The 41,438-nt window shown below is 65.3% G+C and carries 38 protein-coding genes (1 of these 38 only partly in view); 29 read left to right on the top strand and 9 right to left on the bottom strand.

Annotation, left to right across the window (positions count from 1 at the left end; all coding sequences use genetic code 11):
- The 19 genes from M8J71_RS08135 to dnaE form a co-directional block, all read left to right on the top strand.
- Positions 1-444, top strand: the 3' portion of a protein-coding gene (locus M8J71_RS08135; protein WP_256247432.1) for a hypothetical protein. Its footprint begins 234 nt before the window's first position; the window shows 444 of its 678 coding nt (coding positions 235-678); its start codon lies off the left edge, out of view; it ends in the stop codon at positions 442-444.
- Between the two features lie 48 nt (positions 445-492).
- On the top strand, positions 493-2,295 hold the full coding sequence (locus M8J71_RS08140) for a peptidoglycan D,D-transpeptidase FtsI family protein (RefSeq protein ID WP_256247433.1): 1,803 nt from the start codon (positions 493-495) through the stop codon (positions 2,293-2,295).
- 83 nt (positions 2,296-2,378) lie between these two features.
- Positions 2,379-4,013: a UDP-N-acetylmuramoyl-L-alanyl-D-glutamate--2,6-diaminopimelate ligase gene (locus M8J71_RS08145; protein ID WP_256247434.1), complete on the top strand. Its 1,635-nt coding sequence runs from the start codon at positions 2,379-2,381 to the stop codon at positions 4,011-4,013.
- 6 nt (positions 4,014-4,019) lie between these two features.
- Positions 4,020-5,486, top strand: a complete 1,467-nt coding sequence (locus tag M8J71_RS08150) for a UDP-N-acetylmuramoyl-tripeptide--D-alanyl-D-alanine ligase (protein WP_256247435.1) — start codon at positions 4,020-4,022, stop codon at positions 5,484-5,486.
- Positions 5,483-6,592: a phospho-N-acetylmuramoyl-pentapeptide-transferase gene (gene mraY / locus M8J71_RS08155; protein WP_256247436.1), complete on the top strand. Its 1,110-nt coding sequence runs from the start codon at positions 5,483-5,485 to the stop codon at positions 6,590-6,592. Before M8J71_RS08150 ends, mraY begins: the two co-directional genes overlap by 4 nt.
- Positions 6,574-8,151: a UDP-N-acetylmuramoyl-L-alanine--D-glutamate ligase gene (murD, locus tag M8J71_RS08160; RefSeq protein ID WP_256247437.1), complete on the top strand. Its 1,578-nt coding sequence runs from the start codon at positions 6,574-6,576 to the stop codon at positions 8,149-8,151. Before mraY ends, murD begins: the two co-directional genes overlap by 19 nt.
- Positions 8,152-8,153: 2 nt before the next feature.
- A complete protein-coding gene (gene ftsW / locus M8J71_RS08165; RefSeq protein ID WP_256247438.1) occupies positions 8,154-9,515 on the top strand; it encodes a putative lipid II flippase FtsW in 1,362 nt (453 codons plus the stop codon).
- 7 nt (positions 9,516-9,522) lie between these two features.
- Positions 9,523-10,623 (top strand): undecaprenyldiphospho-muramoylpentapeptide beta-N-acetylglucosaminyltransferase, encoded by a 1,101-nt coding sequence (gene murG, locus M8J71_RS08170; RefSeq protein WP_256247439.1) that lies wholly within the window; start codon positions 9,523-9,525, stop codon positions 10,621-10,623.
- Entirely contained in the window at positions 10,620-11,996 is a 1,377-nt protein-coding gene (gene murC / locus M8J71_RS08175) for a UDP-N-acetylmuramate--L-alanine ligase (RefSeq protein WP_256247440.1), read from the top strand. The genes murG and murC overlap by 4 nt, the downstream gene beginning before the upstream one ends.
- Positions 11,989-13,005 (top strand): cell division protein FtsQ/DivIB, encoded by a 1,017-nt coding sequence (locus M8J71_RS08180; RefSeq protein ID WP_256247441.1) that lies wholly within the window; start codon positions 11,989-11,991, stop codon positions 13,003-13,005. Before murC ends, M8J71_RS08180 begins: the two co-directional genes overlap by 8 nt.
- Positions 13,006-13,189: 184 nt before the next feature.
- The gene (gene ftsZ / locus M8J71_RS08185) at positions 13,190-14,422 is read left to right on the top strand and encodes a cell division protein FtsZ (RefSeq protein WP_256247442.1); all 1,233 of its coding nucleotides are present in this window, start codon (positions 13,190-13,192) and stop codon (positions 14,420-14,422) included.
- A gap of 8 nt (positions 14,423-14,430) precedes the next feature.
- Positions 14,431-15,120, top strand: a complete 690-nt coding sequence (locus M8J71_RS08190; protein ID WP_256247443.1) for a polyphenol oxidase family protein — start codon at positions 14,431-14,433, stop codon at positions 15,118-15,120.
- The gene (locus tag M8J71_RS08195; protein WP_256247444.1) at positions 15,113-15,850 is read left to right on the top strand and encodes a YggS family pyridoxal phosphate-dependent enzyme; all 738 of its coding nucleotides are present in this window, start codon (positions 15,113-15,115) and stop codon (positions 15,848-15,850) included. The genes M8J71_RS08190 and M8J71_RS08195 overlap by 8 nt, the downstream gene beginning before the upstream one ends.
- Before the next feature lie 90 nt (positions 15,851-15,940).
- The gene (locus M8J71_RS08200; RefSeq protein ID WP_256247445.1) at positions 15,941-16,471 is read left to right on the top strand and encodes a cell division protein SepF; all 531 of its coding nucleotides are present in this window, start codon (positions 15,941-15,943) and stop codon (positions 16,469-16,471) included.
- Between the two features lie 120 nt (positions 16,472-16,591).
- Positions 16,592-16,879, top strand: coding sequence for a YggT family protein (locus M8J71_RS08205; RefSeq protein ID WP_163163054.1), 288 nt, complete (start codon positions 16,592-16,594; stop codon positions 16,877-16,879).
- Between the two features lie 177 nt (positions 16,880-17,056).
- The gene (locus M8J71_RS08210) at positions 17,057-17,746 is read left to right on the top strand and encodes a DivIVA domain-containing protein (protein ID WP_256247446.1); all 690 of its coding nucleotides are present in this window, start codon (positions 17,057-17,059) and stop codon (positions 17,744-17,746) included.
- 91 nt (positions 17,747-17,837) lie between these two features.
- Positions 17,838-18,410 carry a signal peptidase II gene (lspA, locus tag M8J71_RS08215; protein WP_256247447.1) on the top strand — a complete coding sequence of 191 codons (573 nt, stop codon included), beginning with the start codon at positions 17,838-17,840 and terminating at the stop codon, positions 18,408-18,410.
- A complete protein-coding gene (locus tag M8J71_RS08220; RefSeq protein WP_256247448.1) occupies positions 18,403-19,329 on the top strand; it encodes an RluA family pseudouridine synthase in 927 nt (308 codons plus the stop codon). Before lspA ends, M8J71_RS08220 begins: the two co-directional genes overlap by 8 nt.
- A gap of 36 nt (positions 19,330-19,365) precedes the next feature.
- Positions 19,366-22,923, top strand: coding sequence for a DNA polymerase III subunit alpha (gene dnaE / locus M8J71_RS08225; protein ID WP_256247449.1), 3,558 nt, complete (start codon positions 19,366-19,368; stop codon positions 22,921-22,923).
- A gap of 97 nt (positions 22,924-23,020) precedes the next feature.
- Here the strand turns inward: dnaE and M8J71_RS08230 are convergent, their stop codons facing one another.
- Positions 23,021-23,521 carry a flavin reductase family protein gene (locus M8J71_RS08230; RefSeq protein ID WP_256247450.1) on the bottom strand — a complete coding sequence of 167 codons (501 nt, stop codon included), beginning with the start codon at positions 23,519-23,521 and terminating at the stop codon, positions 23,021-23,023.
- A gap of 125 nt (positions 23,522-23,646) precedes the next feature.
- Here M8J71_RS08230 and M8J71_RS08235 point away from each other — a divergent pair, with 125 nt between their 5' ends.
- The 3 genes from M8J71_RS08235 (at position 23,647) to nrdR (ending at position 26,261) form a co-directional block, all read left to right on the top strand.
- A complete protein-coding gene (locus M8J71_RS08235) occupies positions 23,647-24,198 on the top strand; it encodes a hypothetical protein (RefSeq protein WP_256247451.1) in 552 nt (183 codons plus the stop codon).
- A gap of 4 nt (positions 24,199-24,202) precedes the next feature.
- Positions 24,203-25,600, top strand: coding sequence for a histidinol dehydrogenase (gene hisD, locus M8J71_RS08240; RefSeq protein WP_256247452.1), 1,398 nt, complete (start codon positions 24,203-24,205; stop codon positions 25,598-25,600).
- 154 nt (positions 25,601-25,754) lie between these two features.
- Positions 25,755-26,261 carry a transcriptional regulator NrdR gene (nrdR, locus tag M8J71_RS08245; protein WP_256247453.1) on the top strand — a complete coding sequence of 169 codons (507 nt, stop codon included), beginning with the start codon at positions 25,755-25,757 and terminating at the stop codon, positions 26,259-26,261.
- Between the two features lie 98 nt (positions 26,262-26,359).
- Here the strand turns inward: nrdR and M8J71_RS08250 are convergent, their stop codons facing one another.
- The 3 genes from M8J71_RS08250 to map all read right to left on the bottom strand — a co-directional run bounded on the left by M8J71_RS08250 (position 26,360) and on the right by map (position 28,938).
- Complete coding sequence (locus tag M8J71_RS08250) at positions 26,360-27,130, bottom strand: SDR family oxidoreductase (RefSeq protein WP_308292951.1); 771 nt, start codon at positions 27,128-27,130, stop codon at positions 26,360-26,362.
- Positions 27,131-27,132: 2 nt separating this feature from the next.
- Positions 27,133-27,936: a polyphosphate--glucose phosphotransferase gene (ppgK, locus tag M8J71_RS08255; RefSeq protein ID WP_163163072.1), complete on the bottom strand. Its 804-nt coding sequence runs from the start codon at positions 27,934-27,936 to the stop codon at positions 27,133-27,135.
- 123 nt (positions 27,937-28,059) lie between these two features.
- A complete protein-coding gene (gene map, locus M8J71_RS08260; RefSeq protein ID WP_163163073.1) occupies positions 28,060-28,938 on the bottom strand; it encodes a type I methionyl aminopeptidase in 879 nt (292 codons plus the stop codon).
- A gap of 118 nt (positions 28,939-29,056) precedes the next feature.
- Here map and M8J71_RS08265 point away from each other — a divergent pair, with 118 nt between their 5' ends.
- On the top strand, positions 29,057-29,221 hold the full coding sequence (locus tag M8J71_RS08265; protein WP_256247454.1) for an SPOR domain-containing protein: 165 nt from the start codon (positions 29,057-29,059) through the stop codon (positions 29,219-29,221).
- Positions 29,222-29,275: 54 nt separating this feature from the next.
- Here M8J71_RS08265 and panB read toward each other — a convergent pair whose 3' ends face one another.
- Positions 29,276-30,172 carry a 3-methyl-2-oxobutanoate hydroxymethyltransferase gene (gene panB, locus M8J71_RS08270; RefSeq protein ID WP_256247455.1) on the bottom strand — a complete coding sequence of 299 codons (897 nt, stop codon included), beginning with the start codon at positions 30,170-30,172 and terminating at the stop codon, positions 29,276-29,278.
- 259 nt (positions 30,173-30,431) lie between these two features.
- Here panB and glnA (M8J71_RS08275) point away from each other — a divergent pair, with 259 nt between their 5' ends.
- The 5 genes from glnA (M8J71_RS08275) to M8J71_RS08295 all read left to right on the top strand — a co-directional run bounded on the left by glnA (M8J71_RS08275) (position 30,432) and on the right by M8J71_RS08295 (position 36,803).
- Positions 30,432-31,772, top strand: a complete 1,341-nt coding sequence (glnA, locus tag M8J71_RS08275) for a type I glutamate--ammonia ligase (RefSeq protein WP_163163079.1) — start codon at positions 30,432-30,434, stop codon at positions 31,770-31,772.
- 9 nt (positions 31,773-31,781) lie between these two features.
- Entirely contained in the window at positions 31,782-34,793 is a 3,012-nt protein-coding gene (locus M8J71_RS08280; protein WP_256247456.1) for a bifunctional [glutamine synthetase] adenylyltransferase/[glutamine synthetase]-adenylyl-L-tyrosine phosphorylase, read from the top strand.
- Between the two features lie 69 nt (positions 34,794-34,862).
- Positions 34,863-35,321 (top strand): VOC family protein, encoded by a 459-nt coding sequence (locus tag M8J71_RS08285; RefSeq protein WP_256247457.1) that lies wholly within the window; start codon positions 34,863-34,865, stop codon positions 35,319-35,321.
- 5 nt (positions 35,322-35,326) lie between these two features.
- Entirely contained in the window at positions 35,327-35,860 is a 534-nt protein-coding gene (locus tag M8J71_RS08290; RefSeq protein ID WP_256247458.1) for a GNAT family N-acetyltransferase, read from the top strand.
- Between the two features lie 295 nt (positions 35,861-36,155).
- Positions 36,156-36,803: a hypothetical protein gene (locus M8J71_RS08295; protein WP_256247459.1), complete on the top strand. Its 648-nt coding sequence runs from the start codon at positions 36,156-36,158 to the stop codon at positions 36,801-36,803.
- A gap of 147 nt (positions 36,804-36,950) precedes the next feature.
- On the opposite strand, the gene glnA (M8J71_RS08300) is transcribed toward M8J71_RS08295, so the two are convergent.
- Positions 36,951-38,375, bottom strand: coding sequence for a type I glutamate--ammonia ligase (gene glnA, locus M8J71_RS08300; protein WP_050055503.1), 1,425 nt, complete (start codon positions 38,373-38,375; stop codon positions 36,951-36,953).
- A gap of 290 nt (positions 38,376-38,665) precedes the next feature.
- Here glnA (M8J71_RS08300) and M8J71_RS08305 point away from each other — a divergent pair, with 290 nt between their 5' ends.
- On the top strand, positions 38,666-39,103 hold the full coding sequence (locus M8J71_RS08305) for an RDD family protein (RefSeq protein ID WP_256247460.1): 438 nt from the start codon (positions 38,666-38,668) through the stop codon (positions 39,101-39,103).
- Positions 39,104-39,115: 12 nt separating this feature from the next.
- On the opposite strand, the gene M8J71_RS08310 is transcribed toward M8J71_RS08305, so the two are convergent.
- The 3 genes from M8J71_RS08310 to lipA form a co-directional block, all read right to left on the bottom strand.
- Positions 39,116-39,460 carry a DUF3817 domain-containing protein gene (locus M8J71_RS08310; protein ID WP_256247862.1) on the bottom strand — a complete coding sequence of 115 codons (345 nt, stop codon included), beginning with the start codon at positions 39,458-39,460 and terminating at the stop codon, positions 39,116-39,118.
- A 161-nt stretch (positions 39,461-39,621) separates the two neighbouring features.
- Positions 39,622-40,374 carry a DUF4191 domain-containing protein gene (locus tag M8J71_RS08315; protein ID WP_256247461.1) on the bottom strand — a complete coding sequence of 251 codons (753 nt, stop codon included), beginning with the start codon at positions 40,372-40,374 and terminating at the stop codon, positions 39,622-39,624.
- Between the two features lie 87 nt (positions 40,375-40,461).
- Positions 40,462-41,438: lipoyl synthase (gene lipA, locus M8J71_RS08320; RefSeq protein ID WP_256247462.1), on the bottom strand; the 977-nt coding region annotated here is incomplete at its 5' end.

A 41,438-nucleotide genomic window follows, 5' to 3' on the forward strand; every position in this document is an offset into this window, starting at 1 on the left:
GTGGAACTGCGCGCCAAGCAGAGCACGCTGACCAAGCAGAACCAGGATCTCACCCAGCAGGTCCAGAACTTCGAAGCACCCCAAAACCTTGCCGCCCAAGCAACGAAACTGGGGATGGTGCCTTCCACCGTCAAGGGCCAGATTGACCTGTCCACCCTGTCCGTCACCGGCAAGGCAACCCCCGCTGTCAAGGACGGTGCTGCCGGGGCCGTTATCCCGGCGCCCGCTGTCGCCGGCCAGCTGACAGTGGTTCCGCCGCCAACCAAACGCGACCCCCTGGAAGCACGAAAGCCTGTCGAGGACATGCCTGCAGCGGCCGCCTCCGGCACTGCCGCTGACGCCGCGCCCGCACAGACTCCGCCGTCGGCGGCTCCGGCAGTGCCGCCCGTGGAGCTCCACGGCGGATCCGTTCCGGCGCCCGAGCAGAAGGTCCCCGGACAGTAGGCCCGCAGGTCTGACAGGCAACAAGGTCGAGCAGCAAGGAATATCACGGTGGCGCAGAGGACCGGCAAGGCAAAAAGCGGCAAGGTACCCAACGCCAAAAAGCGTCTCCGCCTGGGCCTTGGCATGATGCTGACGCTCCTGCTGGTGGTGGGCGGGAAACTCTTCCTGGTCCAGGGACTGGACGTCGGGGGAATGGCTGAAGCCGCGCTGAACAGCCGCATGACACGGACCGTCCTGCCTGCCGAGAGGGGCAGCATCCTGGACTCCCGCGGCACAGTGCTGGCCAACAGCGTAATCCGCTACAACGTGGTGGTGGACCAGCGGGTGAACACCAAAACGGAAACGTTCAAGCGACTGGACACGGTGGACGGCAAGGAAAAACTGGTGGACGTCAGCCGGGACCAGGGGCTCACCGAGCTTGCCGCAGCCCTGGGCATGGAGAAGGACGCCATCCGGGACGCCGTCACTGGCGAGCAGCCCTACTACATCGTGGCCAAGGACGTGAAGCCGGACATCGAGGACCGTATCTCCAAGCTGCAGATACCGGGCATCGTCACGGAGGGCGTCAGCAAGCGGGTCTATCCCAATGGTTCCGTGGCGGGCGGAATCATCGGGTTCCTGCAGGACGGCGCTACGGGCCAGGCCGGTATAGAACAGACCCAGGACGGGTTGCTGAAGGGCGAAGACGGCGAACGCCTTTTCGAGATCGGAGCTGACGGCCTTCGCATCCCCGTGGGCCTGGATGAGCTGACCTCGCCACAGGACGGCAAGGACGTCAAGCTCACCCTCAACTCGGACCTGCAGTACTTTGCACAGCAGGCCATCCAGAGCCAGTCGGATAAGCTCGGCGCCGAGTGGGGCGTCATCATTGTGATGGACGCCAAGACCGGCGACCTGGTGGCCATGGCAGACACCAATTCCCCTGATCCCAATGAACCCGGCCGGGTGGCGGCCAAGGACCGCGGGGTCCGTGCCGTCACGGCCGCATACGAGCCCGGATCCGTTGAGAAGATGATGACGGCAGCCGCCCTGATCGAAGAGGGCAAGGCCAAACCGCTTGATTCGTTTACCCTCGGACCCAGCTACACCGTGGACGGGCAGACCTTCAGCGACTCGTTTGCCCATGGCACCGAGGAGCGCACCCTCGCAGGCATCCTGGGCTACTCGATGAACACCGGCACCGTTATGGCCGGCCAGCGCCTGAGCAAGGAGCAGCGGTACGAGTGGCTGAAGAAGTTTGGCATCGGAGAGGCACCGGAGATCGGGCTGCCGGCCACAGCCTCGGGTATCCTCACGCCCTGGCAGCAGTGGGACGGGCGCCAGGAGTACACGGTGTTGTTCGGCCAGGGCGTGTCCCAGTCCACTCTCCAGACAGTGCGGGCGTTCCAGTCCATAGCCAACAACGGAGTGATGCTGCAGCCCCGGCTCATCGACGCATACATTTCCCCGGACGGAACAGAGGAAAAGGTGCCGGCCGCACCGTCCCGGCAGATCGTGTCGGAGGATACGGCCCAGCAGGTCCAGGACATCCTCGAAAGCGCCGTTACCGAGGGGCAAATCAAGGACGCGGCCATCGACGGCTACCGGGTGGGCGCAAAGACGGGCACTTCCGAATCGCCATGCGACGACGGCAAATCCGGGTTCTGCGGCTACACCGCCTCGATGGTGGGTATGGCACCGATGGATGATCCGCGGTTTATTGTGGAGGTGGTACTCCAGCGGCCCAAGGGCAGCATCTACGGGATTACCAACGGGCCGGTCTTCCGGTCGGTCATGAGCCAGGCACTGCGGACCTACAACGTCCAGCCGTCCACAGGCGAACCGGCCCGGCTGCCCCAGTTCGCCAAGTAGCATCCCGGCGGCAGCAGTCCGCACCAGCAGCACTACCGGTTCATCCATGCCGGGCACGATCCACTAGCACCATCGGAGATTCCTTGTCTGAGCTCAACCCGTCCGACAGCCGCGCCGTCCCGGAGGGACCGTCCGGCCAGGGCCGCTTCCGCCCGTCAACTGTTGAAGCGGTCCGGCTGGCAAGCATTTGCGATGCCATCGGTGTGGCCGTTCCGGGCGCGGCGGCGGAGGTGGCAGTCACCGGAATTTCATTGAACTCGCGCGCCGTGGAGCCGGGGGACCTTTACGTGGCACTTCCGGGCGCCGCCCGCCACGGCGCCGACTTCGTTCCGCAGGCCGTCGAAGCGGGAGCAGTCGCAGTCCTCACTGACGACGCCGGCGCCAGGCTGCTTGCGCTGTCCACCGACATTCCGGTACCGGTACTCATCGTGGACTCACCCCGCAATGTGGTGGGGCCGCTGTCCGCCCTGATCTACCAGAGCCAGCCGGGCGCCGGGCAGCCGCAGTTGTTTGGCGTCACGGGCACCAACGGAAAGACCACCACCACCTATTTCATCAATTCGCTGCTGCGCGCGCTGGGCCGGAAGACCGGGTTGATCGGCACCATTGAGATTCATGCCGGGGGCGATCCCATTCCCAGCCTGCTCACCACACCCGAATCTACGGATGTCCACGCGTTGCTGGCCCTCATGCGGGAACGGGGGCTGGCAGCGGCCGCCATGGAAGTCTCTTCCCACGCTATTTCCTTCCAGCGGGTGGACGGGGTGCTGTTTGATGTTGCGGGCTTCACCAACCTGACCCAGGACCACCTGGACCTGCACCTCACCATGGACGACTACTTCGCCACGAAGGCGGAGCTCTTTACGCCCCGCCGGGCGCGTGCGGCCGTGGTAACGGTCGACGACGAGTGGGGCCGCCGTCTTGCCGGCGGCGCGGAAGTGCCGGTCACCACCCTCGCCACCTCTGCCGGGACCGCTGCCGACTGGACTGTCACGAGGACTGCCGCACGCGGACTTGGTACAGAATTCACGCTGAGCGGCCCCGACGGCGCCATCCTCACAGTGCACACCGGCCTCCCCGGCAGCTTCAACGTTGCCAACGCGGCGCTGGCCGCGGTAATGGTCCTGACGGCAGGCGTGGACGCCGGTACGCTGCAGGCCGCACTGGAGGAGTCGGACCCCTTCACCGTTGCGGTGCCCGGGCGGATGCAGCTGGTGTCCGAAGCGCCCGCCGCGATCGTGGACTTCGCCCACAACACGGATGCGCTGGCCAGGGCCATTGAGGCGGTACGGTCCCCCCAGCCCGGATCCAACCTCATCGTCGTGTTTGGTGCCACCGGCCAGCGCGACCAGGGCAAACGCCCTGCAATGGGTGCCATCGCCGCACGGCTCGCGGACACCGTTATCGTCACCGATGACGACCCCCACGACGAGGACGCCGCTGCCATCCGCGCCGACGTCCTGGCAGGAGCCCTGGAAGCCAAAGATAAGGACTCGCTGGCCTGTGAAGTCATGGAAGTCTTCCCCCGCGCCGAAGCCATCCGCCATGCCGTCGCGCTGGCACAGCCGGAGGACACCATCCTGGTGGCAGGCCGGGGCCACGAGGTGTGGCAGGAGGTCAAAGGCGTCAACCTTGCCCTCGACGACAGGGTGGAACTGCGCAGCGCCTTGACAGCCAGGGGATTCAACGTTCTCCGAGACGACCGGATAGAGTCCTAGACCGAGATGATTGCATTTACTGCGGCGGAGATCGCCGAAATCACTAACGGGCGCCTGGACGCCGATCCCGGGATCACGCCCCTTTCGGTGGTCACGGACTCACGCGAATCCACACACGGGTCGCTCTACGTCGCAAAGCCGGGTGAGCACGCGGACGGCCACGACTTCGTGGCAGCCGCCTTCGCAGCAGGCGCCACGCTGGCTCTGGTGGAGCGTCCGGTGTCCGCACCGGACGGGACCCCGTATCCCTCCGTCCTGGTTCCGGATGCCGTGCTTGCCATGGGGGCACTCGCCGCAGAGGCCGTACGCAGGATCCGTGCTGCGCGCAACCGGGAAGGCAGCGAACTTACAGTGGTGGGGATCACCGGCTCGGCCGGAAAGACCACCACCAAGGATCTGCTCGCAGGAATCCTGGCAACGCAGGGGAATACCGTGGCGCCGCAGGGGTCCTACAACGGCGAGATCGGCGTTCCGCTCACGGTCTTCCGCGCCGGAACAGACACGCGCTACCTCGTGATCGAGATGGGCGCCACCGGAATCGGCCACATCCGTTACCTCGCGGAGATGGTTAAGCCCGATATCGGCGTAGTGCTCGCCGTGGGAACTGCCCACGCGGGGGAGTTCGGGGGAGTGGACAACATCGCCCTGGCCAAGGGGGAGCTTGTTGAAGCCCTTGCCCCGGCAGGCACCGCCGTCGTAAACCTCGACGACGAGCGGGTGGCCGCGATGCGCGCCCGCACGTCGGCGTCGGTACTTGGATACTCCGCGGAAGGCCGCGGGGACGCTGCCGTACAAGCACTTAACGCCGACACCAATGCCGGGGGCCATCCCGAATTCGACCTCCAGCTGCCGGACGGCGAAACCGGCCTCCACGTCAGCAGCCGCCTCATCGGCGCGCACCATGTAGGCAACCTCCTGGCCGCCGCAGCCGCAGCGTGGGCTGCGGGGGTGCCCGGACAAGCCATAGCCAACTCCCTCAGCAGCCAGACTGCCGCCAGCCGGTGGCGCATGGAGCGCACTGAGCGGGCAGACGGTGTCACCATCATCAACGATGCCTACAACGCCAACCCTGAGTCCATGCGTGCCGCCCTGCGGACACTGGCCGACCTGGGCCGTGGCAGGCGTACCTGGGCCGTGCTGGGAGCAATGCTGGAACTCGGCGAGGACTCCATCAGGGAACATACCGCCGTGGGCACCCAGGTGGTCCGGCTCAACATCTCCCGCCTGCTGGTGGTGGGCCGGGAAGCCCGGGCGCTGTATGTGTCAGCGGTGCAGGAGGGCTCCTGGGGGGATGAATGCCTTTTCGCGGAAACAGTGGAAGAGGCCTACGAACTGCTGGACTCAGAACTCCAGCCAGGCGACCTGGTGCTGTTCAAGTCCTCGAACAGCGTGGGACTTCGCCATTTGGGCGATCGGATAGCATTACCCCGACAAACCCCGCAACCCGCCGATGAAAGGAGCACTCTGCTGTGATTGCACTTTTGATCGGCGCCGGCCTGGCACTCTTATTCGCCCTGGTGGGGACGCCGCTCTTTATCCGGCTGCTGGTCCGCCGCGGCTACGGCCAGTTCATCAGGGACGATGGTCCCACCTCGCACCACACAAAGCGCGGCACGCCCACCATGGGCGGGACAGTGGTGGTGACGGCGGTACTGCTGAGCTACGGCCTCACCCACCTGATCATGCTGATGGTGAACCCGGACTCTCCGGGCCCTTCCGCTTCCGCCCTCATCCTGCTGTTCCTTATGGTGGGAATGGGCCTGGTGGGATTCCTGGACGACTTCATCAAGATCTCCAGGCAGCGCAGCCTCGGCCTGGACGCCAAGGCAAAACTGATCCTGCAGGCCGCAGTAGGCATCATCTTCGCGGTCCTTGCCCTGAACTTTCCCAACGGGGCCGGCGTTACGCCGGCCTCCACCAAAATTTCCCTGGTCCGTGACCTGCCCTGGCTGGACCTTGCCTTCGGCGGAACTGTCCTCGGGGCCATCCTCTTTGTGGTCTGGTCCAACCTGATTGTCACCGCCGCAACCAACGGCGTAAACCTGACCGACGGCCTCGACGGCCTCGCCGCAGGTGCCTCTGTAATGGTGTTCGGTGCCTACACGCTGATGGGAATCTGGCAGAGCAACCAGGCCTGCGGTTCACCCCGCGAGGCCGGCAGCGGTTGCTATTCCGTCCGTGATCCCCTCGACCTTGCGCTGCTGGCAGCCATCATGAGCGCCGCGCTGGTGGGCTTCCTGTGGTGGAACACTTCGCCGGCCAAGATCTTTATGGGCGATACCGGTTCGCTGGCCATTGGCGGCGCCATCGCCGGTTTCGCCATCCTGTCCCGGACCGAACTGCTGCTGGGCATCATCGGCGGACTGTTCGTCCTGATCACCCTGTCCGTCATCATCCAGGTGGGCTACTTCAAAGCCACCGGCGGTAAGCGTGTCTTCAAGATGGCTCCGCTGCAGCACCACTTCGAACTGCAGGGCTGGGCAGAAGTGACAGTGGTGGTCCGGTTCTGGATCCTGGGCGGGCTCTTCGTCGCCGTCGGGCTCGGCATTTTCTACGCTGAATGGGTTGTGCTCCTGTGACCGTTTCCTCCCGCCTCAAGAACCTCACCAGCTGGGACTCAGACTGGTCCGGACTCCGGGTAGCCGTGACCGGCATCGGCGTCTCCGGTTTCGCGGCGGCCGACACCCTCATCGAACTGGGTGCCCGCGTGGTGGTGGTGGACGCCGCCACCAGCGCGACGGCCAAGGCCCACGCAGAAACCCTCAAAATTGTAGGTGCAGCCGATGTGCTGCTCGGCGAGGATGCGGTTACCCGCATTCCCAGGATCGACGGCGAACTTCCCGAACTCATCGTGACCTCACCGGGGTGGCGCCCGGACCAGGCCCTCCTGGCAGCCGCCGCCAGGGCGCACATCCCGGTGTGGGGCGACGTCGAACTGGCCTGGCGCGTACGCGTGCGGGAAGGCCGCAAGACGGCGGATTGGCTCGCCATCACGGGAACGAACGGTAAGACAACCACTGTCGGCCTCACCGAATCCATGCTGCGTGCTGCCGGGCTGAAGGCCATCGCCGTCGGCAACGTTGGCACCCCTATCCTGGACGCCCTCCGCGATCCTGTGGAGTACGACGTCTTCGCCGTCGAACTCTCCAGCTTCCAGCTCCACTGGGCGGAGTCGCTCTCGCCCGTGGCCAGCGTCTGCCTGAACGTTGCCGAGGACCATGTTGACTGGCACGGGTCCTACAATTCCTACCTCGCCGACAAGGCGAAGGTCTATGAGCAGACCCAAAAGGCCTGCATCTACAACGCCGAGCAGATTGAAACTGAACGCATGGTGGAAAATGCCGATGTGATGGAGGGTTGCCGCGCCGTCGGTTTCACCACTGTCACCCCGGCCATCAGCATGCTCGGCGTGGTGGAGGGACTGCTCGTGGACCGGGCGTTCATCGCCGAACGCAAGGACAGTGCGGCGGAGCTCGCTTCGATGAGCGACCTGGGGGCCTTTGCGCCGCGCCACATGGTGGCCAACGCCCTGGCCGCTGCAGGGCTGGTACGCGCCTACGGGGTCGAGGCGAAGGCCGTGCGCCAGGGCATCCAGGACTATATCCCCGGTGACCACCGCATCCAGCCCGTGGCCCGCCACAATGGTGTGCTGTGGGTTAACGACTCCAAAGCCACGAACCCCCATGCGGCGGCAGCCTCGCTGGCTACGTTCAGCAACGTCATTTGGATCGCCGGGGGCCTCTCCAAGGGAGTGACCTACGACGACCTGGTCCGGGAGCACGCCCAGCGGCTCAAGGCCGTGGTCCTCATCGGAAGCGACACCTCGGCGCTTACGGAGGCCCTCCGGCGACACGCACCGGATGTCCCCGTGATCCTCCCGGGGACGGGTGAAACTGAAGTGGTGCAGACTGCCGAAGCGGCTGGCGCCGTCCAAACCGGCATTTCGGTGCCCGGTGAAACGGTGATGGCCAGGGCCGTGGCGTCAGCAGCACAGCTCGCCGAGTCCGGCGATACTGTGCTGATGGCTCCGGCAGCTGCTTCCATGGATCAGTTCTCTTCCTATGCTCACCGTGGTGACACTTTCATCGAAGCTGTCCGCGAGCTGGTGGAAGGGCAGGCCCAGACCGGCGAGGAGTAACAATGGTCAGCACGCCAACGCGCCCGCAGCCAGCCAAACAGCAGCCAGTTAAGCAGCAGCAGGCCGGCAAGCCACGCCCCGGCTCCTCGGCAACGGCCGGCGCGCGCCAGTCAACGGCGACCGCCCGCCTCCGGACCGTCTACCGCCGGTTCTGGTCCGCGCTGGAGGGGACCGGGACCTCGCGGAACGGCTCCACGTACTACCTCATCCTGGGATCCACCCTGGCACTGACGGCCATCGGCATCATGATGGTGCTCTCGGCCTCCAGTGTTGAATCCATTGCTGCCGGAAAATCGCCGTACGGCGACGCCCTGAAGCAAGGAATGTTTGCCGCCATCGGCATCTTCACCATGTTTGTGCTGTCCCGGATCAATGTCACCTGGCTTAAGCGGCTCGCCTGGCCGGCGATCGGGGCGGCGGTGGTCCTGCTTGCCCTGGTGCAGGTGGTCGGCGACGAAGTCAACGGCAACAAAAACTGGATTGACCTCGGCGGCATCACCTTCCAGCCGTCGGAGGCATCAAAACTTGCCTTGGCGCTCTGGATGGCCACGGTCCTGGCCATGAAGGGAAAGCTGCTCAGCCGGGCAGTGCATGTGTTCGTCCCGGCCGTTCCGATGGCCATCATTATCGTTGGCCTGGTCCTGGTGGGAAACGACCTCGGCACCGCCATGATCATCATGATGATTACGGCTGTCGCACTTTTCTTTGCGGGGGCACCCCTCTATCTCTTCGGCATCGCAGGTCTTGCGGCTGCCGCCGGAACGGCTGTTATGGCGGTGACCAGTTCAAACCGCATGTGCCGCATCACGTCCTGGTGGACAGGGGAATCCTGCGCCAATGGCATCGACGCCAACTACCAGGCCACCAACGGGCTGTACGGCCTGGCCTCCGGCGGCTGGTTCGGGGTGGGCCTGGGGCAAAGCCGGCAGAAATACAGCTGGATCCCGGAAGCCCACAACGACTTCATCTTCGCCATCATCGGCGAGGAACTCGGACTGGTGGGCACCGTCGTCGTCCTCATCCTCTTCGCCATCCTCGGTGCAGCCATCTACCGGGTGGTGGTGGCGCAGGAAGGCATGTTTCACCGGGTGCTTGCCGGCACCATCATGGTGTGGCTGCTCGGCCAGGCAACGGTGAACATGTCGGTGGTGACCGGGCTGATGCCCGTCATCGGCGTGCCGCTGCCCTTCATTTCCTACGGCGGGTCCGCCCTGCTGATGTCCCTTTGTGCCATCGGAGTGGTGCTCTCCCTGGCCCGCGAGCAGATGGCACCGGCGATCCGGCCCAAGCGGATGCTGAAATTCAAGGCCAAGCAGGCCCCCGCCACCACGCCCAAGAAGAAGACTGCAAGAAAGCGTGCCTAAGCCCCATATGACGTCCCAGAATCCCTCCATTGTCCTGGCGGGCGGCGGAACCGCCGGCCACATCAGTCCTCTCCTCGCCCTCGCGGCTGCCGTCCGCACGGCAGCGCCAGGCGCCGCAATCCTCGCGGTGGGAACACCGGCAGGAATGGAAACCCGCCTGGTTCCCGCCGCCGGTGTTGAGCTGGCGACGATCGACCGCGTGCCCTTCCCAAGGAAACCTTCCGCGGACCTCCTTCGCCTCCCTGGCCGGCTCGGCGGCGCCGTACGGCAGGCAGGCGCCATCCTGGACAAGGCCGGCGCGGACGTCCTGGTGGGCGTTGGCGGTTACGTGTGCACGCCGATGTACCTCGCCGCCCGGAAACGCGGTATCCCGATCGTCATCCATGAGGCCAATATGCGGCCCGGCCTGGCGAACAGGGTGGGCGCCCTGTTCACCAAGCGCGTGGCAGTGGCTTTCGACACCACCCCGCTGAAGGGCGCCCTGCACGTGGGCATGCCGATGCGGACCGAAATCTCGCATCTCGACCGGACGGCTGCCCGTACCGCAGCCCGGGAGGCACTGGGATTGGATGCCGCCAAGCCCACACTGATCGTCACCGGCGGTTCGTCCGGCGCGCAGAGCATCAACCGGACCATCGCCGCCTCCCTCGGGCAGCTGGCCGACGCCGGCATCCAGACCCTGCACATCACCGGGCGGGGCAAGTCGATCCTGGACGACGGCGGCAAGCCGCTCGCCGCCGACGGCTATCGGCAGGTGGAGTACATCGACGGGATGGAGCTGGCCTACGCCGCGGCCGATGTGCTGCTGGCCCGTTCCGGTGCCGCCACGGTGTGCGAGATTGCCGCTGTCGGTGTGCCGGCCGTCCTGGTCCCGCTGCCCATCGGCAACGGGGAACAGGCGCTCAACGCAGCGGGGCTCGTTGCCGCCGGCGGCGCCGTGCTCGTTGCCGACCGGGACTTCACGTCCGGGTGGGTGGGCAGCGAACTCATCCCCCTCGTCACCGACGAGTCCCGCCTCGCCACCATGGCAGCCAATTCGTACCGGCTTGGCATCCGAAACGCCGACCAGCGCATGGCTGGTCTTGTCCTGGAAGCGGTATCCGCATGAGTTCCGTCAGCAACCCGGGCCTTGCAGCCCTGGGCAAGGTGCACTTCGTCGGCGTCGGCGGCGTGGGTATGTCCGCCGTCGCGCGGATCATGGTGGCCCGCGGTGTACCGGTGAGCGGCTCGGACGCCAAGGACCTTCCCGTTATGGCCGACCTTGCCGCTGCCGGTGCACGCATCGCCGTTGGATACGATGCAGCCAACATGGCCGACGCACAGACCGTGGTGGCCGGTTCCGCCATCCGGGCGGACAACCCGGAAGTGATGGCAGCAAGGGAAGCAGGCGTGCCGGTGCTGCATCGCTCCGAAGCCCTGGCCGCAACCATGGGGGAGGACGTGGTGGTGACCGTGGCCGGGACACACGGCAAGTCCACCACTACCTCGATGGTCGCTGTCCTGTTGCAGGGCGCCGGCCTGGACCCCTCCTTTGCCATCGGCGCCAATGTTCCGGCCCTTGGCGTCAATGCGGCGTCGGGAACATCAGGGATCTTTGTGGCCGAGGCAGACGAATCGGACGGGTCCTTCCTCAACTACCGGCCCAGGATCGCGGTGGTGACAAATGTGGAGCCGGACCATCTGGACTACTACGGCACCGCGGAGGCAGTCTATGAATCCTTCGACCGCTTCACCGCTCTGCTGCCGGCTGACGGGGTGCTGATCGCCTGCGCCGATGATGCCGGAGCGCTGGCCCTCGCAGAGCGGACCCGGGCCCGCGGCAACACCCGCGTGCTGCTCTACGGGACAGGCGCTGAGGCGGAGCTGGTGCTGCACGACGGCGGCCCCGGAGACGTCGCGGTGTCCACGCCGGCCGGCAGCTTCCAGCTCGAACTGCAGGTGCCAGGCCGGCACAACGCCCTCAACGCCGCGGCCGCCTTTGCCGTGGCCCTTGAACTGGGCGTCGAACCTGCAGTAGCTGCTGGTGCCCTGGCACAGTTCTCGGGGGCTTCACGGCGCTTCGAGCTGAAGGGCCAGGCACGGGGCGTGCGGGTCTTTGACGACTACGCCCACCACCCCACTGAAGTCCGGGCAGCCCTTGCCGCGGCCCGCTCGGTAGTCGGCAGCCACAAGGTGCATGTCCTGTTCCAGCCGCACCTGTTCTCACGGACCAGGGAATTCGCCCGTGAGTTCGCTGAGGCGCTGAACCTCGCCGATACTGCCTGGGTGCTGGATATCTATCCCGCCCGTGAGGATCCGATTCCCGGCGTAACAAGCCAGCTCATCGCCAACCACCTCGACGACGGCGGGCGGCTGGTCCGCGCCGCGGACGCCGTGGCTGCCCTCGCCGCCGCCGCCGGCGACGGGGACATCATCCTCACGGCTGGTGCTGGTGATGTGACGGCATACGGGCCGCAGATCGTCGAGGCCTTGGGTGCCTAGCTCCCGCCGCCCCACGTATGCGTCCACCGGCAGGCGTCCTGCCGGTGGGAACACTCCCGCGGGCAACACTTCCGCGGGCAGCACTCCCGCTGGCAACGCTCCCGGCCGGAACCAGCGCCCCGGCACCGCCGGCCGGGATGCCGGCAGCGGCCCTGACGTCATTTCGGCCTCGCGGCCGGTAATTGACCCCGCTCCGCAGTCGCCCAAAGAGGAGAAGAAAAGCAGATTCGCGGGCCGAAAGAAGGAAAGCAGCGCGGAAATTTCCCCTGCTTCCGGGGGCACCGCCGGCAATGTGCTGGCGTTTCCGGAACCCAAGGGCAAACGGCGTAAACGGAAAGTACTGGCCGTGGCAGCCACCTTGGTTGCGGTCGTGGCCGCACTGCTGGCCGCGGCGGTCTTTTCCCCGGTCCTTGCCGTGAATACGATCTCGGTTTCCGGGACCCGCCTGCTGACGCCCGCCCAGGTGCAGGCTGCGCTGGAACCCCTGCGCGGGAAACCCCTGCCCCAAATCACGGATGAGGAAGTCGGGCGCCTCCTTGAACCGCTGGTCCAGGTCAAGTCCGTCTCCGCTGAAGCACGCCCGCCGTCGGGCCTTGCGGTAGAGGTTCGCGAACGCGTGCCCGTGGCGCTGGTCAAGCAGGGGGAGCAGTACCAGCTGGTCGACGTCGAGGGCATCCAGCTGGCAGCTACCGACGACCCGTCGTCCGTCTCCCTGCCGGTGATCGACGGCGGTGCCGGCACCATCGGCAAGGAGCTCTTCCGCGCCACGGCAGAGGTGCTGGGCGCCCTTCCGGCAGATGTGCTCGCGAAGCTGTCCAACGCGTCAGCACAGTCAGTGGACGCGGTGGAACTCAAACTTGTGGACGGCCAGACCATCATCTGGGGCAACGCGGGGGAGAAGGAACTCAAGGCCAAAGTACTGGCCGCCCTCCTCAAGGTCCCGGCGGATCCCAAAAACCCGGTTAAGGTGTACGACGTGAGCGTGCCCCGGCACCCAGTGACCCGCTGACACGCTTTCTTTTCGGTATTAATCCGACACGCGGAGCCGGTTATTGAATGTGTGAACCAGAGGAAATACCGTCACAGACATGAGTTACTTGACATAACTATAACCTTCAACTCGAAGGTTAAGGTTGCAGGCACTAAGCTCTTCATCAGATTTAGCAATAAGACACGAACAAGGGACACGTAACGTGGCAGCTCCGCAGAATTACTTGGCCGTCATCAAAGTCGTCGGCATCGGCGGCGGTGGCGTGAACGCAGTCAACCGCATGATCGAGGTCGGCCTCCGAGGTGTTGAATTTATCGCCATCAACACTGACGCCCAGGCCCTGCTGATGAGCGATGCCGACGTCAAGCTGGACGTAGGACGCGAGTTGACCCGCGGCCTCGGGGCGGGCGCGAACCCCGAGGTGGGCAAGCAGGCTGCAGAGGATCACGCAGACGAGATCGAGGAAGTGCTCCGCGGGGCCGACATGGTCTTCGTTACCGCAGGCGAAGGCGGTGGAACGGGTACCGGCGGCGCTCCCGTCGTCGCGCGCATTGCGCGGTCCCTCGGCGCCCTCACCATCGGTGTGGTGACCCGCCCGTTCACGTTCGAGGGCCGGCGCCGTGCAGGTTCCGCTGAGGCCGGCATCGACGCCCTGCGCGACGAAGTGGACACGCTGATCGTGATCCCGAACGACCGCCTCCTCTCCATCAGCGACCGCAACGTCTCAGTCCTGGACGCCTTCCGCTCCGCTGACCAGGTGCTGCTCTCCGGTGTCCAGGGCATCACCGACCTCATTACCACTCCGGGCCTGATCAACCTTGACTTCGCGGACGTCAAGTCCGTGATGCAGGGTGCGGGCTCCGCGCTTATGGGCATCGGCTCCGCCCGGGGCGAGGACCGCGCAGTCAAGGCCGCAGAGCTCGCCATTGCCTCGCCGCTGCTGGAAGCCTCCATCGACGGAGCGCACGGTGTGCTCCTGTCCATCCAGGGTGGTTCGGACCTCGGCCTGTTCGAGATCAACGAGGCCGCACGCCTGGTCCAGGAAGTGGCGCACCCGGAAGCGAATATCATCTTCGGTGCCGTCATCGACGACGCCCTCGGCGACGAAGCCCGCGTGACGGTCATCGCAGCCGGGTTCGACGACGTCAAGGCCACCTCGCCGTCCATGGACCAGTCACAGCCCCAGGTCGCTCCGCAGCGGCCGGCAGCCGTTGCCCCGGCACCCGCCCAGGCCCCTACCGCCGGCAACCACTCGATGAACGTCCAGCCGGTCCACGCAGGCGTCGGCGCAGCCGGCCTCAGCAACTGGGGGCAGCAGCGCCCCTCCGCTGTCCCCGCCGACTCAGGCTTCGACGTCGACCTCCCCTCGGTGGTGGAGCCGGACCTCACCGGCAGCCACTCGGATGACCTGGATGTCCCCGATTTCCTGAAGTAGGCCCCGGCTTGTTCCACTGGCGTGCCGAAATCCGGCCCGGAGTGTCTCTCGCCTTCACCGACGCTGCCGCCGGAAACCTGGCACTGCACGTGGGCGACGATCCTGTGGAGGTGGCCCGGCGCCGCGCGGACCTGGAACAGACCATTGGCGTCGCCCCGCACCGCCTTCGGTTCATGAACCAGGTGCACGGCACCACCGTGGCAGTCATGGCCCTGGAAAGCCCCGCACCCGAGGCGGACGCGATGGTTTCCCAGGGCCTTCCGCTGGCCGTGATGGTCGCCGACTGCATTCCTGTCCTGCTGGCAGGGGAGTCCGCGGAAGGACCGGTCCTCGCAGCTGTTCATGCAGGCCGGCCCGGCCTTGCCAACGGAGTCATTCCAGCCGCGGTGGCGGGCATGGAGTCCCTCGGTGCCTCCGGCATCCGCGCCTGGCTGGGGCCGTCCATCTGCGGGAACTGCTATGAGGTGCCGGCCCGGCTGCAGGCCGAGGTGGCCGCGGCCGTGCCGGCAGCACGAAGTACAACGTCGTGGGGCACCCCTGCGCTGGATCTGCCGGCCGGTGCCCGAAGTCAGCTGGAGCGGTTGGGCGTCAGCGTGGAGTACTGCGGACCCTGCACGCTTGAGACGGACTCCCTCTTCTCCTACCGGCGGGACAAAAACACCGGACGCTTCGCAGGGGTGGTGTGGTGCCATGACTGACACCGGGGCCGCCGGGGACGCACGGACCAGGGAGCTCAAAGCCCGGCTTGAGGCCGTCCGCCGCCGTATCACCGCGGCGGCGGTTTCTGCCGGCAGGGAAGGCAACCTGCCCACCTTGATCGTGGTCACCAAATTCCACCCGGCAGAAGACATTAGGCGGCTCGCCGCCCTGGGTATCACCGACGTTGGCGAAAACCGGGACCAGGAAGCGGCGGCAAAGGCCGAACAGTTGGCGGAGTGCGGACTTGCCTGGCACTTTGTGGGGCAGCTGCAGACCAAAAAGGCCAAGTCCGTGCTCCGGTATGCAGCAGCTGTCCATTCGGTTGACCGGCCGCAGCTCGTGGACGCCCTGGCCAAGGCAGCCGAGGCTGAACAGCACACTACGGGACGTGCGCCGCTGGAGTGCTTCATCCAGGTAAGCCTGGAGGACGACGCCGGAGCGCACCGGGGCGGCGCCGCTCCTGATGATGTTGGGATGCTCGCAGAACGGATAGCAGCAGCCGGGAGCCTCAATCTTGCCGGGGTGATGGCAGTTGCCCCTTTGGGCGCCCCGCCAGGGCCCGCCTTTGAGAGGCTTGCCGCAGTGTCTGCCGGCCTCGTGGCCGAGCATCCCGCTGCAACTGCAATTTCGGCCGGCATGAGCCAGGACCTGGAAGCCGCCATCCTGTTCGGGGCGACACACCTGAGAATCGGTTCCGATATTCTCGGATCGCGTCCTGCCGTGGGGTAGCGTCGGTCCTATTGGAAGTGATGGGCGGGGGACTCCAGTGCTGTCAAGTCATTGGGCGGCCCGCTTAACGGACACGATTAGGAGTCGACCATGGCCGGCGCTCTGCGCAAGACAATGATCTATCTTGGGCTCGCCGACGGCGATGAACACTACGAGTCCGAGCAACAGACCACACGTAAGGATGAGGACGAAACGATGGAAGCTGACCGCGAGGAGCGCCGTGCACCTGCACCCGTCCGCGAGGTCAGCCGCGAAACGTCCTACACCCCTGAAGAGGAATACCGCGCCCCAGTGACCCCCATCAAGCGCGCGGCATCGAGCCGCGAGGAGACCAGCGGTCTCCGCCAGATCACCACCATCCATCCGCGCTCCTATAACGATGCCAAGCTGATCGGCGAAAGCTTCCGCGATGGCATCCCGGTCATCATGAACGTGACGGACATGGGGGAGGCCGACGCCAAGCGCCTGGTCGATTTCTCCGCCGGCCTGGTCTTCGGACTCCGGGGGAGTATCGAACGGGTGACCAACAAGGTGTTCCTGCTCTCGCCGTCGTACGTAGAGGTCATCGGTGACGACAAAAAAGCCAGTGAGACCCAAGCCAGCTTCTTCAACCAAAGCTGACCAAATAACCTGATGGATGCCAGGCAGGGACACACCTGCCTGGCATCTGTGCTGAAATAGACGAGAAGCATCGGCTGGAACCGCGGTAACCACTATGGACATGGAGATATGAATTAAGTCATGGGAATTGTTTTCGGGCTTGTCTATCTCGCGCTTTTGCTGTTCTTTGTGGCACTGATCATCCGTTTGGTTTTCGACTGGGTCCAGATGTTCGCCCGTGAGTGGCGTCCCCGGGGAGCGGCGCTGGTGGCGGCGCACGCCGTCTATTCCATCACCGACCCGCCGCTCAACGGACTTCGCCGGCTGATCCCGCCACTGCGCCTGGGCGGTATCTCGCTGGACCTGGGATTCCTGGTCCTGTTCATCGCCGTCAGTATTGCCATGGGGATCACCAGAGGCCTCGCCTGATTTACCCGCCAGACCCTGCAACGCACGGATGGAACCCGCCGGGAACCACCCTTGCAATGTGAAGAAATCTCGAGTTTGACACCGCAGTGTTGAATTAGAGGAACCAGTCCAACTTTAGGTACCGTAGTTTTGACGGCCGGAAGGCCTACTGACTAACCAGACCAGTGAGGTGACCAGATGGCTTTGACGCCAGAAGACGTTGTCAACAAGCGCTTTCAGCCGACCAAGTTCCGCGAAGGCTACGACCAGGATGAAGTTGATGACTTCCTGGACGAAATCGTTGTTGAACTCCGCCGTTTGAACCAGGAAAACGACGAACTTCGCAAGAAGCTCGCCGAAGCCGGGTCCAGCGTTCCCGCCAACTCTGCCGCCGCGCCAGTAGTGGAGAAGGTCCCCGCGCCCGTCAAGTCCGACAAGGACGAAGCACGCGAGAAGGCAGAAGCCGAAGCCAAGGCCGCCGAAGAGCGCAAGAAGAAGGACGTCCAGCCGGCCGCTCCGGCTGCTGCCGCTCCCGTTGCCGCCGCTCCGGCTGCCTCCACGGCCTCAGCCGAATCCGCCGCTGGCCTGCTCGCCATGGCCCAGCAGATGCACGACCGCCACGTCGCAGACGGACAGGCACAGAAGGACAAGATCATCGCAGAGGCGCAGATCGAAGCCAGCAGCCTCGTCAACGACGCCCAGGAGAAGTCCCGCAAGATCCTTGGCGCCCTTGAGCAGCAGCGTTCCGTGCTGGAGCGCAAGGTGGAGCAGCTCCGCGGTTTCGAACGCGACTACCGTTCACGCCTGAAGGCCTACATCGAGGGCCAGCTCCGCGATCTCGATGCCCGCGGCTCAGTGGCAACGCCGGAAGTCAGCGAAGCCAACTAATCCGGCAAGCACGTATTCTGAAAGCCGGTGGCTGAGGATTCCTCGGCCACCGGCTTTTGGCATTGACACAGGTCTTACAAATGAAAGCACCATGACTGACGAACTCGCCGCCGACCCGGCACGCCCCGTACCGCCTTCGCCCCGCCCCCCGAGGGCCGTGCTGCTGTCCCTCTTTGCAGGTTTGGCAGTTTTTGCCTACGTCCTGGACCAGCTGACGAAAATCTGGGTCACGTCCACGATGGTGGAGGGGGAACGGATTCCGGTAATCCCGCCGCTGTTGCACTGGTACTTCATCAGGAACCCGGGGGCGGCGTTCTCCATCGGGGAAAACGTCACGTGGGTATTCTCCATCATCATGACCGCCGTTGCCGTGGCCATCCTCTTCCAGGTTCGCAAGCTGGGTTCCAAGTGGTGGTCCCTTGCCCTCGGCCTCCTGCTGGGCGGCGCGCTGGGCAACCTGACTGACAGACTTTTTCGGGAGCCATCCTTCGGCATGGGGCACGTCGTGGACTTCATCCAACTGCCCAACTTCGCGATCTTCAACATCGCCGACTCAGCGGTAGTATCCGCCGTCGCGATCATCTGCATCCTGACGCTGCGCGGGATCGCCCTGGACGGAACCCGCGCCAAACATGAGCGCAAGGAAAAGTCCAGCGATGCCTGAGCGCGTCGTCGTCGCCGAAGAATTCGCCGGGTCCCGCGCAGACGCGGGCCTCGCCGGGCTGCTGGGAATTTCCCGTTCCCTTGCGGCCAGCCTGATCGCCGAAGGCAATGTCCTCAGCAGGGGCAAAGCGCTGGGCAAGTCAGCCAAGCTCGTAACCGGAGACGTCCTCCAAGTGAGCCTGCCGGAACGGCGTGACCCCCTGGAAGTCGTGGAGGAAGTTGTGGAAGGCCTGAAGATCCTGCTTGACGACGACGATTTCGTCGTCGTCGACAAACCCGTGGGTGTTGCGGCTCATCCTTCCCCTGGCTGGGTGGGCCCCACAGTGGTGGGGGGCCTTGCCGGGGCGGGGTACCGCATTTCCACTTCCGGCTCGCCCGAGCGCGCCGGCATCGTCCACCGGCTCGACGTCGGGACGTCCGGTGCGATGGTGGTGGCCAAGTCCGAACGCGCCTACACCGCCCTGAAGCGGGCTTTCAAGGAACGCACCGTGGACAAGGTTTACCACGCAGTGGTCCAGGGCCTGCCCGATCCGCTGGTGGGCACCATTGACGCGCCGATCGGCCGGCACCCGGGACATGACTGGAGGTTCGCGGTCATTGAGGACGGGCGGCCGTCCGTAACCCACTACGAAGTGGTGGAAGCATTTGGCAAGGCGAGCCTCGTGGAGGTGCACCTGGAAACCGGACGCACCCACCAGATCCGGGTGCATTTCTCGGCGCTGCGCCATCCTTGCGCCGGCGACCTCACCTACGGCGCCGATCCCCGCCTGGCCGCCACGCTCGGCCTGACGCGGCAGTGGCTGCATGCCCGCGAGCTCGGCTTTGAACACCCCGTGACGGGTGAACCGGTACGTGTGGTCAGTGACTACCCGCAGGACCTCGCGTTTGCCCTCGAAGTGCTGGAGTCCGGGCAAGCCTAGCCAATTGCCAGCCGGGCCAGCGCATAGAATAGTGCGGTGACTTCCAGCAACGACTCGTTTGTCCATCTCCACAACCACACCGAGTATTCAATGCTGGACGGTGCCGCACGGCTCGGAGAGCTGTTCGACGAAACCGAACGGCTGGGCATGCCCGCCATTGCCACCACGGACCACGGCTACCTCTTCGGCGCCTTCGATTTCTGGAAGAAGGCCACGGACAAGGGGATCAAGCCGATTATCGGCGTCGAGGCCTACGTTACTCCGGGAACGGCGCGCGGTGACAAAAGCCGGGTGCGATGGGGTGAGGAGCACCAGCGCAAGGACGATATCTCCGGCGGTGGCTCGTACACCCACATGACGCTGCTCAGCTACAACAACGCGGGCATGCGGAACCTGTTCCGGGCGTCGTCCATCGCCTCCCTGGATGCGGTATTCGGCAAATGGCCGCGGCTGGACCGGGAACTGCTGAACACCTATTCCGAGGGGCTTATCGCCACCACGGGCTGCCCCTCAGGGGAGATCCAGACGCGCCTGCGGCTGGGCCAATACCGCGAGGCGCTTGAGGCAGCCTCCGAGTTCCGCGACATTTTCGGCGCCGAGAACTACTTCTGCGAACTGATGGACCATGGGCTGGACATCGAACGGCGGGTCACCGGGGACCTGCTGCGGCTCGCCAAGGAACTGAACCTTCCCCTCGTCGCCACGAACGATCTCCACTACACCCACGAGCACGACGCCAAGGCCCACGAGGCGTTGCTGGCCATCCAGTCCGGCTCCACCCTCCTGGAACCCACGTACGACAACGGCGGCTCCCGCTTCGCCTTCTCCGGCAGCGGCTACTACCTGAAGTCACCGCAGGAGATGCGTGAGCTGTTCCGGGACCACCCCGATGCGTGCGACAACACCCTCCTGATCGCCGAGCGGTGCGAGGTTTCCTTTAACACCGGCGCCAACTACATGCCGCGGTTCCCCTGCCCGCCCGGCGAGGACGAGACCTCGTGGCTGGTCAAGGAAGTAGCCAAGGGGCTCGAGTACCGTTACCCCGCCGGTGTTCCGGACGAGGTGCGTGCCCAGGCCGATTACGAGCTGGGCGTTATCACGTCCATGGGTTTCCCCGGCTACTTCCTGGTGGTGGCGGACTTCATCAACTGGGCCAAGAACAACGGCATCCGGGTAGGTCCCGGCCGTGGTTCCGGCGCCGGCTCCATGGTGGCCTACGCCATGCGCATTACGGACCTGGACCCGCTGCGCCACGGCCTGATCTTTGAGCGGTTCCTGAACCCGGACCGCGTCTCCATGCCCGACTTCGACGTCGACTTCGATGACCGGCGCCGCCCGGAAGTCATCGACTACGTGACCCGCAAGTACGGCGACGAGCGCGTTGCCATGATCGTCACCTACGGCACGATCAAAACAAAGCAGGCGCTGAAGGACTCCTCGCGCGTGCTGGGGTATCCGTTCAGCATGGGCGAGCAGCTGACCAAGGCGCTGCCCCCGGCGGTGATGGCCAAGGACATTCCGCTGGCGGACATCCAGAACCCTGAGGCCAAGCGCTACGGCGAAGCCGGCGATTTCCGGCAGCTGATCAGCACGGACCCGGAAGCCGCCAAGGTGTTCGAGACCGCGCTGGGCATTGAGGGCCTGAAGCGCCAGTGGGGCGTCCACGCCGCCGGCGTGATCATGTCCTCGGATCCGATCATCGACGTCATCCCCATCATGCGCCGCATCCAGGACGGCCAGGTGATCACGCAGTTCGATTACCCCACCTGTGAGGGCCTTGGCCTGATCAAGATGGACTTCCTGGGGCTGCGGAACCTCACGATCATTTCCGACGCCCTGGAAAACATCAAAATGAACCGCGGCATCGACCTGGACCTGGAGTCCCTGGAACTCGACGACGCCCCGTCCTACGAGCTGCTGGCCCGCGGTGACACGCTGGGAGTGTTCCAGCTCGACGGCGGGCCGATGCGCTCCCTGCTCAAGCTGATGAAGCCTGACAACTTCGAAGACATCTCCGCTGTCCTCGCCCTGTACCGGCCGGGGCCCATGGGGGCGAACGCCCACACCGACTACGCGCTGCGCAAGAACGGCATCCAGGAAGTCATCCCCATCCACCCGGAACTGGAGGAGCCCCTCAAAGAGATCCTCGGCGGAACCTACGGCCTGATCGTGTACCAGGAGCAGGTGATGGCGGTGGCCCAGAAACTGGCCGGCTACTCGCTGGGCCAGGCAGACATCCTCCGCCGCGCGATGGGCAAAAAGAAGAAATCCGAGCTGGACAAGCAGTTCGCGGGCTTCTCCCAGGGCATGCAGGACAATGGCTACTCCATGGAGGCCGTCAAGACCCTGTGGGACATCCTGCTGCCGTTCTCGGATTACGCATTCAACAAGGCACACTCCGCCGCATACGGCGTGATCTCCTACTGGACCGCGTACCTCAAGGCCCACTACGCGCCGGAATACATGGCCGCGCTGCTCACTTCCGTGGGTGACGACAAGGACAAGTCCGCCATCTACCTGAACGAATGCCGGCGCATGGGCATCACCGTGCTGCCGCCGGACGTTAATGAGTCCGCGCTGAACTTCACTCCTGTGGGCAACGACATCCGCTTCGGCATGGGCGCCATCCGCAACGTGGGCGTCAACGTGGTGGAAGCCATGGTGGCCGCCCGCGAAAGCGAGGGCGCGTTTACGTCCTTCAAGGACTACCTGATGAAGGTGCCGGCAGTGGTCTGCAACAAGCGCACCATCGAATCGCTCATCAAGTCCGGCGCGTTCGACTCACTGGGCCATCACCGCCGTGCCCTGGCGATGATCCATGAGGAGGCCATCGATTCCGTTATCACGCTCAAGCGCAACGAGGCGATTGGCCAGTTCGACCTTTTCGCCGGTTTTGAGGAGGCCGAGTCGGAGTCGTCGCTGAGCATCGATATCCCTGACCTTCCGGAGTGGGAGAAGAAGGACAAACTCTCCTTCGAACGGGACATGCTGGGGCTGTATGTCTCGGACCACCCGCTGCAGGGCCTTGAAGGGGTGCTGAGCCAGCACGCCGAAATGACCATCACGTCCGTCCTCGGCGAGGATGGGCCGCAGGACGGCGCCATCATCACCATCGCCGGCATGATTACGTCGCTGAGCCGGCGCATCGCGAAGGCCAGCGGCAACGCCTACGCCAGGGCCGAGGTGGAGGACCTGGGCGGTTCGATGGAAGTGATGTTCTTCGGCCAGGTGTATGGCCCCATTGCCTCGGTGCTCGCCGAAGACCTGATCGTGGTGGTCAAGGGGCGCCTGCAGAAGCGTGACGACGGCGCGATCACCCTCAACTGCATGGAACTGTCCGTTCCGGACCTGAGCGAAGGGCTGAACGGACCACTGGTGATCACCATGCCCACGCACAAGGCCACCGAGGCCGTGGTCACGGAGCTGGGCGATGTGCTCCGGACGCATCGCGGGAACTCGGAAGTCCGCCTGCACCTGCAGGGCGACACCAGGACCGAAATCATGGGACTGCCGGTACACCTCCGCGTGAACCCGAGCCCGTCGCTCTTTGGCGACCTGAAGGTACTGCTGGGCCCCGCCTGCCTGGACGCCTAAGGGCTCCGGCGAGAAGGGCTCCGGGGAGGGGCACCAGACAGCAGCCGACGGCGGGAGCGCATCCCGCCGTCGGCTGCTGTCTGGTGGGTGAAGGCTGTCAGATTTCGTAGTCGAGCGGCACGGGCTGGCTGTAGCCACCTCCGTGGTAGAGCAGCGGCGAGCCGTCCCCGCCCACCTGGCCGTCAACCACCTGGACCACCACAACCGCGTTGTTCTCGAACGAGAGGCGCATCTGCACCTCGCCGATCAACCAGCCGGCCACGTCCTTGAGCACCGGAACCCCGTGCGGCCCGACATCCCAGTGGTCGCCTTCAAAGCGGTTGCCGGCCCCGGCAAACCGGTCCGCGAGTTGCTGGTTTTCCAGGCCGAGCATGTGGACCCCGAGGTAGCTGGTGTTGGCCACGGCCGGCCATGACCTGGAACTGCGCGCCATGTTGAAGGTGAAACGCGGGGGCTGCGCTGACAGCGACGCTACGGACGTGGCGGTAAATCCGAACGGCTTGTCCTGGTAGTTGACCGTGATGATGGCAACGCCCGCGGCATGGCGCCGGAACATTTCCCTGAACGTCCGCTCAAACGGTACGTCATTTACGGTCACGGGTACTCCTGTGGTGGATGGCTGCGTTCTCCTTCAAGGGTATGGTCCCGCTGGCCGGGCAGGGAATCTCTTGAAGCCCCACGTCCGGCCGTTAAGCCGCTGGAACATTTGTTAAGGTTTGTTGCATGACGAAAACAACCCGCCGGGTACGTCCGCGGTTGCCCTGGGCCCTGCTCGCGGTCCCGGCAGCGGCGGGCGTGCCCGCTGGAATCCTCTGGTGGATCCTGGCGCCCGGCGGCCTCAACCTGATCACCAGGGACCCCGCCCTTGGGGCCGGCACCAACCCCCTGGTGTGGCTGCCAAGGGACCTCACGCTGGCCGGGCTGCTGGTCTTCGCGGGGTGCCTCCTGGCGGTGTTCCTGGCGGACAAAAAGCGCCGGGATCCGCAGGCCGACCTGTTGATGGGGCTGGCCGGCGCCTTATGCGGCGCAGTCCTCGCCTGGCAGGCCGGGCTGCTGTCCGCGCAGCTGTGGGGCCCTGACGTGGACGCCTCGGCCAACGCCAGCATTGCCTTTTCGTTGCGCGCACTGCCCGTGCTGCTGCTGTGGCCCGCTGCCACTGCCGTGTCCGTCTTCGTGCTGGAGTTGATGCGCCTCCTCGGAAGGAAGGACAACGGCAGGAAGGACGACGGCGGCGCGGACAGTTCGCGGCCCGTTGGAGTTGGGCCCGTAAAATAGTGCGGTGACCATTTCTTCGGAGTTTCCCGCCACCCCCGCCGCTTCCGCCGTGAGCTTCCGGACCGTTGACCTCCGGGGCCGGAACCTGACCCTCGCTGGACTTCGCGCTGCGGTGCCGCGCGCCCAGGGCCAGACGGTGGCCGACGCGGAGGAAAAGGTCCTCGACATCATCGCGGCCGTCCGGCAACGGGGTTTCGCTGCCTTGGGCGAATTGGCCCTGCGCTTCGACGGGGTGGCGCAAGACCACCCGCTCGTCCCGCAGGATGCCCTCTCGGCGGCGCTTCAGCAGTTGGATCCGGCCGTCCGCCGGGCGCTGGAGGAATCGATCAGCAGGGCACGCCGGTTTGCCGACGGCCAGCGTCCGCGCAACGTGGAGGTCCAACTCGGGGACGGCGCGGTGGTCAGCCAGAACTGGGTGCCGGTGGCGCGGGTGGGACTCTACGTCCCCGGCGGCCTGGCTGTCTACCCGTCTTCCGTGATCATGAACGTGGTTCCGGCCCTCGCAGCCGGGGTGCAGTCCATTGCCCTGGCATCCCCTCCGCAGAAGGAGTTTGGCGGGCTGCCGCATCCCACCATCCTTGCGGCCGCTGCACTGCTCGGCATCACTGAGGTGTACGCCATCGGCGGTGCCCAGGCCATTGCCGCATTCGCCTACGGGGTTCCTGCGACGGAGGCCGGTCCGGCCCTTGAACCGGTGGACGTGGTGACCGGGCCGGGCAACATTTTCGTCGCCACGGCCAAGCGCCTGGTCAAGGGTGCGGTAGGGATCGATTCCGAGGCGGGCACCACCGAAATTGCCATCCTGGCGGACTCCACGGCCCAGCCTGCCCTGGTTGCCGCCGACCTGATCAGCCAGGCCGAGCACGACCCCAAGGCAGCCTCGGTGCTGATTACGGATTCCGAGGACCTCGCGGCTGCCGTACGTACGGAACTGGACAAACAGGCCGCGGCCACCAAGCACTCCGGCCGGGTCCGCGAAGCACTGTCCGGCCCGCAGTCCGGAGTGGTCCTGGTGGACGACCTGGAACAGGGCATCGCTGCCTGCGACGCATACGCCGCAGAACACCTGGAAATCATGACCCGGGACGCAACCGGTGTGGCCGCGAGGATCCGCAATGCCGGCGCCATCTTTGTTGGGGACTACAGCCCCGTCAGCCTGGGCGACTACTGTGCCGGCTCCAACCACGTACTGCCCACCAGCGGCACGGCTGCCTTCTCGTCCGGCTTGAACGTCACCACCTTCCTGCGTGCCATCCAGGTAGTGAACTACAGCCGTGAGGCCCTGGCGGAAGTAAGCGGGCACATCGTCAGCCTCGCCGGCGCAGAAGACCTGCCCGCCCACGGCGAGGCCGTGACGGCCCGGTTCCCAGGGGGCCAGGACCTGCCGGGCTCCGATATCTAGTAGGACCAACCACAACATGTAGTAGTTACAGGCTTGTGATTAGGGTGTGCCGGGACGTAAACTGAGAGGCAATACCGGGCGGCCTGTGCGTTGCCGCAGCGGTCATCAGTAAGCAAGCCACCAGCGACGAACATCCAGCGAAAGAAGGGACGCCATGTATTGTCCGTTCTGCCGCAACCCCGACTCCCGGGTGGTTGACAGCCGCATGGCGGACGACGGCTCGGCCATCCGCCGGCGCCGCCAGTGCCCTGAATGCGGGCGCAGGTTCACCACGGTGGAGACCACCAGTTTGTCCGTCATCAAGCGTTCCGGCGTGGGGGAGCCCTTCAGCCGCAGCAAGGTCATCAACGGTGTCCGCAAGGCCTGCCAGGGACGCCCTGTCAGCGAGGACGACCTCGCGCTGCTCGCCCAGGAAGTCGAGGAGCAGATCCGCTCATCCGGCGCCGCCGAGATCGACGCCCACGAGGTGGGACTCGTTATCCTCGGTCCGCTGCAGAAGCTGGACAAGGTGGCCTACCTCCGCTTCGCGAGCGTCTACCAGGCTTTTGAATCCCTGGAGGATTTCGAATCGGCCATCGCCCTGCTCCGCCAGGAAGCCGAAGAGGACGCAAAGGGTACTCCTGCCAAGGGTGCCAGAAGCTCCGAAAAGAGCGCACTGTAAGCTCCGGTGGTGGCAGTGGAGGGGAAGCCGCAGCCACCACCGGCACCACACCTGCCGCCTGCAGAGGCACACCTGCCGCCTGCAAAGGGCCCGGCCGGCTACCTTCCCCCTGAAACGGGCAGCACGGCGCCGGTGATATAGCCCGCCTCCGCCGACATCAGCCACAGTACGGCGGCCGCCACCTCTTCGGGTTCGGCGCCCCTGCCGAGCGGAATGGTCGGGTTGAGCCGCTCAACGCGGTCCGGCATCCCGGCCGCGGCGTGCAAGCCGGTGTTGGTGCTCCCGGGGGCAACTGCGTTGACCCGGATGCCCTGCTTTGCCACTTCAGCCGCCAGGCCCGTGGTGAGCACATCCACCGCCCCCTTGGACGCCGCGTAGTGCGCCCAGGTTCCGGGGGAACCTGCCTTGGTGGCGGTGGAGGAGATATTGATGATGGAACCGCCGGCGCCGCCCGCCCGGCTGTTCAGACGCCGCACCGCTTCCTGGCAGACGTAGATCAGCCCGGTGACGTTGACATCCATGACCCGCCGGATGTTCTCAGCGGGCATGTCCACGAGGTTCCCGATCAGGTTGCCGGTGATGCCCGCGTTGTTTACTACTGCAGTCAGCGGCCCAAGCCGCGCGGCGGCGTCGAACAGGGAGCGGACTGCGGCGGGATCGCTGACGTCGGCCTTGGCACGTACTGCCGTGCCGCCGTCGTCCGTGATGTCCTTTACCACCGCCGCGGCACCGTCAGCATCGGCGGAGTAGTTCACCACCACGGCGTAACCGGTGCGGGCAGCCAAGCGGGCGGTGGCGGCACCGATGCCCCGGCTGGCACCGGTGACCACCATGACGCCGCGGGTGGCAGGGCCGGAAATGACGCCCACCGCTATTTGGCGAGCTTGTGCTTCAAGGCGATTTCGATAGCGGCGCCGACGATACCGGCCTCGTTCCGCAGGACCGCAGGCACGATCGGCGTGCGGAGCTTGAGGTTGGGCAGGTACTCGTCCGCCCGCTTGGAAATGCCCCCGCCCACAATGAACAGCTCGGGGGAGAACAGGAACTCCACATGGGAGAAGTAGCGCTGCAGCAGGACGCTGTATTCGTCCCAGGTGAGGCCGTCCCTTTCACGGGCCACGGCGGAGGCCTTGGTTTCCGCGTCGTGGCCGTCGATCTCCAGGTGGCCCAGCTCGGCGTTCGGAACGAGTTTGCCGTCGAAGATAAAGGCCGAGCCGATTCCCGTGCCGAGGGTGATCACCAGAACCGTGCCGGCGACCCCTGCCCCGGCGCCATAGCGGGCCTCCGCGAGGCCGGCGGCGTCGGCGTCGTTGATGACCTCGACCGGACGGCCCAGGCGCGCCGTCAGGAGGCCGTCGATGTCGGTGTTGAGCCAGCTCTTGTCCACGTTCGCGGCAGAGTGGACCACGCCGTGCTGGATGATGCCGGGGAAGGTGACGCCAACGGGGGAGCCGGCAGCAGGCGCCTCAGGCCGTGCCGAGAGCTCGGAAACCACCAGTGCCACTGCCTCGGCAACCGACTCCGGGGTGGCCGGTTGAGGGGTGGGAACGCGGAAGCGGTCACCCAGCAGTTTGCCCTTCTTCAGGTCGACGATGCCGCCCTTGATTCCCGTGCCTCCGATGTCGATGCCGATCAGCGGGGCGTTCTTGTGCGACTTCTCGTCCTTCTTGGCCAATGGGTTTTCCGTTCGTGGCAGGGGCGGGCAGGGAAGGGGCGGCGGGAAGCCGGCCCGGTAGTTGCGTGGTCAACGGCGCTGGCTGACCGGTAAAACTGTTGGGAAGCTCGGGACTGCTGCAGGTCAGGGCAGGGTCAGGATCTCCGCCCCGGACTCGGTGACCAGCAGGGTGTGCTCAAACTGGGCCGTGCGCTTGCGGTCCCGCGTTACAACGGTCCAGTCGTCGGCCCACATGTCCCACTCCACGGTGCCCAGCGTCAGCATCGGTTCAATGGTGAACACCATGCCGGGCTCAATCACCGTGCTGTAGGCGGGGGCGGCGTCGTAGTGCGGGATGATGAGCCCGGTGTGGAAGGCCTCGCCGACACCGTGGCCGGTGAAGTCCCGGACCACCCCGTAGCCAAAGCGCTTGGCGTAGGACTCGATGGCGCGGCCGATCACGTTGATCTCGCGTCCCGGGGCAACGGCCTTGATGGCACGGTTCAGGGATTCCTGGGTCCGTTCCACGAGCAGGCGGGACTCCTCGTCAACATCCCCCACCAGGAAGGTGTAATTGGTGTCGCCGTGGACGCCGTCGATATAGGCCGTGATGTCGATGTTGAGGATGTCGCCGTCGTTGACAACGGTGGTGTCCGGGATCCCGTGGCAGATGACCTCGTTCAGGGACGAGCACAAGGACTTGGGGAATCCCCGGTATCCGAGGGTGGAAGGGTAGGCGTGGTGGTCAAGGAGGAACTCGTGGCCCACCTTGTCCAGCTGGTCGGTGGTGACACCAGGCTCGATGTGCCTGCCCACTTCAACGATGGCTTGCGCGGCGATTTTTGCGGCCACGCGGATCTTCTCGACGGTTTCCGCGGACTTTACCTCGGAGCCGGTGAACTTCGCGGGTGCCGGCCTGCCCACATACTCGGGGCGGGGAATGGACGCCGGTACGGGACGCTGCGGGCTGACGGTTCCCGGGGTAAGGGTGCCGATGGGTGCAGTCGAGGCAAGGGAAGGCATAGATTGATCATATAAGGCACCACAGAAGGCCTAACAACCGGGAGCCGCGTCTGTCCCGCGTAAGGGTTTAAGTTACGCGCGTCACGCAGGTTCCTGCCTGCCGGAACGGGGAACAACGATGACTGAGTACTGGTACAACATCAAAACCCACGAGGTGGAGGAGGACCGGCTCTCGGATTGGAGCCAGCTGATCGGCCCCTACAAGACCAGGGCAGAAGCGGAGCACGCCCTGGAGAAGGTCCGCGCCCGCAATGAAGCCTGGGAGAAGGACGACGACGACTGACGGGCATGCAGGGCAGGCCGGCCTGGCGCCGGCCTGCTTCCGGAGAACCTGAGACTAGAAAGTGTGCTCAGGCCCGGGGAACTGGCCGGACCTGACATCCTCACCGTAGGCCGCGGCCGCATCCAGGAGAGTGGTCCGAAGGTCCGCGTACTGCTTGACGAACTTGGCCATCCTGCCGCCCCGGAGCCCGGCCATGTCCTGCCAGACCAGCACCTGGCCGGTGGTCTCCTTGCCGGCGCCGATGCCCACGGTGGGAACGGAAACGGCTTTATCCACTGCCGCCGCCGTCTCCGCGGGGACCATTTCCATCAGCACGCTGAAGGCGCCGGCATCAGCCAACGCCACGGCGTCGTCAATCAGGCGTTGAGCGTCGTCGCCGCGGCCCTGGACACGGTAACCGCCCAGCGCGTGCTCACTCTGCGGCGTAAAGCCGATGTGGGCCATCACCGGAATCCCGGCCTGCACCATGGCACGGACCGTCGGCGCATAGTATTTCCCGCCTTCGATTTTGACCGCATGCGCCAGGCCTTCCTTCAGGAACCGCACGCCTGCGGCGACGGCCTGCTCGGGGGAAACCTCGTAGCTGCCGAACGGCAGGTCGGCCACGACGAGGGCGCGCCTGGCGGACCTTGCTACTGCGCGGCACAGGGGCAGCAGTTCATCCACGGTTACCGGCAGGCTGGTCTCATTGCCGAAGACATTGTTGGACGCCGAGTCGCCCACGAGGAGCACCTCGATGCCGGCAGCATCGAAGATTTCTGCCGTGTACTGCTCGTAGGCAGTCAGCATCGCAAACCGGGTTCCGTCCTTCTTGGCCTGCTGAAGGTGGTGGACGCGCACCTTGGCAGGCTTCCGCTCCGATGGTGGCGGCGCGCCCTGGCCGGGCCCGCTGCCGTAGGGGGCGGGGACGTCGGCGGACGTGCTTGAGTCAGGGCGGTTGCTTGAGGCCATGGCACGAGCGTAATGCGGCACCAGCGGTCCTAGCTACAGGCGTTGGTTCCCAGCATGGGTGATTCGCGTCATAACTGAGGCGTTAGCGGCGCCCGGGCAGGGGCTGCTGTTGCTGTGATTTCCCCGGCCGCCGTGTTAACGCTGTGTTACGCGGCCTGCAGGCTCCAGCGCGGGCGTCAATTGCTTAGTACAGTGTTTGTGAACTGCTGCCGGCATTCTGCGGACCGGGGCATGGACGTTGACCGGAGAAGAGGCCATCATGGACCGCCAGCAAGAGTTTGTCCTGCGCACAATCGAAGAGCGCGACGTACGTTTCGTACGCCTGTGGTTCACCGACGTCGTGGGTTCACTCAAGTCCGTGGCGCTGGCGCCGGCCGAAGTTGAGGGCGCATTCGAAGAAGGCCTCGGGTTCGACGGTTCAGCCATTGAAGGGCTCGCGCGTGTCTTTGAGTCCGACATGCTCGCGCAGCCGGACCCGTCCACCTTCCAGATCCTCCCGTGGCGCGGCGAAACCGAGCAGACGTCCCGCATGTTCTGCGACATCCTGACGCCTGACGGTGAGCCTTCCACCGCAGATCCGCGCAACGTCCTCAAGCGCACCCTCGCCAAGGCCGCGGACATGGGGTTCACCTGCTACACCCACCCTGAGATCGAGTTCTACCTCCTCAAATCCCAGGAGCCAGGCCCGGACGGCGCGCCGGTGCCGGTTGACGAGGGCGGCTACTTTGACCACGTCCCGGGCGGAGTGGCCCAGGATTTCCGCCGCACGGCCGTAACGATGCTGGAATCCGTGGGCATTTCGGTGGAGTTCAGCCACCACGAAGCCGGGCCGGGGCAGAACGAGATCGATTTGCGCTACGCGGATGCACTCCAGACGGCGGACAACATTATGACGTTCCGGACAATCATCAAGGAAGTGGCGCTCCAGCAGGGGACCTACGCCACCTTTATGCCCAAGCCCTTCACCGCGCACCCCGGCTCCGGCATGCACACCCACTTCTCCCTGTTCGAGGGCGACACCAACGCCTTCTATGAGGCCGGCGCCGAATTCCAGCTGTCCAAGACAGCGCGCCAATTCATTGCCGGCATCCTCAAGCACGCTCCCGAGTTCACCGCGGTGACAAACCAGTTCGTGAACTCCTACAAGCGGCTGTGGGGCGGCGGGGAGGCCCCAAGCTACCTCAGCTGGGGACATAACAACCGCTCGGCCCTGGTCCGCGTTCCGCTGTACAAGCCGGGCAAGGGCCAGTCCGCGCGGATCGAGTACCGCGGCATCGATTCCGCAGCCAACCCCTACCTTGCCTACGCCGTCCTGCTGGGCGCCGGGCTGAAGGGCATCGAGGAAGGCTACGACCTGCCGGCTGCCGCCGAGGACGACGTCTGGTCGCTGAGTTCGGCGGAGCGCCGCGCGATGGGGCACGATCCCCTTCCGGCCAGCCTGCATGAGGCTATCCGCTCGATGGAAGACTCTGAATTGATGCCCCAGATCCTGGGCGAGCAGGTTTACGAACACTTCCTGCGGAACAAGCGCGCCGAGTGGCAGGACTACCGGCTCCAGGTGACGCCGTACGAGCTGCAGCGCAACCTGGGAATCCTCTAGGCATCGGTTGTGAGCCTCGCACGGCGCCTGATTTCGGCCGGCTTCAGCGACCTGGAGAAGGGCGAGCGGTTCCTGGCTGCCCGTGAACTTGTTGGACTGGACGAAGACCGGCTCTTTGCGGGGCTGCAGATGGCAGCCAGCCCGGACACAGCCCTTCAATCCCTGGTGCGGCTGATCGAAAAGCATCCTGCCCTTCGCGAACTGGCGGGCGCCGATCCGGAAACGAGTGAACCCCTCTACCGGGTGCTGGGGGCTTCAGAGGCGCTGGGGGAGTTCCTTATCCGCCACCCCGAGCACCTCGACGCCCTTAATGTGCGTCCCAGCCCCGAGCCCCTGCAGGCGGATGCTTCGGCTCTGCGCGCTGCCCTCCTCCACTCGGTGGGCGCCGATCCGCGGGCCGCCCGGCCCATCGCCGGGGTCACCGGTACGGAGGCGTACGCCGCCCTGCGGACGGCGTACCGCCGGGGGGTGGTGGATCTTGCGGTCAAGGACCTGTGCGCGGCGGATCCACTGGACTTCCTGCCCCTGGCGGGCGGGGAGCTCGCAGACCTCGCCGGCGCAGCAATCGAGGCGGCCCTCGCTGTTTCGCGCGCCGAGGCAGCGGGCCAGTTCAGCGCCTCGGACGTGGCCGACGTCGGCCTTGCAGTCATCGGGATGGGCAAGTGCGGAGCGCGCGAGCTTAACTACATTTCCGACGTCGACGTCATTTATGTGGTGGACGCGGGCGGCCTGGAGGACGCGCAGGCCAGCACCATCGGCGCTGCCCTTGCCAGCGGAATTTCCCGCGCCATTTCATCAGTCGCCAGGGAACCCGGGCTGTGGGAAGTGGATGCCAACCTCCGGCCGGAAGGGAAGTCCGGGCCGCTGGTGCGTACACTCGCCTCCCACCAGACGTACTACGCACGCTGGGCCGAAAGCTGGGAGTTCCAGGCACTGCTGAAGGCCCGCACCATCGCCGGCGATGTCGCCCTGGGCCGGCAGTACGAGGACGCCATTGCGCCGCTGATCTGGAGTTCAGCGAGCCGCGACGGATTCGTTGAGTCCGTGCAGGCCATGCGCCGCCGGGTCACGGAACACATTCCGCAAGCCGAGGAACAGCGGCAGATCAAGCTGGGCCGCGGCGGACTTCGTGACGTTGAATTCACGGTGCAGCTGCTCCAGCTGGTCCACGGCAAGTCCGACGAAAGCCTGCGCCGGCGCGACACGACCTCCGCCATCGCGGCCTTGTCAGCAGGCGGTTACATCGGACGCACCGATGCCGCGGCCTTCGACAACGCCTACCGCTACCTGCGCCTGCTGGAGCACCGCATCCAGCTCTTCCAGCTGCGCAGGACTCACCTGATGCCGGTGGGCGAGCCGGCCCTCCGGGCGCTGGCCAAGGCAGTTCTGGGGCCGTTTTCCAATGAGCGTCCGCATCCCGACGCCCTGCTGGCGGCCTGGCAGAAAACAAAGCGCTCGGTGCGTGAGCTGCATGAGCGTATTTTCTACCGGCCCCTGCTCAACACCGCAGCCAAACTCAGCAGCGAAGACGCCAGGCTCACGCCCGAAGCCGCCCAGGGCCGGCTTGCTGCCCTCGGCTACCGGGACCCGAAGGGCGCCATGCGCCACATCGAAGCCCTCACCGCCGGGGTGAGCCGCAGGGCTGCGCTGCAACGGCAGCTGCTGCCCATCCTGCTCGATTGGCTGGCTGAAGGCGTGGATCCCGATGCCGGCCTCCTCGCCTTCCGCCGGGTCAGCGAAGCCCTGGGCACCACCCACTGGTACCTGGGAATGCTCAGGGACTCCAACGCTGCCGCCGAGCGCCTGTGCCACATGCTGTCGAATTCGCGGCTGATCGCTGACCTGCTGGAAGTCTCGCCTGAATCGGTGGCGTGGCTCGGCCATGACAAGGACCTGGTGCCGGTCACCTTTGAAGCACAGTGGCAGGAGATTACCTCCAAAATGTCCCGCCATGCTGATCCGGAAAGTGCCATGCGGCTGATCCGCCTGATCAGGCGGCGGGAGACGCTGAGGATCGCCATCGCCGACTCCGCCGGACTGCTGGACCAGGACCGCGTGGGAGCGGCCCTGGCGGACACCGACAGGGCTGCGGTGCTGGGCGCGCTGCGCGTGGCGGAAGGAATCGTCTCCGCCAAGGGGCCACTGAAAACGGCTGTCCTGGTGGTTGCCATGGGCCGGCAGGGCGGCCGCGAAATCGGCTACGGGTCCGACGCCGATGTGATGTACGTCCACAGGGCACTGCCGGGCTTTTCGGAGGTGGAGGCACAGGAGCAGGCATCGCGGATAGTGGCGAAGGTTTCCAGCCTCCTGACCCAGCCGCTGAAGCCGGCCATTATGGCCGAACGGGTGCTGCAGGTGGACGCCGACCTGCGGCCGGAAGGCAAGAGCGGCGCCATGGTCCGTTCCCTGGACTCCTTCGCCGAGTACTATCGGCGCTGGTCGCTCATCTGGGAGGCGCAGGCGCTGCTGCGTGCACGGCCGATGGCGGGAGATGACGCCCTGGCCGCGGACTTCCTCGACCTCATCAATCCCCTCAGGTATCCGGAATCCATATCGGAGCAGGATGTCCGCGAAATCCGGCGGGTTAAGGCACGGGTTGAATCAGAACGCCTGCCCCGCGGGGCTGATCCCGCCAGGCACCTCAAGCTGGGCCGGGGCGGGCTCAGCGACGTCGAGTGGCTGGTCCAGCTTTTGCAGCTTCAGCATGCCGGCAACCACGAGGAGCTGCGGACCACGTCCACCATTGGTGCGCTCGAAGCCGCAACGCGCGCCGGGCTGCTGGACGGGGACGACGCGGACCTGCTGGCGGCTGCCTGGCGCCTTGCCAGCCGGATCAGGTCTGCAAACGTCATCTGGAGCGGCAAGGCCTCGGACCTGCTGCCATCCTCACGGCGTGACCTGGAAGCCGTGGCGCGGTGGTGCGGTTACGAACCCGGCCAGGCCGCGGTTTTGGAAGAGGACTACCTGCGCGTCAGCCGCCGGGCCAGGGCAGTCTTTGAGCGGGTTTTCTACGGCCACTAACGCGGTTGCTGCGCCTTGTCCGTTGGGAAGTGGCTGACACTTGTCCGGGGCCGGTGTTAGTTTGAGGCCATGGCTACCCAAATCTTTTTCAACCTGCCCGTTAAAGACCTGAACCGCTCCGTGGAGTTCTTCGCTGCCCTCGGCTTCTCCTTCAACCCGGACTATACGGATGAGAATGCCACGTGCATGATCATCAACGAGAATGCTTACGTCATGCTCCTGGTGGACACCTTCTTCAAGACTTTCACGTCCAAGGGGGTTGCCAACAGCAAGGACTCCGCGGAAGCGATCATCGCCTACTCCGTGGACAGCCGGGAGGCGGTGGATGAGGCCGTCAAGACCGCCCTGGCCTCCGGCGGGTCCCCGTCCGAAGACCCCCAGGACTACGGATTTATGTACAACCACAGCTTCCAGGACCCGGACGGCCACCTCTGGGAAGTGATGTGGATGGATCCTGCCGGTCCGCCGGCTGATTCCGTGGCGGCTGATTCCATGTCCACTGGCGGGTCCGCCGGCCCGCGGTCCTGAGCGGCGTGGACCCCATCGTCTGGCTGATTTCGCTTCAGGACCTCGACGACGACGCACGTGCCATCCAGTTGGGCGCAGTGGCGGAGCTTGAGCTCGGGCCGGGCCAGGAGCAGTTCGTCGGTGATCCGCTGCGGATGGTCCTGGCGGGGCTCGCTGAGGACTCCCGGCGGCCCTATGTGATGGAATGCCGCGGCCGGGCCGTCGGCGTGCTCACGCTGCAGGCCGGAGCAGCCCGGCTGGCGGGCTGGCCGGACGACGATTCGGCCTGGCTGCTGCGGGGATTCCTGATCGACCGGCGTGAACAGGGCAAAGGCCTTGGCCCACTGGGTGCGGCCGCCGCGGTGGCAGCCGCCGAAAAACTTAGCGCCAGGCATGGGACCGGTGAGGCGGGCGTCGTCCTTTCCGTGAACGAATCGAATCCGGCAGGATTATCCGCTTACCGCCGCGCCGGCTTTGAGGACCGCGGCCAATATTCGGGGGGCCCAGCCGGATCCCAGCGGATCATGTTCCGCGGTTTTGACCGGTCCGCCGCACCGTAACCGGGCAGGGCCGGCGTTGCGCTCGGTCCGGTATTGGCCGAGTATGAGGATTGACGGTGTTCTTCAAACCTTGTTGGGGGGAAGGCTTGCAAAGTCTTCGTCTCGGGGAGCATCGTCAGGGGATCCGGTTCCCGGTCTCAGCACGTCTGGAGCCGGATCCCCACCTTTCAGGAGCGGTCCTTCGGAGCGGTACCTCCGGACAACATGGTGCCGGCCCTTCCGCAGCCAGTGGAGGGCCCCTATGCTGGGTTCTACATCGATAGCTCTGGGGGCTACAAACGTAGTTTGGGAAGCCATGAAGCAGCTCAGGATGGCCCTGCCGGCCTTTGTATTATTGCTCACGGCCTGTTCAGCGCCGGCGCCGGTGCAGGGCAGCCCGACGGCGGAAGCGGCGGTCCCGGTCGCCGACCTGCTATCGGTCACGGCACCCGGGGCGGTGCCCGCCGCGTCATACGGGTTAACGACGGCCTCAGGGGCCCGCATTACTTTCACGTTGCCCACACCTGTGGTGGACCCTGCTGTGGCGGCAATCGACGCCTACAGGGCAAAGGTTGGAGCAGCGCCCGTTTCATACCTTGTTGCGGATGTGGACAACCGCGCAGGCACCGCACCAGTGAATCTGTACACGGTGAACGCCTTCAGTGAAGAAGGCCGTCAGTCCACGTTCACCAGCGTTGCCGATGCGCTCCACAGCTGGGCACCCACCTTCAGCTACGACTTCGGGTGGTCCATGAATGGCAAGAGCCTGGATGAGGAACAGGGCGCCGCACTGAAGTGTGAGGCCAATAACCTGTACAACGCGGACATCGCTGACGTGGACACAGCGGAGCGCACCACCGTCATTCTCGCTTCCCCGGACGCTGAACTGCCAACCGAATTCACCCGCGTCGCCGTACAGCCGTCCGTTACGGGCGGTGAGGAGGAAGCGCACCCGCTTCGGTGAGGCGGACAAACGGACCGGCCGGCAGCCTGGCGGATCCGGACAGCAGAAAGGCCGGCTTCAAGGGGGAAACCCTGAAGCCGGCCTTTTCCTGTCTTAAGGTCCTGCAGCATGTTGGCGGACTATGCCCGCATTAGCCGCAGACCGTAACTAGACGCCGTAGTAGAGCTCGAACTCGTAGGGGTTCGGGCGCAGTGACAGCGGACGGATTTCGTTCTCGTACTTGTACTCGATCCAGGTGTCGATCAGGTCCTGGGTGAACACGCCGCCGGCCTGCAGGAACTCGTTGTCCTCCGCCAGGGCCTCCAGGGCTTCCTCAAGCGTGCCCGGAGCCTTGGGGATGTCCTTGGCTTCTTCTGCGGGGAGCTCGTAGAGGTCCTTGTCGATCGGTGCCGGCGGTTCGATGCGGTTGCGGATGCCGTCGATGCCGGCCATCAGCTGGGCAGCGAATGCCAGGTACGGGTTGGAGGAGGGGTCCGGCGCGCGGAACTCGATGCGCTTGGCCTTGGGGTTGGTGCCCGTGATGGGGATACGGATACCGGCGGAGCGGTTGCCCTGCGAGTAGACCATGTTGACCGGAGCTTCGAAGCCCTTGACCAGGCGGCGGTAGGAGTTCACCGTCGGGTTGGTGAACGCCAGGACGGCGGAGGCGTGCTTGAGCAGGCCGCCGATGTACCAGCGGGCGGTGTCGGACAGGCCGGCGTAGCCCTTCTCGTCGTAGAACAGCGGCTCGCCGCCGTTCCACAGCGACTGGTGGCAGTGCATGCCGGAGCCGTTGTCGCCGAAGACCGGCTTGGGCATAAACGTCACGGACTTGCCCCAGGCGTCTGCGGTGTTCTTGATGACGTACTTGAACTTCTGCAGGTCATCGGCAGCGTGGGTCAGGGTGGTGAACTTGTAGTTGATCTCAGCCTGGCCGGCGGAGCCCACTTCGTGGTGGCTGCGCTCGACCTCGAGGCCGGCTTCGTCCAGGGCGACGCACATGGCGTCGCGCAGGTCAGCCTGCTTGTCGGTGGGGGAGACCGGGAAGTAGCCGCCCTTGACGGGGGTCTTGTAACCGAGGTTTCCGCCCTCTTCCTCGCGGCCGGTGTTCCAGTGGGCTTCCTCGGAATCGATCTTGTAGAAGCTGCCCTGCGGGGAGGACTGGTACTGGACGTTGTCGAACACGAAGAACTCGGCTTCGGGAGCGAAGAAGGCGGTGTCAGCGATGCCGGTGGAGGCCAGGTAGGCTTCGGCCTTCTCAGCCACGCCGCGGGGGTCGCGGTGGTAGGGATCGCCGGTGCGGGGGTTGACGATGGAGAAGTTCAGAGCAAGGGTCTTCTCCATGCGGAACGTGTCCAGGAACGCGGTGGTGACGTCCGGGATCAGCTGCATGTCGGATTCGGCAATGCCCTGGAAACCGCGGATGGAGGATCCGTCGAAGAGCTGGCCGTTGATGAAAAAGTCGGCGTCAACGCTCTTGGCCGGGACGTTGAAGTGCTGCTGGACACCCGGAAGGTCGGTGAAACGGATATCGACGAATTTAATGTCTTCGTCTTTGATGAACTTGAGGACCTCGTCCGCAGTCTTGAACATCTATGCTCCTAACGCATATGTAACTATCTGGCGTGAAAGCCATCTGATCCAGCGCAATCCAAAGCAGGGAAACGCCGCAGTGTTTCCCTGCTGAAAGTACCCGCTGCACATGTCTGCCGGTGGATTTGCTTGAAACTGCTAACAGCCTATGGACGCGGCATTTCCCGTCCGTGTCCGCATTGTTTCGGGCAGGTTACAGAATGCCCTGATATGGAAAGGCTATCCGCCGTCCACACTGTGGTCTAACCGCTTCCACAGTGTGGGCGAAGGAACCGAAGTAAACTTGGACGGTGGTAGATCGCAAAGACATTGGCTCCTGGCTCACCGGCCCTGACACCTCGGGCATCTCCAAGTATCCGGGTGAGCGGCTTGGGCTTCCGGAATCCGGATCCGGCTCCATTGCCCGGGCCGGGCGCAGGATCATCGCGATCATGATCGACTGGGGCATTGCGCTGCTCATCAGCAATTTCGCCTTCGGGGGCGATGCCTGGGCCACCCTGGCGATTTTCGCCGTCGAACAAATCCTCCTGGTGGGCACGCTTGGCTACAGCATCGGGCACCGCGCCGCCGGCATCCACGTGGTGAAAGCCGGCGGCGGAGCGCCGGGACCGCTGGCCGCGGTGGTGAGGTCGGTGCTGCTTTGCCTGGTGGTTCCCGCCGTCATCTTCGATCCTGACCACCGCGGTCTCCACGACAAAGCGATGGATACGCTGCTCCTGCGCCGGTAGGAGCCCCGGGATTCAGACCCGGCTGGCTTCCTTCGCTGCCGGAGCCCCGGCTGCGGCAGCCGCAAGGTACCCCCGCTTGCCGGCCCAACGCTCAAACCAGAGGGTGGCAAACGGGAAGACGGCGGAAAGGCCTGCGAAGAGGGCCACCACGAACGGCCAGCGCTGCAGCCGCCAGAGTGCCAGCGCCGCGATCCCGTAGCCCACAAACAAGGCGCCGTGGACGGGCCCGGCCACCTGCACGCCAATTTCCGTGGTGCCGGCGATCCACTTGAAGTACATGCCCACCAGAAGCGCCGCCCAGCTGAACGCTTCGGCGATCGCGAGAATCCGGAAGGCGCGGAGCACGGCATTCCTCACGGAAGACTCCACCTGGTCCTGTTGGGCCTCGTTTTGTTTCGCCTTGTCCTGTTCCACTGTGTCCTGTTCCACTGTGTCCTGTCCTGTCGTCGGTATTGCGCCGTAGGCCGGCATGAAAAAGCCCCGGTCCCGGCTCATGGCCGGAAACCGGGGCGTGCGCTCTAGCGTCCGCGGTTGGGGCGGGCTTTGTAGGGGTCGATGCCCTTGGGGATGGGGAGACGGTTGCCCAGCGAAGCGATGCGCTTGGACACGGCATTCACCTCAAGCTTGGTCAGTTCCTTCTTCAGCTTGCCCATCTTCTTCGCTACCTGGCTGATGGGAACCTGGCCCTCGCCGCGGCCGCTCTCAATGACATGCACAGTGACGTTGGGAAGGATCCGCGCCAGGCGCTTGCGTTCCGCGTCCAGCAGCGGCTTCACACGGTGCGTGGGGCCTTCGCTGACCAGCACGACGCCGGGGCGGCCGATGGCGCGGAACACGGCGTCCTGCGTGCGCGGGTTAACGGCGACTGGCTGTTCCTCGGTGATCCAGCCGCGCCGAAGCGTTCCCAGAGCGGCGCCGGAGGCGCCGGGCTGGTTTTCAATCTGGGCGAAAGCCGCACGTTCCGCGCGCCGCGAGAGGATCAGCGTGGCTCCCAGCAGGCCCAGCGGAATACCGATGATCAGGCCCGTGATCCAGTTTTCAAGCCAGAATCCCACCAGGAAGCTGACAGCCACAACACCGAGGAAAACCAGCAGCATAAGCCACGGAACCATGGGGTCGTGGCGGCGGGTCATGTTGAAGACCTCGCCGATCTGCTTGAGCCGGCTGGGCCTCTTGACCTTTGCTTCTTTCGGCTTGCGGGAGAAGAGGCCACGCTTGACTGCGCTGGAGCCAGACGGAGTGGAGTTGCTGGAATCAGGGGATTTCGCCATAGTGACTTAATTCTACGTGACCAAAGCCCAAGGGCCGGCACCGAAGACTTCCGGTGCCGGCCCTTGGGGGATGAAGAGTTTCCGGGGTCAGGAGTGGGCTGCGAGGAGGGAGCTGGCTTCCTGGCGGGTGGTGCCGGAGGACTCGATGTGGGCCAGTTCTGCGGGGATGTCCCAGCCCTTCTTGCGCATTGCGGTGGCCCAGAGCCGGCCGGCGCGGTAGGAGGAACGGACCAGCGGGCCGGACATCACGCCGAGGAACCCGATCTCGGTGGCTTCGTCCTGCAGGTCCACGAACTCCTGCGGCTTGACCCACCGGTCCACCGGCAGGTGCCGCTCGGACGGGCGCAGGTACTGGGTGATGGTGATCAGGTCACAGCCGGCCTCGTGCAGGTCCCGCAGCGCTTCGGAGATCTCCTCACGGGTCTCGCCCATGCCCAGGATCAGGTTGGACTTGGTCACCATGCCCAGGTTCCGGCCCTGCGTGATCACATCCAGGGACCGCTCATACCGGAACGCCGGCCGGATCCGCTTGAAAATCCGGGGCACGGTCTCCACGTTGTGCGCGAACACCTCGGGCTTGGAGTCGCAGATCGCGGCGATGTGTTCGGGCTTGCCGGAGAAGTCCGGGATCAGCAGCTCCACGCCGGTGCCCGGGTTCAGTTCGTGGATCTTGCGGACCGTCTCGGCGTACAGCCACACGCCCTCGTCCTCGAGGTCATCGCGGGCCACGCCGGTGACGGTGGCGTAGCGCAGCTGCATCGCCTGCACCGACCTGGCCACCTTGGTGGGTTCGAACCGGTCCACCGGGGAGGGCTTGCCGGTATCGATCTGGCAGAAATCACACCTCCGGGTGCACTCGGACCCGCCGATCAGGAACGTGGCCTCCTTGTCCTCCCAGCACTCAAAGATGTTGGGGCAGCCGGCCTCCTCACACACGGTGTGCAGGCCTTCCTTCTTCACCAGGTTCTTGAGCTGGACGAACTCCGGGCCCATCTGGACCTTGGCCTTGATCCAGTCCGGCTTCCGCTCCACCGGGACAGCAGAGTTGCGCTGTTCAACGCGCA

The sequence above is a fragment of the Pseudarthrobacter sp. R1 genome (assembly GCF_024494415.1).
GTDB lineage: Bacteria > Actinomycetota > Actinomycetes > Actinomycetales > Micrococcaceae > Arthrobacter.

Coding starts and splice junctions, on each gene's coding strand:
- M8J71_RS08150 (WP_256247435.1), top strand. CDS start 4,020: ATGATTGCATTTACTGCGGCGGAGATCGCCGAAATCACTAACGGGCGC.
- murD (WP_256247437.1), top strand. CDS start 6,574: ATGGGTTGTGCTCCTGTGACCGTTTCCTCCCGCCTCAAGAACCTCACC.
- ftsW (WP_256247438.1), top strand. CDS start 8,154: ATGGTCAGCACGCCAACGCGCCCGCAGCCAGCCAAACAGCAGCCAGTT.
- murG (WP_256247439.1), top strand. CDS start 9,523: ATGACGTCCCAGAATCCCTCCATTGTCCTGGCGGGCGGCGGAACCGCC.
- murC (WP_256247440.1), top strand. CDS start 10,620: ATGAGTTCCGTCAGCAACCCGGGCCTTGCAGCCCTGGGCAAGGTGCAC.
- M8J71_RS08195 (WP_256247444.1), top strand. CDS start 15,113: ATGACTGACACCGGGGCCGCCGGGGACGCACGGACCAGGGAGCTCAAA.
- M8J71_RS08200 (WP_256247445.1), top strand. CDS start 15,941: ATGGCCGGCGCTCTGCGCAAGACAATGATCTATCTTGGGCTCGCCGAC.
- M8J71_RS08205 (WP_163163054.1), top strand. CDS start 16,592: ATGGGAATTGTTTTCGGGCTTGTCTATCTCGCGCTTTTGCTGTTCTTT.
- M8J71_RS08210 (WP_256247446.1), top strand. CDS start 17,057: ATGGCTTTGACGCCAGAAGACGTTGTCAACAAGCGCTTTCAGCCGACC.
- lspA (WP_256247447.1), top strand. CDS start 17,838: ATGACTGACGAACTCGCCGCCGACCCGGCACGCCCCGTACCGCCTTCG.
- M8J71_RS08220 (WP_256247448.1), top strand. CDS start 18,403: ATGCCTGAGCGCGTCGTCGTCGCCGAAGAATTCGCCGGGTCCCGCGCA.
- M8J71_RS08235 (WP_256247451.1), top strand. CDS start 23,647: ATGACGAAAACAACCCGCCGGGTACGTCCGCGGTTGCCCTGGGCCCTG.
- nrdR (WP_256247453.1), top strand. CDS start 25,755: ATGTATTGTCCGTTCTGCCGCAACCCCGACTCCCGGGTGGTTGACAGC.
- map (WP_163163073.1), bottom strand. CDS start 28,938: ATGCCTTCCCTTGCCTCGACTGCACCCATCGGCACCCTTACCCCGGGA.
- M8J71_RS08265 (WP_256247454.1), top strand. CDS start 29,057: ATGACTGAGTACTGGTACAACATCAAAACCCACGAGGTGGAGGAGGAC.
- panB (WP_256247455.1), bottom strand. CDS start 30,172: ATGGCCTCAAGCAACCGCCCTGACTCAAGCACGTCCGCCGACGTCCCC.
- glnA (WP_163163079.1), top strand. CDS start 30,432: ATGGACCGCCAGCAAGAGTTTGTCCTGCGCACAATCGAAGAGCGCGAC.
- M8J71_RS08285 (WP_256247457.1), top strand. CDS start 34,863: ATGGCTACCCAAATCTTTTTCAACCTGCCCGTTAAAGACCTGAACCGC.
- M8J71_RS08295 (WP_256247459.1), top strand. CDS start 36,156: ATGAAGCAGCTCAGGATGGCCCTGCCGGCCTTTGTATTATTGCTCACG.
- glnA (WP_050055503.1), bottom strand. CDS start 38,375: ATGTTCAAGACTGCGGACGAGGTCCTCAAGTTCATCAAAGACGAAGAC.
- M8J71_RS08315 (WP_256247461.1), bottom strand. CDS start 40,374: ATGGCGAAATCCCCTGATTCCAGCAACTCCACTCCGTCTGGCTCCAGC.